The sequence below is a fragment of the Mesorhizobium sp. M0016 genome, from assembly GCF_040324035.1.
Classification (GTDB): Bacteria; Pseudomonadota; Alphaproteobacteria; order Rhizobiales; family Rhizobiaceae; genus Mesorhizobium.
This window is the reverse complement of the sequence record NZ_JAMYVM010000023.1, coordinates 1-56,094: the sequence shown is the minus strand read 5'-3', so window position 1 is coordinate 56,094 and position 56,094 is coordinate 1. Positions and strand designations below refer to the sequence as shown.

53 protein-coding genes and 1 pseudogene are annotated in these 56,094 nt (G+C 63.6%); 24 read left to right on the top strand and 30 right to left on the bottom strand.

The window, feature by feature from the left end; genetic code table 11:
- Positions 1–177 precede the first annotated feature (177 nt).
- Positions 178–849, top strand: a complete 672-nt coding sequence (locus tag NKJ88_RS26355) for a class I SAM-dependent methyltransferase (RefSeq protein ID WP_084558991.1) — start codon at positions 178–180, stop codon at positions 847–849.
- Here the strand turns inward: NKJ88_RS26355 and NKJ88_RS26350 are convergent.
- The 4 genes from NKJ88_RS26350 to NKJ88_RS26335 form a co-directional block, all read right to left on the bottom strand.
- Positions 827–1,975 (bottom strand): glycosyltransferase family protein, encoded by a 1,149-nt coding sequence (locus tag NKJ88_RS26350; protein WP_023672148.1) that lies wholly within the window; start codon positions 1,973–1,975, stop codon positions 827–829. The two genes, NKJ88_RS26355 and NKJ88_RS26350, sit on opposite strands and share 23 nt — an antisense overlap.
- Positions 1,972–3,216: a glycosyltransferase gene (locus NKJ88_RS26345; protein WP_027050454.1), complete on the bottom strand. Its 1,245-nt coding sequence runs from the start codon at positions 3,214–3,216 to the stop codon at positions 1,972–1,974. The genes NKJ88_RS26350 and NKJ88_RS26345 overlap by 4 nt, the downstream gene beginning before the upstream one ends.
- 1 nt (position 3,217) lies before the next feature.
- On the bottom strand, positions 3,218–4,432 hold the full coding sequence (locus tag NKJ88_RS26340) for a glycosyltransferase family protein (protein WP_031209749.1): 1,215 nt from the start codon (positions 4,430–4,432) through the stop codon (positions 3,218–3,220).
- A 590-nt stretch (positions 4,433–5,022) separates the two neighbouring features.
- Positions 5,023–5,463 carry an Lrp/AsnC family transcriptional regulator gene (locus NKJ88_RS26335; RefSeq protein WP_023745917.1) on the bottom strand — a complete coding sequence of 147 codons (441 nt, stop codon included), beginning with the start codon at positions 5,461–5,463 and terminating at the stop codon, positions 5,023–5,025.
- Between the two features lie 146 nt (positions 5,464–5,609).
- Here NKJ88_RS26335 and rocF point away from each other — a divergent pair, with 146 nt between their 5' ends.
- Both rocF and ocd read left to right on the top strand, forming a co-directional pair.
- The gene (gene rocF / locus NKJ88_RS26330) at positions 5,610–6,545 is read left to right on the top strand and encodes an arginase (RefSeq protein WP_352446138.1); all 936 of its coding nucleotides are present in this window, start codon (positions 5,610–5,612) and stop codon (positions 6,543–6,545) included.
- A complete protein-coding gene (gene ocd / locus NKJ88_RS26325) occupies positions 6,542–7,603 on the top strand; it encodes an ornithine cyclodeaminase (protein WP_023692901.1) in 1,062 nt (353 codons plus the stop codon). Before rocF ends, ocd begins: the two co-directional genes overlap by 4 nt.
- Positions 7,604–7,609: 6 nt before the next feature.
- On the opposite strand, the gene NKJ88_RS26320 is transcribed toward ocd, so the two are convergent.
- Positions 7,610–8,611, bottom strand: a complete 1,002-nt coding sequence (locus NKJ88_RS26320) for a LacI family DNA-binding transcriptional regulator (RefSeq protein WP_352446137.1) — start codon at positions 8,609–8,611, stop codon at positions 7,610–7,612.
- A 224-nt stretch (positions 8,612–8,835) separates the two neighbouring features.
- Between NKJ88_RS26320 and NKJ88_RS26315 the strand changes: the two genes are divergently transcribed.
- On the top strand, positions 8,836–9,507 hold the full coding sequence (locus NKJ88_RS26315; protein ID WP_023742038.1) for a winged helix-turn-helix domain-containing protein: 672 nt from the start codon (positions 8,836–8,838) through the stop codon (positions 9,505–9,507).
- Between the two features lie 56 nt (positions 9,508–9,563).
- Positions 9,564–10,952 carry a HAMP domain-containing sensor histidine kinase gene (locus NKJ88_RS26310; RefSeq protein WP_023816117.1) on the top strand — a complete coding sequence of 463 codons (1,389 nt, stop codon included), beginning with the start codon at positions 9,564–9,566 and terminating at the stop codon, positions 10,950–10,952.
- 192 nt (positions 10,953–11,144) lie between these two features.
- Here NKJ88_RS26310 and NKJ88_RS26305 read toward each other — a convergent pair whose 3' ends face one another.
- Positions 11,145–12,014 carry a helix-turn-helix domain-containing protein gene (locus NKJ88_RS26305; RefSeq protein ID WP_023831916.1) on the bottom strand — a complete coding sequence of 290 codons (870 nt, stop codon included), beginning with the start codon at positions 12,012–12,014 and terminating at the stop codon, positions 11,145–11,147.
- Positions 12,015–12,120: 106 nt separating this feature from the next.
- Between NKJ88_RS26305 and NKJ88_RS26300 the strand changes: the two genes are divergently transcribed.
- The 5 genes from NKJ88_RS26300 (at position 12,121) to NKJ88_RS26280 (ending at position 18,456) form a co-directional block, all read left to right on the top strand.
- Positions 12,121–13,389 (top strand): ABC transporter substrate-binding protein, encoded by a 1,269-nt coding sequence (locus NKJ88_RS26300; RefSeq protein WP_023685055.1) that lies wholly within the window; start codon positions 12,121–12,123, stop codon positions 13,387–13,389.
- Between the two features lie 203 nt (positions 13,390–13,592).
- Positions 13,593–14,453: a carbohydrate ABC transporter permease gene (locus NKJ88_RS26295; RefSeq protein ID WP_023672163.1), complete on the top strand. Its 861-nt coding sequence runs from the start codon at positions 13,593–13,595 to the stop codon at positions 14,451–14,453.
- A gap of 13 nt (positions 14,454–14,466) precedes the next feature.
- Positions 14,467–15,303 (top strand): carbohydrate ABC transporter permease, encoded by an 837-nt coding sequence (locus NKJ88_RS26290; protein WP_023672164.1) that lies wholly within the window; start codon positions 14,467–14,469, stop codon positions 15,301–15,303.
- A gap of 12 nt (positions 15,304–15,315) precedes the next feature.
- A complete protein-coding gene (locus NKJ88_RS26285; protein ID WP_023726711.1) occupies positions 15,316–16,395 on the top strand; it encodes an ABC transporter ATP-binding protein in 1,080 nt (359 codons plus the stop codon).
- A 27-nt stretch (positions 16,396–16,422) separates the two neighbouring features.
- On the top strand, positions 16,423–18,456 hold the full coding sequence (locus NKJ88_RS26280; RefSeq protein WP_023740153.1) for an aldo/keto reductase: 2,034 nt from the start codon (positions 16,423–16,425) through the stop codon (positions 18,454–18,456).
- A gap of 178 nt (positions 18,457–18,634) precedes the next feature.
- Here the strand turns inward: NKJ88_RS26280 and NKJ88_RS26275 are convergent, their stop codons facing one another.
- Positions 18,635–19,063: an Lrp/AsnC family transcriptional regulator gene (locus tag NKJ88_RS26275; protein ID WP_023672167.1), complete on the bottom strand. Its 429-nt coding sequence runs from the start codon at positions 19,061–19,063 to the stop codon at positions 18,635–18,637.
- Between the two features lie 150 nt (positions 19,064–19,213).
- Between NKJ88_RS26275 and NKJ88_RS26270 the strand changes: the two genes are divergently transcribed.
- Positions 19,214–20,317 carry a saccharopine dehydrogenase family protein gene (locus NKJ88_RS26270; protein WP_023710313.1) on the top strand — a complete coding sequence of 368 codons (1,104 nt, stop codon included), beginning with the start codon at positions 19,214–19,216 and terminating at the stop codon, positions 20,315–20,317.
- Positions 20,318–20,478: 161 nt separating this feature from the next.
- Here NKJ88_RS26270 and NKJ88_RS26265 read toward each other — a convergent pair whose 3' ends face one another.
- From NKJ88_RS26265 to NKJ88_RS26245, 5 genes are all read right to left on the bottom strand, one after another.
- Positions 20,479–21,345, bottom strand: a complete 867-nt coding sequence (locus NKJ88_RS26265; protein ID WP_023702534.1) for a glycosyltransferase — start codon at positions 21,343–21,345, stop codon at positions 20,479–20,481.
- Positions 21,346–21,551: 206 nt separating this feature from the next.
- Positions 21,552–22,940, bottom strand: a complete 1,389-nt coding sequence (gene lpdA, locus NKJ88_RS26260; protein WP_023710314.1) for a dihydrolipoyl dehydrogenase — start codon at positions 22,938–22,940, stop codon at positions 21,552–21,554.
- A gap of 235 nt (positions 22,941–23,175) precedes the next feature.
- Positions 23,176–24,579, bottom strand: coding sequence for a dihydrolipoamide acetyltransferase family protein (locus tag NKJ88_RS26255; RefSeq protein ID WP_023702532.1), 1,404 nt, complete (start codon positions 24,577–24,579; stop codon positions 23,176–23,178).
- A 2-nt stretch (positions 24,580–24,581) separates the two neighbouring features.
- A complete protein-coding gene (locus NKJ88_RS26250; protein WP_023745906.1) occupies positions 24,582–25,595 on the bottom strand; it encodes an alpha-ketoacid dehydrogenase subunit beta in 1,014 nt (337 codons plus the stop codon).
- Between the two features lie 2 nt (positions 25,596–25,597).
- Positions 25,598–26,830, bottom strand: coding sequence for a 3-methyl-2-oxobutanoate dehydrogenase (2-methylpropanoyl-transferring) subunit alpha (locus NKJ88_RS26245; RefSeq protein WP_023710316.1), 1,233 nt, complete (start codon positions 26,828–26,830; stop codon positions 25,598–25,600).
- Between the two features lie 526 nt (positions 26,831–27,356).
- On the opposite strand from NKJ88_RS26245, the pseudogene NKJ88_RS33035 reads away from it, so the two are divergent.
- Both NKJ88_RS33035 and holA read left to right on the top strand, forming a co-directional pair.
- Positions 27,357–28,533, top strand: a pseudogene (locus NKJ88_RS33035) (integrase core domain-containing protein).
- 124 nt (positions 28,534–28,657) lie between these two features.
- A complete protein-coding gene (gene holA, locus NKJ88_RS26230; protein ID WP_023824092.1) occupies positions 28,658–29,701 on the top strand; it encodes a DNA polymerase III subunit delta in 1,044 nt (347 codons plus the stop codon).
- A 272-nt stretch (positions 29,702–29,973) separates the two neighbouring features.
- Here holA and NKJ88_RS26225 read toward each other — a convergent pair whose 3' ends face one another.
- From NKJ88_RS26225 to mnmE, 5 genes are all read right to left on the bottom strand, one after another.
- On the bottom strand, positions 29,974–30,861 hold the full coding sequence (locus tag NKJ88_RS26225) for a ParB/RepB/Spo0J family partition protein (RefSeq protein ID WP_023824091.1): 888 nt from the start codon (positions 30,859–30,861) through the stop codon (positions 29,974–29,976).
- Positions 30,862–30,919: 58 nt separating this feature from the next.
- Positions 30,920–31,717: a ParA family protein gene (locus NKJ88_RS26220; RefSeq protein ID WP_352446130.1), complete on the bottom strand. Its 798-nt coding sequence runs from the start codon at positions 31,715–31,717 to the stop codon at positions 30,920–30,922.
- 65 nt (positions 31,718–31,782) lie between these two features.
- Entirely contained in the window at positions 31,783–32,415 is a 633-nt protein-coding gene (rsmG, locus tag NKJ88_RS26215) for a 16S rRNA (guanine(527)-N(7))-methyltransferase RsmG (RefSeq protein ID WP_023824090.1), read from the bottom strand.
- A complete protein-coding gene (gene mnmG / locus NKJ88_RS26210) occupies positions 32,412–34,286 on the bottom strand; it encodes a tRNA uridine-5-carboxymethylaminomethyl(34) synthesis enzyme MnmG (protein ID WP_352446128.1) in 1,875 nt (624 codons plus the stop codon). Before mnmG ends, rsmG begins: the two co-directional genes overlap by 4 nt.
- 330 nt (positions 34,287–34,616) lie before the next feature.
- The gene (gene mnmE, locus NKJ88_RS26205) at positions 34,617–35,939 is read right to left on the bottom strand and encodes a tRNA uridine-5-carboxymethylaminomethyl(34) synthesis GTPase MnmE (RefSeq protein ID WP_023824088.1); all 1,323 of its coding nucleotides are present in this window, start codon (positions 35,937–35,939) and stop codon (positions 34,617–34,619) included.
- Between the two features lie 60 nt (positions 35,940–35,999).
- Between mnmE and NKJ88_RS26200 the strand changes: the two genes are divergently transcribed.
- Positions 36,000–36,068 (top strand): DUF255 domain-containing protein, encoded by a 69-nt coding sequence (locus NKJ88_RS26200; RefSeq protein WP_084026271.1) that lies wholly within the window; start codon positions 36,000–36,002, stop codon positions 36,066–36,068.
- 345 nt (positions 36,069–36,413) lie between these two features.
- Here NKJ88_RS26200 and yddG read toward each other — a convergent pair whose 3' ends face one another.
- From yddG to hemE, 4 genes are all read right to left on the bottom strand, one after another.
- Positions 36,414–37,340 carry an aromatic amino acid exporter YddG gene (yddG, locus tag NKJ88_RS26195; protein ID WP_023824087.1) on the bottom strand — a complete coding sequence of 309 codons (927 nt, stop codon included), beginning with the start codon at positions 37,338–37,340 and terminating at the stop codon, positions 36,414–36,416.
- A gap of 170 nt (positions 37,341–37,510) precedes the next feature.
- Positions 37,511–38,776 (bottom strand): transcription termination factor Rho, encoded by a 1,266-nt coding sequence (gene rho, locus NKJ88_RS26190; protein WP_023672113.1) that lies wholly within the window; start codon positions 38,774–38,776, stop codon positions 37,511–37,513.
- A 164-nt stretch (positions 38,777–38,940) separates the two neighbouring features.
- Positions 38,941–39,483, bottom strand: a complete 543-nt coding sequence (gene hemJ, locus NKJ88_RS26185) for a protoporphyrinogen oxidase HemJ (protein WP_023715711.1) — start codon at positions 39,481–39,483, stop codon at positions 38,941–38,943.
- Complete coding sequence (gene hemE, locus NKJ88_RS26180; protein ID WP_352446125.1) at positions 39,483–40,514, bottom strand: uroporphyrinogen decarboxylase; 1,032 nt, start codon at positions 40,512–40,514, stop codon at positions 39,483–39,485. Before hemE ends, hemJ begins: the two co-directional genes overlap by 1 nt.
- Before the next feature lie 283 nt (positions 40,515–40,797).
- On the opposite strand from hemE, the gene NKJ88_RS26175 reads away from it, so the two are divergent.
- The 5 genes from NKJ88_RS26175 to dnaQ all read left to right on the top strand — a co-directional run bounded on the left by NKJ88_RS26175 (position 40,798) and on the right by dnaQ (position 44,656).
- A complete protein-coding gene (locus tag NKJ88_RS26175) occupies positions 40,798–41,736 on the top strand; it encodes a pyruvate, water dikinase regulatory protein (protein WP_373420152.1) in 939 nt (312 codons plus the stop codon).
- A gap of 58 nt (positions 41,737–41,794) precedes the next feature.
- Positions 41,795–42,394 carry a Maf-like protein gene (locus NKJ88_RS26170; protein ID WP_023698100.1) on the top strand — a complete coding sequence of 200 codons (600 nt, stop codon included), beginning with the start codon at positions 41,795–41,797 and terminating at the stop codon, positions 42,392–42,394.
- On the top strand, positions 42,387–43,214 hold the full coding sequence (locus NKJ88_RS26165) for a shikimate dehydrogenase (protein WP_023698099.1): 828 nt from the start codon (positions 42,387–42,389) through the stop codon (positions 43,212–43,214). Before NKJ88_RS26170 ends, NKJ88_RS26165 begins: the two co-directional genes overlap by 8 nt.
- Before the next feature lie 27 nt (positions 43,215–43,241).
- Entirely contained in the window at positions 43,242–43,826 is a 585-nt protein-coding gene (gene coaE, locus NKJ88_RS26160; protein WP_352446162.1) for a dephospho-CoA kinase, read from the top strand.
- Between the two features lie 125 nt (positions 43,827–43,951).
- Positions 43,952–44,656, top strand: coding sequence for a DNA polymerase III subunit epsilon (gene dnaQ / locus NKJ88_RS26155; RefSeq protein ID WP_023698097.1), 705 nt, complete (start codon positions 43,952–43,954; stop codon positions 44,654–44,656).
- A gap of 262 nt (positions 44,657–44,918) precedes the next feature.
- Here the strand turns inward: dnaQ and secB are convergent, their stop codons facing one another.
- Both secB and NKJ88_RS26145 read right to left on the bottom strand, forming a co-directional pair.
- Positions 44,919–45,419 (bottom strand): protein-export chaperone SecB, encoded by a 501-nt coding sequence (gene secB, locus NKJ88_RS26150; RefSeq protein WP_023672105.1) that lies wholly within the window; start codon positions 45,417–45,419, stop codon positions 44,919–44,921.
- Between the two features lie 142 nt (positions 45,420–45,561).
- Entirely contained in the window at positions 45,562–46,062 is a 501-nt protein-coding gene (locus tag NKJ88_RS26145; RefSeq protein ID WP_023714414.1) for an FxsA family protein, read from the bottom strand.
- Between the two features lie 196 nt (positions 46,063–46,258).
- Here NKJ88_RS26145 and NKJ88_RS26140 point away from each other — a divergent pair, with 196 nt between their 5' ends.
- The 4 genes from NKJ88_RS26140 to NKJ88_RS26125 all read left to right on the top strand — a co-directional run bounded on the left by NKJ88_RS26140 (position 46,259) and on the right by NKJ88_RS26125 (position 49,026).
- Positions 46,259–46,963, top strand: coding sequence for a Tim44/TimA family putative adaptor protein (locus tag NKJ88_RS26140; protein WP_023672103.1), 705 nt, complete (start codon positions 46,259–46,261; stop codon positions 46,961–46,963).
- Between the two features lie 79 nt (positions 46,964–47,042).
- Positions 47,043–48,143: a murein transglycosylase A gene (gene mltA, locus NKJ88_RS26135; protein WP_352446160.1), complete on the top strand. Its 1,101-nt coding sequence runs from the start codon at positions 47,043–47,045 to the stop codon at positions 48,141–48,143.
- Positions 48,140–48,658, top strand: coding sequence for a Smr/MutS family protein (locus NKJ88_RS26130; RefSeq protein WP_023672101.1), 519 nt, complete (start codon positions 48,140–48,142; stop codon positions 48,656–48,658). The genes mltA and NKJ88_RS26130 overlap by 4 nt, the downstream gene beginning before the upstream one ends.
- A complete protein-coding gene (locus NKJ88_RS26125; RefSeq protein ID WP_023686054.1) occupies positions 48,658–49,026 on the top strand; it encodes a helix-turn-helix domain-containing protein in 369 nt (122 codons plus the stop codon). The genes NKJ88_RS26130 and NKJ88_RS26125 overlap by 1 nt, the downstream gene beginning before the upstream one ends.
- Before the next feature lie 95 nt (positions 49,027–49,121).
- Here NKJ88_RS26125 and NKJ88_RS26120 read toward each other — a convergent pair whose 3' ends face one another.
- From NKJ88_RS26120 to NKJ88_RS26105, 4 genes are all read right to left on the bottom strand, one after another.
- Positions 49,122–49,328, bottom strand: a complete 207-nt coding sequence (locus tag NKJ88_RS26120; RefSeq protein ID WP_023672099.1) for a hypothetical protein — start codon at positions 49,326–49,328, stop codon at positions 49,122–49,124.
- Positions 49,329–49,664: 336 nt separating this feature from the next.
- Entirely contained in the window at positions 49,665–50,282 is a 618-nt protein-coding gene (locus NKJ88_RS26115; protein WP_352446121.1) for a transglutaminase-like cysteine peptidase, read from the bottom strand.
- Between the two features lie 192 nt (positions 50,283–50,474).
- The gene (locus tag NKJ88_RS26110) at positions 50,475–51,752 is read right to left on the bottom strand and encodes a polyhydroxyalkanoate depolymerase (protein WP_352446119.1); all 1,278 of its coding nucleotides are present in this window, start codon (positions 51,750–51,752) and stop codon (positions 50,475–50,477) included.
- Between the two features lie 251 nt (positions 51,753–52,003).
- Positions 52,004–52,363 carry a septal ring lytic transglycosylase RlpA family protein gene (locus NKJ88_RS26105; protein WP_023710327.1) on the bottom strand — a complete coding sequence of 120 codons (360 nt, stop codon included), beginning with the start codon at positions 52,361–52,363 and terminating at the stop codon, positions 52,004–52,006.
- A 310-nt stretch (positions 52,364–52,673) separates the two neighbouring features.
- On the opposite strand from NKJ88_RS26105, the gene NKJ88_RS26100 reads away from it, so the two are divergent.
- Positions 52,674–52,859, top strand: coding sequence for a hypothetical protein (locus NKJ88_RS26100; protein WP_023710328.1), 186 nt, complete (start codon positions 52,674–52,676; stop codon positions 52,857–52,859).
- Between the two features lie 322 nt (positions 52,860–53,181).
- Here the strand turns inward: NKJ88_RS26100 and NKJ88_RS26095 are convergent, their stop codons facing one another.
- The 3 genes from NKJ88_RS26095 to ssuD are packed head-to-tail and all read right to left on the bottom strand — an operon-like array spanning position 53,182 to position 55,935.
- Positions 53,182–53,985 (bottom strand): ATP-binding cassette domain-containing protein, encoded by an 804-nt coding sequence (locus NKJ88_RS26095; RefSeq protein WP_023742008.1) that lies wholly within the window; start codon positions 53,983–53,985, stop codon positions 53,182–53,184.
- A gap of 7 nt (positions 53,986–53,992) precedes the next feature.
- Complete coding sequence (locus tag NKJ88_RS26090; protein ID WP_023692926.1) at positions 53,993–54,769, bottom strand: ABC transporter permease subunit; 777 nt, start codon at positions 54,767–54,769, stop codon at positions 53,993–53,995.
- Complete coding sequence (ssuD, locus tag NKJ88_RS26085; RefSeq protein ID WP_352446116.1) at positions 54,766–55,935, bottom strand: FMNH2-dependent alkanesulfonate monooxygenase; 1,170 nt, start codon at positions 55,933–55,935, stop codon at positions 54,766–54,768. Before ssuD ends, NKJ88_RS26090 begins: the two co-directional genes overlap by 4 nt.
- Positions 55,936–56,094: the final 159 nt, after the last annotated feature.

Here is a 56,094-nt window from a genome sequence, read left to right as displayed (position 1 = left end):
CGAAGCGGCAGCTGCGCGCCAGGCGGATGGATGCCGATGGTCCGGACAAATGCAATCGGCCTCCTCCGGGCAATGGCGAAACGGCTTGCGGCACAATCGCGTCCGCAAGTCGAACAGCCTTGCATGAGGCAAGATTGCGTTGTGTCGCCCGAAATCCCAACATAGAAGACGAATATGATGGATGTCACGCAACCACGCAATGCCGGCATGGATGGGCATGAGCAAGCCCTGGACCTCACGCGGGGAATTGCCGCCTATGTCGACCACCCTCTCGTGGCCGGGCTGGCGCGCGTCATCGCCAAGCATCCGCAGGCCAATATCGCGAACGCCTTCAACCACAAGCAGGTCGCCTGCAAGATGTGGGCGCTCGACAGGCTTTTCGAAAGCTGCGGCGGTCGGTTCGAGCGCATATGGGTTCTGGGTGGATGGTACGGCGTATTGCCGGCGATGCTTTTCAACGACGCCCGCTTCGACATCGCGGCGATCGACAGCATCGACATTGATCCCGAAGTCGGCGCGGTCGCCCGGACACTCAACCGGCAAGCCGGCGACCGGTTTCAAGCGCTGACGGCAGATATGTACGCACTCGACTATGCCGCCGGCGGGCCCGACTTGGTGGTCAATACGAGCTGCGAACACATAGCCGACCTCAGCGCCTGGCTTGCCCTGCTTCCGCGGGGCACGAACGTGCTGCTGCAGTCGAACGACTATTTCAGCGAGCCGACGCACATCAACTGCGTGGCGTCACTTGCAGCCTTCGAAGCAATGGCGGCGCTGCGGCAGATCAGGTTCTCCGGCGAATTGCCGACAAAAAATTATACACGCTTCATGCTGATTGGAACTGTTTGAAGCGCTCGCGCAGGATTTGCGCCGAGCGCCGCGCCCCTTCCAGATCGAGGCGATGCGCGGCTGGCGGCGGTCCCGCAAGCGCCTGCTCGGTCGCATGCGCCAGACCTTCAGGCGTCAGGTCCTGTTCCGTCAGCACCGTTGCAAGACCGAGCTCTTCGAGTAACAGGGCGCGACGCGTCTGCTCGGTTTCCCCGCCGGCTGCAAATGGAACGAGCAGCGAGCGACACCCCGCGCGCAGGACATCGCAGACCGTGTTGTAACCGGCCTGCGAGACCGACAGGCGGGCGCCGGTCAACAGGCTGGCGAAATCCTCGCGGAACCGGAAGATGGACAGGCGTGGGGAGGCATCGCGTGAAATCGCGTCAAACTCGTCCTTCGGCAGGTTTGGGCCGGTGATCAAACACCATGTCCAGGCGTTATCGGCATTTCGCGCCGCCGCGACGGTGGATCTGACAAGGCTCTTTCCGGCCGCCCCGCCGCCAACCGACACCAGAACGTCGAAGCGCTCTGAGGCCGCTTGCGTCGGCGGCGCGGCAACGAGCCCGGTGTAGGCGACCTCGGCCCTGATCGCCCCAGCCAGCGGAAATGTCTTGTCGATGGTTGCGAAAGCCGGATCGCCATGGACCATGACAAGATCGAAATGCCTGTTGACGATATCGACCGTTTCTTCGTTTCGGCTCGGCTTCACGCGCTCCTGAAGGATGTCGCGGACGGACGCCGCCAGCAGCGGTCTGGGCGATGTCGCTTCGATGGCCTCGATCAGTGGCAAGAGTTCGAAACGCATCTGCCGGCGTCCAAAGGGAAACGCCTCGATAATGACGATGTCGGGCCTGTAATCCCGGAAAGCCTGCAGCAGCATCTCTGAGCGCCGCGTCTTGAAATCATCGTCGACGGCTTTGCCCTGCAGGTCGACAAGTCCGGAAAATCCTTCGTCACCGGAGGTGACAGGCGGCAGGGTCACGGATTTTACACCCGATCCCGGAAATCCCGCGATCGGCGCTCCGCCGGTCACGACGGTGACGTCGAACCCGTCATCGACCAGAGCCGCCGCAATGCGGCTGGCGCGCGCGAGATGGCCGATGCCGAGCAGGTGCTGAACATAGAAGAAAGCGCGCAGCCGCTTCATTCGGCGGCCCGCCACTCCCGCTCGAACAGTTCCTTGAGCTGTCCAATGCCTGCCACATGATCGAAATTGCTTCGCACGCGCCGCTCCGCGGCGTCGCCGAGGCGGACGCGCAGGACGGGATCGCGGATCAGGCGCTCCAGCGCCTGTGCCAGGGCAGTCGGGTTTTCCGAGGGAATCAGCAGCCCGGTTTCATCCGACGATAAAAGCTCCGGCACGCCGGATATATCGGTCGACACGCAGGCAAGCCGCTGGCTGGCCGCCTCCACCAGAACATTCGGCAGGCCGTCCCGGTCGCCATCCGCGGTGATCCTGCAGGCCAAAGCGAAGATGTCGGCGCTGCGGTAGTGCTCAAGCACCTCCTCCTGCGCCAGCGCGCCTTTCCAGGAGACGCGCCCCTCCAGCCCGAGCCTTTGCGCCAGCGCCTTCAGCCGTTTCAGTTCCTCGCCGCCACCGATATGCTCGAAACACCACGCCAGATCGCCAGGCAAGAGGGCAAGAGCCTCCAGCAACGTATCATAGCCTTTCTTTTCAACGGCGCGTCCGACACTCAAGATCATGACCGGTTCGGCCGGCGCCGAGCCGTCACGCTGTTTTCGCGCCTCGCCGAAACTGCCGAAGCGGTCAAGGTCGAGCCCATGATAGCTCAGATGCACGGACGAACTGCCGTTGGCGAGTTTTTTCAGACGGTCGAAGCCGGTTTTCGTGCACGTGACCGTCCAGCGCGCCGAGGAAAGCTTGCCGGCCAGATCCCAGTCCGCCGACGTCCAGATGTCCTTGGCATGGGCTGAGCAGCTCCAGGGCAACCCACGAAGCTGGCTGGCATAGCGCGTCACCGATGCCGGCGTGTGCGCGAAATGGGCATGCAGCCAGCCCGCGTCTTGCGGCCATTCGGCGGCCAACACGAGCGCTTGCCCGAAGCGGCGCGCGCGATTGCGGGTAAAGTCGCGGCGGATATCGGCAGCCAGCGATTTGAGCGCGCGCCAGAAGCCAGGCCGCGGCAGACAGGCAAACAGCGACCGAACCACGCGCAGCGGCTCTCTGTGCAGATATTCCGGTAGATAGTGGACGGGGGCCTTGATCTCGTCATGCACGGGATGACGTTTTGCGTCGGTCGGCCGCCTGAGCGCGAAAAGTATCAGGTCGAACCCCGCACGCTCGAGACCGAGCAATTCCTGCGCGATGAAGGTTTCCGACAGCCGCGGATAGCCCTTCAGAACCACGACGATCTTGCGGTGTTGCAACTCAGTTCATGCCTTCAATGACCGAAAGGTGATGGCCGGCCCGCCGGTCGAGCAGTTCCGCCACGATTTCGGAAATGTGAGGCAGCCCTTCCAGCGTCAGATGCGCATTGCTCTGCGATGGGCGGGGCCGGTCCGGCAACACCTGCAGCGCATCGGCGAACCGCTGGGCATCCTCGGCCTCCTCAGGCAAAAGCATCTCGATGAGGCCGAGTTCGGCTGCGCGCCGTGCCCGGATCAGCTGTTCCTCGCGCGGCGTGACGCGCGGCACGATCAGCGCCGGCTTGTCGAAAGACAATATCTCGCAATAGGTGTTGTAACCGCCCATCGCCACCACCGCCTTGGCGCCGGCAATCAGCTCTTCCATGCGGTTGTCGAATTCGATGATCTTGACGTAGGGGATCTTGGCCCCTTTCCTGACCAGCTTGTTGCGCTTGCGCGCCGGCATGTAGGGCCCAAGCACGATCAGCGCCCTGTGCTGCAATCGCGGATCCTGCTGATAGGCCTCGATGACGTTGTGGATCAGGTCGGCGCCGTCACCGCCGCCACCGGTGGTAACCAGGATATAGTCGCCCTCGGGCCGGTGGCCGGGCAACTGGTTCTGCTGCAGGCTCCGTTGCAGGAAACCGACGAACTTCATCTTTGCCCTGACCGCCGGCGGCACGTCCAGGCCGGTCAACGGATCGTAGAAATCCGGCGGGCCATAGACCCAGACCTTGTCGTAGAACAGGCCAATCTTGCGCATCACATCCCTGCGTGCCCACTCCGCTTCGAGCAAATGCGGCGCGTCCATCACCTCGCGCAGGCCAAGCACGAGCGTGGTGCCCCGCGTCTTGAGGTAGGACAGCGTATCCTCGATCTCTCCGCGCAGCCCCAGCGGTTCCTTGTCGACGATGAAGATATCCGGCCGGAAGCTCTCGGCCGTGTGGCGGATAATCGACTGCCGCATCCTTAGCGTCTCGTGCAGATCGATGTCCTTTTCCAGCGAGGTGTATTCGCCGTTTCGCAGCTTGATGACGCTGGGGATCTTCACGAAGTCGACGCGGGCGCGGTAGTCGAAGGCGCCGGCGATGGTGGCGCCCGAAATGATTAGCACCTGAAGTCCGCGGAAATCCCCGACCAGCGAATGCGCGATCGTTCGGCAACGCTGCAAATGGCCGAGCCCGAACGTGTCGTGGCTGTACATGAGAATTCGTGCGTCTTTTGCGTGCTGTGTCATTGTGAACGTCTTTTAGAATTCTCGCCGGACCGTGGGCAACCCCGCAGGCTTCGAAACCATTCTCGCGGGTCTATCGACCTGTTTTGAAACATGGGGGCGAGAGGTACGCAACGGCATTCTTCACCAGGTCACGAATGCCAGGGGCGCTGATTGTGGCGCCATGCCTTGTCTTCGCCGACGATAGACGGCCCGAGCACAAATCTCTGTCATGAGGCTTGACCCCGTGGAATTAAATGCCCTGCGGCCTGAGGCAGGCAAAGCGCACATTGCGAAAAATCAAGGGCGACCAAGGCGAAACGAGGCTGCCGCACATTGTGAGGAGAACCCGCACCTTGGGAAAATGCTTCATAATCCATCGAAACACAACGGCCGCCAGAGGCCGCACGTTGCGGCCTTTTATCCTGCCATCAGCCTTGGCCTGTGGCAAGCGTCCGGTCCTTGCACCGTTGAAGCTGGTGCAATCTCGCGTCATGCCGGCTTCCTCCGTCATGTGGAGGATAGCTGCGGCCCCAATGAGATTCGTCAGCCAGGCGACCCATTCGCCAGATCCGTCACAAAGCTTTGCGTGAACACGCCGGCCGGAAGGACGGCTACGCCAACCTTGCCCTTGTCGTCCTCGGCGTTGCCAGCAGCAGACTTGTCTCGCTGCCGGTTATCCCCGGGATGAGCCGTATCCGCCTAAGCACCGCGTCGAAATCGGTGAGCGATGCCGTGCCGAGTTCGACCACCAGGTCCCAGCGGCCATTGGTGGTGTGAATGGTCGAAACCTCGGCGAGACCGCCGAGCGCCCGGACCACGCGGTCGGCGGCATGGCCTTCGATCTCGATCATCATCACGCCGCGTATCCGCTGGTCGACGGCGTCGGCGCGCAGCACCACCGTGTAGCCGATGATCTCGCCCGACTTTTCCAGCCGCTCCATGCGCGCCCTGACCGTGGCGCGCGACACCCCGAGATCGACCGCGAGATCGGAGATGCTGCGCCGGGCATCATGCCTGAGCAGCGTGACCAGCCTTTCGTCGAGCAAGTCCATGATTCTATCCACTTTGACCAAAGCGACTTATCGGAATGATAAATCATTCTTCTCGAAATGCCAATTTCGCCTGTTCAGACTGCCGGGCCGGGATGGTTCATTCCACGCATCAATTGCCCAATCAATTTGCAAGGACAACAAGAACCATGCGCTGCAGGATCGTTGGCGCGCCGGTGCAAGACGGCGCCGGCAGGATGGGATGCGAGATGGGGCCGAGTGCGCTGCGCACGGCCGGGCTTGTCTCGGTGCTGTCGGAACTCGGCCATCAGGTCGAGGACTGGGGCGCGGTGCAACCGGCCGCCGTGCGCGCAATCGTCCATGGCAATCTCGCGCTGAAGGCCCTGCCGGAGATTTCCGCCTGGACGGCGGCAATTGCCGAGACCGCCTATGCGGCTTCGCGGGACGCCATGCCGATCTTCCTTGGCGGCGACCACGCGATATCGGCCGGCACGGTGTCGGGCATAGCCCGCCGCGCCGCCGAACGCGGCCGGCCGCTCTTCGTGCTGTGGCTCGACGCACATCCCGATTTCCACACGCTCGATACCACCGTCAGCGGCAATCTGCACGGCGTGCCGCTCGCCTATGCCAGCGGCCGGCCGGGCTTCAACGGTTATTTCCCGGACCTGCCTGTCGCCGTCGACCCTGCCCACATCTGCGTCATGGGCCTGCGCAGCGTCGATCCGGCGGAGCGCCGGGCGCTGAGCGAAGCGGGGGTTACCGTGCACGACATGCGCACCATTGACGAGCACGGCGTCGCACCTTTGCTGCGCGCCTTCCTGGCCATCGTCGAAAAGGCAAACGGCCTGCTGCATGTCAGCCTCGACGTCGACTTCCTCGACCCCTCCATCGCGCCGGCCGTCGGCACCACCGTGCCCGGCGGCGCCACTTTTCGCGAGGCGCATCTGGTGATGGAGATGCTGTCCGACAGCGGCCTGGTCTCCAGCCTTGATCTGGTCGAGCTCAACCCGTTCCTCGACGAGCGCGGCCGCACCGCCACGCTGATTGTCGACCTCGCCGCCAGCCTGATGGGCCGGCGCATCATGGACCGCCCGACCCGCAGCCATTCCGGAAGCATTGCATGACCCAGCCTTCCCGCCTTGCCATCGTCCCCTTCGTCAGCGTCGACCGCATGATGAAGCTGGTGCTGACCATCGGCGTCGAGCGGTTCCTCACCGAACTCGCCGCCTATATCGAGGAGGATTTTCGCCGCTGGGAGCTGTTCGACAAGACGCCGCGCATCGCCTCGCACAGCCATGACGGCGTCATCGAACTGATGCCGACCAGCGACGGCCGGCTATACGGCTTCAAATATGTCAACGGCCATCCCAAGAACATGCGCGAGGGGCGCCAGACCGTCACCGCCTTCGGCGTGCTCGCCGATGTCGGCTCCGGCTATCCGATGCTGCTCACCGAAATGACGATCCTGACGGCGCTGCGCACCGCGGCGACCTCCGCTGTCGCGGCCAAATATCTGGCGCCGAAAGGCGCGCGCTCGATGGCCATCATCGGCAATGGCGCCCAGTCCGAATTCCAGGCTGTCGCCTTCAAAGCGCTGCTCGGCATCGACCGCCTGCGGCTCTACGACATCGACCGCTCGGCTTCCGAGAAATGCGCCCGCAACCTCGCCGGCAAAGGCTTTGACATCACCATCTGCGCCACCGGCCAGGATGCTGTGGAAGGCGTCGACATCATCACCACGGTGACCGCCGACAAGCTGTCCGCCACCATTCTGACCGACAACATGGTCGGTTCCGGCGTGCACATCAACGCGGTCGGCGGCGACTGCCCCGGCAAGACGGAACTGCACCGCGACATCCTTTTGCGCTCCGACATCTTCGTCGAGTTCTCGCCGCAGACGCGCATCGAGGGCGAAATCCAGCAGCTCCACGCCGACCATCCGGTGACCGAGTTGTGGCAGGTGATGACCGGCAAGGCGGAAGGCCGCAAGACGGCGGAACAGATCACCTTGTTCGATTCCGTCGGCTTCGCCACCGAGGATTTTTCCGCACTGCGCTATATCAGAGACCAGCTTCAGGCCACCGGCCTCTACGAGGAGCTCGACCTGCTCGCCGATCCCGACGAGCCGCGCGACCTCTTCGGCATGCTGCTCAGGGCAGCGCTGCAGCCGGCAGCCGCCTGAGGGGCTTCAGCCGCGCAACGGCGCGCAGCTCTCCCGTTCGACGAGCACCGGGGTGAGCACTTCGCGGCGCGAATGCGCCGCCGGCTCGGCAACCCGCTCGAGCAGCAGGCTGACCGCCCGCGTGCCGATCTTCTCGACCGGCTGTGCGATCGTCGTCAGTGGCGGCCAGGTGGTGACGGCATAGGGTATGTCGTCGAAGCCGATCATCGACATGTCGCCGGGGACCCGCAATCCGCGCCCGCGCAGCACTGTCAGCGCGCCCATGGCCATCAGATCGTTACAGGCAAACAGCGCCGTGATCCCCGGCGCCTGCGCCATCAGCCGCTCCATCGCCATGCGGCCGCCGGCGAAGTGGTAGTCGGAATCCACCACCGAGGCCGGCTGCAGGTCGAGGCCGGCTTCCTGCAGCGCCCTGGCGAAGCCGCGCAGGCGGGCGGGGCTGGAGCTGGAATCGCGCGGGCCGCCGATGACGCCGATCTTCTCGTGACCGAGCCCGGCCAGATAGCAGCCGGCGAGATAGCCGCCATAATCGTGATCGACCAGCACGGAATCGACATTGACCGAATGGATCTCGCGGTCGATCAGCACCGCCGGGACGCCGGGCAGAAGGCTGGAGAACACCCGCGCATGATCGGACGAGCCGGCAAAGATCAGCCCGTCGATCTGCTTGGCCATCAGCACCTGGAGGTAGCGCTCCTCCTTCTCGGCGCTGCCGTCGGAGTTGCACAGGATCACAGTATAGCCGGCAAGGAAGCCGGCATCCTCGATCTGGCGCGCCACGCCGGCGAAGAACGGGTTGGAATTGTCCGGCAGCAGCAGGCCGATGGTCTTGGTCTCGCCGCGCCTCAGGCTGCGCGCCAGCGTGTTCGGGCTGTAGCGCAAGGCGGCGATGGCCGAATGCACGCGCTCGGCCGTCTCAGGCTCGACATGGCGCGTGCGGTTCATCACATGCGAGACGGTTGCGACCGACACTCCGGCATGGCGCGCGACATCGGCAATCGTCGTCATTTCTTGTCCCCTGACTCGATTAGCCTAATGATTGCGTAACCGGATGTGTCGCACGCTAGAGCGCAGCTTTCGAGTGTCAATGTCCCTTTGAGCAACCTGCTGAGCGGAGCGATCTGCCGCCAAGAAAAAGCCGCAAGGCTGGGTGCTTGGTGGTCGACCTGTTGTCGCAACCGGATAAGGTTCGAGAGCCGGGAACTGCTCAATCGCCAACGATCGGAACAACGATGCGACTTCTCCTTGTCGAGGACGACCCACGCACCGCCGACTATGTCGTCAAGGGCCTTGGCGAGGCAGGCCATATCTGCGACCTCAGGCGCGATGGCCGCGACGCGCTGTTTGCCGCGACACGCGACGCCTATGACGTGATCGTCGTCGACCGCATGCTGCCCGGCCTCGACGGCCTGTCGATGATCAAGGCGGTGCGGGCAGCGGGCGTGCGTACGCCGGCGATCTTTCTGACCTCGGTCGGCGGCGTCGACGACAGGGTTGAAGGGCTCGAGGCCGGCGGCGACGACTATCTCGTCAAGCCATTCGCCTTTTCCGAACTGCTCGCCCGCATCAACGCGCTCGGCCGTCGCCCTGCGGTGCAGGAGCTGAAGACGACGCTGCGCATCGCCGACCTCGAAATGGACCTGATCCAGCGCCGCGTCACCAGGCAGGGCCAGGCGATCGACCTGCAGCCGCGCGAATTCAGCCTGCTCGAAGTGCTGATGCGCGGCGAGGGCCGCGTCATCACCCGCACCATGCTTCTGGAACGGGTCTGGGATTTTCACTTCGACCCCAAGACCAGCGTCGTCGAAACCCATATCAGCCGGCTGCGCGCCAAGATCGACAGGCCGTTCGAAACCGCGTTGATCCACACCGTGCGCAGCACTGGCTACAGTGTTCACGACTGAGGCGCGGCATGACAGAAACTTGCCATGACTGAAGCTTGCAATGACTGAAACGCACTATGACTGAGACAGGCTCTCGCCTGCTGCGCAGCACGCCGTTTCGGCTGGCCCTGACCTTCGCCTTGCTGTTCGTGCTCGCCTTCATCCTGTCAGGCGCCATCGTCTACCAGCTGATGAGCGCGGATCTTGCCGAGCAGCTCGACCAGTCGGTCAAGGAGACCTATTCGGTCGTGGCGGTGACCTATGCCGGAAACGACCGGGAGGATCTGGTTTCGGCAGTCGACAGCCACGCCGCGCTCAGCCCGAGCAAGGAACAGCTGTTCTCGCTCACCGATCCCGCCGGCAATCGCCTGGCCGGGAATTTCACCGCCGCCGACCTTCCGGATGGCTTTTCCGATTTTGCCGCTTCCCTGCCAGGCGTTGCGCCGGACACTATGTACCGCGCCTGGACCGGTTCGGTCGGGCCCAACAGCCTGACAATTGCCTTTTCGCTTTCCGAAACCGAGGAGCTGGAACGCATCGTTTTGATGAACTTCGGCTGGGCCACCCTGATCATTTCAGGGCTGGCGGTGGCTGGCGGCGCCTTGCTGGCGTCGCGTGTGCAGCGTCGCCTCGACGGCATTGCCACCACCATGGACGATGTCTCCAACGGCCGGCTCGACGCCCGCATTCCACTGCTCGGCAATGGCGACGACATTGACGGCGTCTCGCGCCAGGTCAACGCCGCGCTGGAGCGGCTGGCGGCGCTGGTGGACGGCATGCGCCAGGTCAGCGCCGACATCGCGCATGATCTGAAGACGCCGCTCAACCGGCTGCAGATGATTTTGGAAGCTGCGGCCGACAGGACCGCGCGGGGTGAGGCCGTTGCCGATGAGCTGGCGGAGGCACGTGGGGAAAGCCTGCAGATCAACGATACTTTCGATGCGCTGTTGCGTATTGCCCAGATCGAGGCCGGCGCCCGCAAGGCGCGCTTTGTCGATCTCGACCTCACCGGCGTCATCGATGCCATTGCCGAAATCTACGCCGGTGTCGCCGAGGATGACGGCAAGTCGCTGTCGGCCACGATCGTCCACGGCACGCCATGCCTGGTCCACGGCGACCGCGACCTGCTGACGCAATTGTTTGCCAATCTGGTTGAGAACGCGCTGCGGCATTGCCCCGATGGCACGGCAATCCTTCTATCGGTGCGGCGGCAAGGCGACCGCATTCTGGCTGAGGTCGCCGACAATGGCCCCGGCATCCCGGCGCAGGAGCGCGAAAAAGTGTTCCAGCGGCTCTACCGGCTCGACTCCAGCCGCACCACGCCCGGCAGCGGCCTTGGCCTCAGCCTGGTGCGGGCAATCGCCGACCTGCATGGTGCAACGATTGCGCTGGAGGATCGCCGGCCTGGGCTGGCGGTAATTGTCGGGTTTCCTCGGGCGGAGGGCACCGGTCCCGGCTTGAAATGACAACGCCAGAGCCAGGTCGACCCCACTCCGTCGAGCGAAGCAGCGACGGAGTGGGGGAAGGCGCTCATGAAACGCCAAGTCGCTGACAACTTTCTCCAAGTTGATGATCGCATCCGACAAAGGCGGTCGCGATTAGCCTTGCACATGTTTCCACCCGGAACGGCTGCGGGTTGATCAAGATGACCGTTGAACCTATCGGCCCACCGCACCCCGGCGAAAATCCGAGGGCGACATCCCTGCCAGCTTGCGGAAGGATTTGTTGAAGGCGCTGAGCGAGCCGAAGCCTGAATCCATGGCGACGCGCAGCACATTGGCGTCTTCATGCATCAGCAGCGCCTGCGCGTAGCTCAGCCGCAGCAGATTCATATATTCGTTGAGCGTCATGCCGGTCGATTTCTTGAAAATGCTCATGGCGTATTTGGGATGGATGTCGGCCGCCGCCGCGATGTCGACGCAGTCTATGTCGTAGAGGAAATTCTCGGCGATGAAGTCGCACATGCGACCGACATTGCGCAGCGATTGCTGGTCGAACGGGCCGCCGGGTTCCTGGCCGATGGCGGTTTCCGGCACCAGCCGGTAGGGCTCGAAGCGCACCCGCTCCAACCGCAGCAGCAGCTCGTTCACGGCGTGCTCGGTTATCGCCGCATCGCCCGAGCGGAAATAGCGGTTCCAGCGCTCGAAATTGTGATGGTCGGCCTGGTCGGTCGCCGATGTCACCAGCGTGGCGCCGGTCATCAGCCTGTGGCGGACATCCGTCGGCAGATGCAGGCGGAAGAAATGCACCAGCGGCAGATGCGCGCCGGCATAGATGGCGTCGTCGGAGAGATCGTCCATCTGGTGCGGCAGCCCGCCCCAGAACAGGCACATGTCGCCCGCCGTGAGCGCGATCTCGTGCTCGTTCATGCGGTAATGCACGCTGCCGCGGACGATGAAATTGACCTCGACCTGGGCATGCCAATGCGGCTTCAGCATCACCAGCGGATGGTTGTGAAACATCTGCAAAGCCATCGGCAGGCCTTCGACGCTGCTGGCGCCAGGCTGGTAAAACGGCCGTTCCGGCATCTTACTTTCCGCCCATCTTTTATTCCCGTTGTCAGGGACAAGCCTTCCGCGCCGCCTAGTCTAGCCATGCTCGCGAAGAGAGAGCAAATGAAATGGGAGGATTTCAATGCGCACGACACTGATCTGTGCCGCGCTGGCGCTTGGCCTGGGCTCAACCCCGGCTTTGGCGCAGTCCGGCGAAATCACGATCTGGAGCTGGAATATCGCCGCTTCGTCGCTGAAGGCGACGGTGGCCGGCTTCAACAAGCAGCATCCCGACGTCAAGGTCACCGTTCAGGATCTCGGCAACCAGCCGACCTATGACAAGTCGATCGCCGGCTGCGCGGCCGGCGGCGTCGGCCTGCCCGATATCGTCTCGATCGAAAACGGCGAGGCCGAGAATTACTGGAGCCAGTTCCCCGATTGCTTCGTCGATTTGCACACGCTGGGCTACACCGCCGACGACCAGAAGAAATTCCCGGACTTCAAGCGCACCGAACTGGAGGTCGGCGACAAGGCCTATGCCATGCCGTGGGATTCCGGCCCGGTAGCCGCCTTCTACCGCCGCGACTTCTACGAGAAGGCCGGCGTCGATCCGGCCTCGATCAAGACCTGGGACGATTTCATCGCCGCCGGCAAGAAGGTCCAGGCCGCCAATCCCGGCGTCACCATGACCAATGCCGATTTCAACGGCGACACCGAATTTTTCCGCATGATTTCCAACGAACAGGGCTGCGGCTATTTCGCCGCCGATGGGCAGTCGATCACCGTCAACCAGCCGAAATGCGTCGACACGCTGGCCAAGATCAAGGACATGAAGGACGCCGGCATCATCTCGTCGGCCGACTGGGGCACCAAGATCACCAACAACACCGCCGGCACCGTCGCCACCCAGGTCTATGGCGGCTGGTATGAGGGCACCATCCGCACCGAATCCGCCGGCGAAAACGGCAAATGGGGTGTCTATCTGATGCCGAGCCTGACCGCCGACGGCCCGCGCGCCGCCAATCTCGGAGGCTCGTCGCTCGCCATCACCTCAGCCTCGAAGAACAAGGAGGCCGCCTACGCCTATCTGAAATACACGCTCGAGACCAATGAAGGCCAGATCACCATGCTCAGGGATTTCGGCCTGGTGCCGTCACTGATCTCGGCCCTCGACGACCCCTACGTCTCGCAGGGCCTGCCCTATTGGGGCGGCCAGGCAGTGTGGAAGGACATTCTCGCCACGCTGCCCAAGGTGGTGCCGAGCCGCGGCACGCCGTTCCAGAGCGACGCCGAAATCATCATGCGCGCCGTGCAGACCAAATATCTCGGCGGCGGCTATCCCGATGCCAAGGCCGCCCTCGACGACGCCGCCAGCCAGATCGCTTCGGCGACGGGACTGCCGATCAAGTGACCAAGGCGGTGATGCTGGCGGGCCAGATATAGGGCAATTTGCCGGACTGTTGGCGCTGCCCCTCACCTGCCTGCCGGCATCCTCTCCCCGTATAGTGGCGGGGAAAGGGACGCTCTCGCCCAACAGTTCGCCAATTGCCGGCGGCGTCCGCCGGCTAACAACACGCCGGATATCAACCGGGAAAGAGGAAGGAGGAGGAAACCATGCGCTACCAGAACGCCACGGCCTATCGCTTCCTTACGCCCTACCTTCTGATCTTTGCCATCTTCTGGGTGTGGCCGATCATCTCCTCGTTCATGATTTCCTTCCAGGCGACGCGCACGGTGCCCTGGCGCTTTGCGCCGACGTTCAACTGGGGCCGCCTGATCGGCGACCCCGCTTTCTTCAACGCGCTGAAGAACACGCTGCTCATCCTCGTCATCCAGGTGCCGGTGATGATCTCGCTGGCGATCATCATGGCGGTGCTGCTGAACTCGCCGCTGCTGAAAGCACGTGGCCTCTACCGCTTTGCCTTCTTCGCTCCGGTGGTGGTCGGCGAGGTCGCCTATTCCGCCGTGTTCCGGCTGATGTTCAACCTGGATTTCGGCATCATCAACAAGCTCCTCGCCGGCGTCGGCCTGGCCAAGATCGACTGGTTCTCCAACGTCACACCGGCCATGGCGCTGATCATGATCGCGGTAACCTGGCGCTGGGCCGGCTACAACGCCATCATCCTGCTCGCCGGCCTGCAGTCGATCCCCGAGGACGTCTATGAAGCAGCGACGCTCGACCGCGTCAGCAAGCTCAAGCAGTTCTTCTACATAACGCTGCCGCTGCTCAAGCCGGTCATCGTGTTTTGCGCCGTGCTGTCGATCATCGGCACGATGCAGCTGTTCACCGAGCCGTTCCTGATCACGGAGCGCGGCGGCCCCGGCGGCGGCACCGAGACGCTTGGCCTGCTGCTCTACCGCCAGGGTTTTCGCTCGCTCAATTTCGGCTACGCCTCGGCCGTCGCCTACACCATGGCGGGGCTGGCAATCGCCATCACGCTGGTGCAGCTGTGGCTGACACGAGAGCCGAAATGAGAGGGGAGCCGAAATGAGTTCGCTGTCGCAACGCCGGCTCGGCCGCAGCGTCCTGCTGCATCTGGTCCTGACACCGCTGGCGGTGATCTGGCTGTTTCCGCTGTGGATGATGGTGGTGTTTTCGACCATGCCCGACAACGGCATTTTCAGCCCCGGCATCGAGCTTCTGCCGCACGGCAATTTCGTCGACAATTTCAACAACCTGCAGCGCGACACCAATTTCGTCGGCGCTATCGGCATTTCGGTGGCGGTGGCGGTGACCTACACCTTCTTCTCGGTGCTGCTGACCTCGATGGCCGGCTGGGCGCTCGCCCGCTATCAGTTCTTCGGCAAGGGCGCGGTGGTGGCGATCATCCTCGGCACCATCACGCTGCCCTATGCGGTGGTGCTGATCCCGCAATTCATCATGGTGGCGCGCGACTTCCAGCTCGCCAACACCTGGATTGCGCTGATCGTGCCACCCTTGTTCAATTCGCTGGGCGTGCTGTTCATGCGCCAGGCTTTCTCGATGATGCCGGCCGACCTTTTCGACGCGGCACGTGTCGAGGGCGTCAAGGAATGGCGTATCTTCCTGTTCGTCGCTTTGCCGCTGGCGCGGCCGATGCTGGCGGCGCTCGCCATCATCCTGTTCCTCGCCTCGTGGAACAATTATCTCTGGCCGCTTTTGATCAACAGCCAGCCCGGCGCGATGACGGCCCCTGTGGCGCTCGGCACGCTGATCGGCCTGACCAAGGTCTCATGGGGCGGCATCATGGCCGGCGCCGTCATGCTGACCGTACCGATGCTGGTCGTCTTCGTGCTGCTGCAGCGCCATTTCATCGCCGGCATCGCCGCCGGCGCCGTCAAGTAGGGACAACAGAATATGGCGGCAGTCACCCTCACCAATGTCGTAAAACGCTTCGGCGTCTATGAGATCATCCATGGCGCCAACATCGATATCGCCGATGGCGAGTTCGTCGTCTTTGTCGGCCCGTCGGGTTGTGGAAAATCGACGCTGCTCAGGATGATCGCCGGGCTGGAGGATATCAGCGGCGGCGAGATCGCCATTGGCGGCAAGGTGATGAACGATGTCGAGCCGGCCGAGCGCGGCATCGCCATGGTGTTCCAGTCCTACGCGCTCTACCCGCACATGAGCGTGGAGCAGAATCTGAGCTTTGGCCTCAGGATGACCGGCAACCCCAAGGAGGACACCGAGCGGCGGGTGAAGCGGGCCTCCGAAATCCTGCGCATCACAGAGTTGATGGCGCGGCGGCCGAGGCAATTGTCCGGCGGCCAGCGCCAGCGCGTTGCCATCGGCCGCGCCATCGTGCGCGAACCGCAAGTCTTCCTGTTCGACGAGCCGTTGAGCAATCTCGACGCCGAGCTGCGCGTCCAGATGCGGGTCGAGATCTCGCGCCTGCACAAGGAGCTCGGCACGACGATGATCTATGTCACCCACGACCAGACCGAAGCGATGACGCTGGCCGACCGGATCGTGGTGCTGCGCGGTGGCCATGTCGAGCAGATCGGCCGGCCGCTCGATCTCTACGACAATCCCGACAACCAGTTCGTCGCCGGCTTTGTCGGCTCGCCGAAGATGAATTTCATCAAGGGCCGCGTCGTCGGGCGCAACACGAGCAGCGTCACCGTCGAGCTGGTGGGCGAGGAAAAGACCCGCATTATGCAACCATTGACCGGCGCCGTGCCGCAAACAGGAGCCAAGGTCATTGTCGGCGTGCGGCCCGAACATTTCGGCAATGGCGGCGAAGGCGACGCCGACCTCACTGTCGGCATCGACGTGGTCGAGCATCTCGGCGGCACCAGCTTCATCTATGCCAGGACCGCCCATGGCGAAGACCTGGTGATCCAGCGCGACGCGGCAAAGGTCCCCGACACCCAGGAGATCACCGTGTCCATCCGCAAATCCTATCTGTTCGATGAAAACGGCCAGCGGCTGCGCTGACCTTCCAGCTATGCAAGGAGAATGATCATGACTGCAACCGCGCCCATCCGCTGGGGGATACTTGGGCCCGGCGACATCGCCAAAGCGTTCGCCCGCGGCGTGGCAGGCTCGCGCACCGGCACGATCGTGGCGCTCGGCGCCCGCAATCCCGGCAAGGCAGGCTTGGCCGAGACGTTTCCCGGCGCCCGCATCCTCGACGGTTACGACGCGCTGCTCGCCGACCCCGAGGTCGATGCCGTCTATATCGCCATCCCGCATCCCGGCCATGCCGAATGGGCAATCAAGGCGGCGGAAGCCGGCAAGCATGTGCTGTGCGAAAAGCCGCTGGCGCTGACCGCCTTCGAGGCCGACGCCATGATCCATGCTGCGCGCAAGGCCGGCACCTTCCTCGGCGAAGCGTTCATGTACCGGCTGCACCCGCAGACGGCGAAGCTGGTGGAACTCATCAAGTCGGGCGTCATCGGCGATGTCAGGCTGATGAAGTCGAGCTTCGGCTTCGCCATGCCGGGCTTCATGCCCGAGCACCGGCTCTACGCCAACGATCTCGCCGGCGGCGGCATCCTCGATGTTGGCGGCTATCCCGTCTCGATGGTGCGGCTGATTGCCGGGGCTGCGACTGGAAAACCCTTTGCCGAGCCGGACAAGGTTGTCGGCACCGCCCATCTCGGCAAGTCCGGCGTCGACGAATGGGCCTCGGCGCTGCTGCATTTTCCCGGTGGCATCGTCGCCGAGGTATCCTGCAGCATCTCGCTCAAACAGGACAATGTCCTGCGCATCCTCGGCACCAAGGGCCGCATCGAGGTGCCGGATTTCTGGTTCGCCGGCGGCGGCAACCGCGATGGCGGCCCTGGCCGGATCGATGTAATTCTCGCCGACGACACGCGCGAGACCATCAGCGTCAACGAAACCCGCCATCTCTATTCCTTCGAGGTCGACGCCGCCGGCGAGGCGATCCTGGCCGGCAAACAGGAGTTCGCCTGGCCGGGCATGAGCTGGGCCGACAGTCTCGGCACGCTGCGTGTGCTCGACAAATGGCGCGCTGCCGTAGGGCTCGAATATGAAATCGAAAAGCCGGCTAAGCGAACCAACACCCTTTCGGGCCGGCCGCTGCGCACCGGCGGCACCGCCATCGGCAAGCGCAAGATTCCGGGCCTGTCGAAGCCGGCCTCCGTGGTGGCGCTCGGCTTCGAGGATTTCCGCACCTTCTCGTCGGGCGCAATCCTGCTCGACGCCTTCTTCGAGGCCGGCGGCAATCTGTTCGACACCGGCTACGTCTACGGCGGCGGCTACACCGAAACGCTGCTTGGCCAGTGGCTCAGGAATCGCGGCGTGCGCGAGCAGTCGGTGATCATCGCCAAGGGCGCCCACTCGCCGCTCTGCTATCCCGATGTCATCGGCAAGCAGCTCGCCCAGTCGTTGGACCGGCTGCAGACCGACCATGTCGACCTCTATTTCATGCACCGCGACAACCCGGATGTGCCGGTCGGCGAGTTCGTTGACGCCATGGACGCCGAGGCCAAGGCCGGCCGCATCCGTGGCCCGTTCGGCGGCTCGAACTGGACGATGGCGCGCATGGACGAGGCGATTGCCTATGCCGAGCGCACCGGCAAGCAGAAGCCCGGCGTGCTCTCCAACAATTTCTCGCTGGCCGAGATGCTGGAGCCGATCTGGGCCGGCTGCATCACCTCGTCGACCGACGACTGGAAATCCTGGCTGACGAAAAGGCAGATGCCCAACTTCGCCTGGTCGAGCCAGGGCCGCGGCTTCTTCACCGACCGCGCCGGCCGCGACAAGCAGGACAATGAGGAGCTGGTGCGGGTCTGGTATTCCGAGAAGAACTTTGGCCGCCGCGACCGCGCCATCGAGCTGGCGCAGCGCCTGGGCAAAAGTCCGATCCACATCGCGCTCGCCTATGTGCTGGCGCAGCCCTTTCCGTCGGTGCCGTTGATCGGCCCGCGCACGCTGGACGAGTTGGAGGACAGTTTGAAGGCGCTGGATATCAAGCTGTCGGCGGAGGATGTGGCGTGGCTGGATAGCGGGCCGGAAAGGCGGCGGGCTTAGCAGCTAATCTCCCCCCTTGAGGGGGAGATGTCGCCGAAGGCGACAGAGGGGGTCGCCTCGCGTGGAGCGCTAACCTCCTTCTGCAGCGGCAGGTAGGCCGAGCCCAGTCGAACGACCCCCTCTGGCCTGCCGGCCATCTCCCCCGCAAGGGGGGAGATTAGCAGCTCATGCGTTCCACCTACCGATCGATCCGTGTCGACAAAATAATCGACGACGACGTCCGCTCGACCCCGTCCATCGCCCCGATCTCGTCCAGCAACGCATCCAGATCCCTGATCGACGGCGCGTCGACGATGACGATCATGTCGAAATTGCCGCTCACCGAGTGCAGCGTCCGTACCGGCGGCAGCGCCTGCAGCGCCCGCACCACCTTGTCGGCGAGCTTGGGCGTGACGGTGAGCAGCACATGCGCCCGCACAAGCCCCTGCTCGTAGTCCGGCGCCATCCGCACGCCATAGCCGGTGATGATGCCGCGCTGTTCCAGCCGCTCGATCCGGCTCTGCACTGTCGTGCGCGAAACGCCGAGCTGGCGCGCCAGCTCAGTGGTCGACGCGCGGGCATTGGCGCGCAGCAGGGAAAGCAGTTTTTGTTCGGCGTCACTGAGCATTTCGACGAACCTCGTCGGCGTATCGTTCAAGTGCAGGGTTCATTTCAAACGATCCCACGCTTCCTTTCGACAGGCAAGCTGCGATTCTTGAAGGCATCGCGTCCACCGCGCGGCGGTCTGGGCCAAAGAGTTTTCACGAGGGGCAAGGTCATGAAGAAAATCATCGTCGTCGGCGCCGGCAAGATCGGCTCCACCATTGCAGGCATGCTCGCCGACAGCGGCGACTACCACGTCACCGTTGTCGACCGCGCGGCGGCGCAGTTTGCCGCGGCCGAACTTCCCGCCGGCGTCGAGGGGCTGGAGCTCGATATCGCAGCGCCGGGCGCACTCGAGGCCGCCCTTGCCGGCGCCTTCGCCGTGCTGAGCGCCGCCCCCTTCCATTTGACCACGCGCATCGCCGAAGCGGCCGCCGCCACCGGCGTGCACTATCTCGATTTGACCGAGGATGTCGTCTCGACCCGCCGCGTCAAGGAGCTGGCCAAGTCGGGCAACAGCGCCTTCATTCCGCAATGCGGCCTGGCGCCGGGCTTCATCTCGATCGTCGCCAATGATCTCGCCAGCCGCTTCGACACGCTGGAAAGCGTTCGCATGCGCGTCGGCGCGCTGCCGCAATACCCGTCCAATGCGCTGAACTACAATCTGACCTGGAGCACCGACGGCGTCATCAACGAATATTGCGAACCCTGCGAGGCGATCGTCGAGGGCGAGCTGATCGAGGTGCCGCCGCTGGAGGAGCGCGAAGAGTTCTCGCTCGACGGCGTCACCTATGAGGCCTTCAACACCTCCGGCGGTCTCGGCACGCTGGCCGAGACGCTGAAGGGCAAGGTGCGCACGCTGAACTACCGCACCATCCGCTATTCCGGCCACGCGGCGATCATGAAGGCGCTGCTCAACGATCTCGGCCTGCGCCACCGCCGCGACGTGCTGAAGGACATTTTCGAGAGCGCCCTGCCGGCAACGCTGCAGGACGTGGTCATCGTCTTCGTCACCGTCTCGGGCCGCCGCAATGGCCGCCTGCTGCAGGAAACCTACGCCAACAAGATCTATTCGCAGCGCATTGGCAGCCAGGTGCGCAGCGCAATCCAGATCACCACTGCCTCAGGCATCTGCGCCGTGCTCGACATGCTGGCCGACGGCACCTTGCCGGCGACCGGTTTCGTCAAGCAGGAAGACATCGCGCTGGATGCGTTTCTCGCCAATCGTTTTGGGCGCGCTTATGCGCAGCACGAGATGGTGAGCCGGCTGGCGAGCTGAGCTACTTCACCCTCCCCCTTGTGGGGAGGGTCGGCGCGCAATCGGAGCGAAGCGGAGATGGCGAGACGGGGTGGGGGGTGAGCGCCGACGGTTGGCGAGGACCCCCACCCTGCTCCGCTCCGCGATCGACCCTCCCCACAAGGGGGAGGGTAAAGCGCCCGCTACTTCCGCAGAGCCATCGGTCGTCCGAGCAGAAACCGGATGAAGTTGCCCGCGGTCCGCGGCGCCATGCGGGGCTGCGTCGCCTGTCGTGGCGCGCTTTGCCTTCGCGCTGGCACCTTGGGTTCGACACCCGGTCGGCCCACCGTGAAGGAGGGCCCCGAGACCGGCTTCCCCCTCAACACGTTGGCGGCGTTGTTGTCATGGATGACGATGCACCATTGCGCGCCCTTCGATGCCGCCACGACGGTGTTGAAGCGCGTCGCCATTTTTGCGTGGTGCTCGCTGTAGACGCCGCTCATCGCCGGCGATCTCCTTTCGACCAGCGTGCCGAACGCCGACGTGACATAGTCGTGGTGCGTGTAGCGTCCGCTTGCCGTCTCGAAATTCTGGCCGTCCGGAAAGGCAATGTAGAGCGGCTGCAGGTCCACCACACGCTTTTCGATCTCCCGGCGCGCGTAGTGGTCGACGCGCTCCATGAAGGTCGGCGCCAGCGCGTCGTCGCTGTCGAGCCGCGTTAGCGAGACATACTCGGCATCGCTGTCGTCGTGGACGAAAGCATTGAAGCGATTGTTGTAATCGTCGCCGGCCTCGACAAGGATCGGCCTGACGTCGACACCGGCCACGCAGCTGCACACGGTGCGAATATAGTTCTCGTGCGTATCGGCATCGAACGCCACAAGGACGGTAAAATCCTTCAGCGACTGGCCTTCGAGCGACGACGCGCAATAGGTGTCGAACAACGCCAGGCGCTCGACCAGCCAGACCGGGTCGAGATTGGCGCGGCCCTTTCCGTCCCACTGGCTTGGCTTGAAGCCAGCGGCGATGTTGTAGCGTATGGCGATGTATTTCTTCAGGCCGGTGTCCATGGACCGACACTTAGTACATTCCGCTGATCTGCGACAACCAACGGCTGGGCGGCCACCCTCCCCCTTGTGGGGAGGGTCGGCTCGCGGTCGGAGCGAAGCGGAGATGGCGAGACGGGGTGGGGGTGAGCGCTGACGGTCGGCGAGGACCCCCACCCCGCTCCGCTACGCGGATCGACCCTCCCCACAAGGGGGAGGGTAAGCGCACTTCAAATATGCAGCGCGTGGCCCAGCGCCTTCAGCGCCGCTTCCTGGAAGCCTTCGCCTTGCGTCGGATGCGCATGGATGGTCCCGGCGATATCCTCCAGCCGCGCGCCCATTTCCAGCGCCAGGCCGAACGCCGCCGCCAGTTCCGACACGCCTTGCCCGACCGCCTGGATGCCCAGCACCAGATGGTTGTCCGCGCGGGCGACAACACGAACAAACCCGTCCTCGCCGAGTTTCGTCATCGCCCGGCCGTTGGCGGCGAAGGGGAACTGGCCGATCTTGATTTCGCCTGAAGCCTTCGCCTCCTCCGGCGTTAGCCCTGCCGTCACCAGCTCCGGATCGGTGAAGCAGACGGCCGGGATCGAGCGCTTGTCCCAGCTGCGCTTGTGGCCGGCGACGATCTCGGCCACCATTTCGCCTTGCGCCATCGCCCGGTGCGCCAGCATCGGCTCGCCGGTGACGTCGCCAATGGCATAGATGCCGCGCATCGAGCTGCGGCACTGGTCGTCGATCTTGATGAACTTGCCGGCCACGTCGAGATCGATCTGATCGAGGCCCCAGCCCTCCGTCACCGGCTTGCGGCCGACCGTGACCAGGATCTTGTCTGCCGCGATTTTGGTGCTCTTGCCGTCCGCGGTCTCGACCAGCAGCGCGTCGCCCTTGACCCCCTTGGCCTTGGCGCCAAGCATCACCTCGACGCCGATCTGGGCCAGCCGTTTCACCACCGGCCGGGTCAGTTCCGCATCATACTGCGCCAGCACGCGCGGCAGCGCCTCGACCACGGTCACCGCGGCGCCCATTTTGGCGAACGCCATGCCGAGTTCCAGCCCGATATAGCCGCCGCCGACCACGGCGAGCTTTTTCGGCACCTCGCCGAGAGCCAGCGCTTCTGTGGATGAAATCACCGGGCCGCCGAACGGCAGGAACGGCAGTTCCACCGTCGCCGAGCCGGTGGCGATCACAACCGTTTCGGCGCGGATGATCTGGGTGCCGGTCTCGGTCTCGACCGCGACGGTCTTGCCGTCGCGGAACGTCGCCCAGCCATAGACGGTCTTGACCTTGGCCTTCTTCAGTAGCCCGGCAACGCCCCCGGTCAGCCGGCTAACAATGCCGTCCTTCCACGCAACCGTCTTGCCGAGATCGAGCACGGGCGCTGCTACCGAGATGCCGAGCGGACTGCTGCCGCCGGCCATATGCGCGACCTTCTCGAACTCTTCCGCCGCATGGATCATCGCCTTGGACGGGATGCAGCCGACATTGAGACAGGTGCCGCCCGGTTTGCCGGCTTCAACGATCACCGTATCGATGCCGAGCTGGCCGGCACGGATAGCGCAGACGTAGCCGCCGGGCCCGGCGCCGATGACCAGCAGCTTGCAGGAGATTTCTTTCATGGCGTGACCCTTTGATGCGAGGGAATGTTCCGTCGCGATCCTTCGCGCCCCCCTCTGTCCTGCCGGACATCTCCCCCACGAGGGGGGAGATCAGCAGCTTCTTCGCTTCGCTCATTCCTGCAACGATGGAGATTGGCGAAACCCTGCGTGACGTCCAATCTCCCCCCTTGTGGGGGAGATGCCTGGTAAGGCAGAGGGGGGCGCTGTCCCGCCGTCATCTCGGTCGTTCCGCCCCTCAATCCACAAATATCAGCGCTGGCGTCTCAATCAGCGCCTTGATCCGCTGCACAAACACCGCCGCATCCCAGCCGTCGACCACCCGGTGATCGAAGCTCGACGACAGGTTCATCATCTTGCGCGGGATGAACTTGGTGCCGTCCCAGACCGGCCGCACCATCATCTTGTTGACGCCGACGATCGCCACCTCAGGATGATTGATGACCGGCGTCGTCGCCACGCCGCCCATGGCGCCGAGCGAGGTAATGGTGATGGTCGATCCCGACAGCTCGTCGCGGCTGGCCGTGCCGGACTTCGCCGCTTCGGCCAGGCGGTTGAGCTCGGCCGCGCAATCCCAGAGGTCGCGCGCCTCGGCGTGCTTGACCACCGGCACCACCAGGCCCGACGGCGTCTGCGCGGCAATGCCGATATGGACGCCGCCATGCTGATGGATGATGCCGGCCTCGTCGTCGAACAGCGCGTTGATGTTGGGCTGGTCGGCAATCGCCTTGACCATCGCCCGCATCAGGAACGGCAGCAGCGTCAGCTTCGGCCTCTCCACACCCTTGCGCTTTTCCTTGTTGAGCGCCGCGCGCAACTCCTCGAGTGCTGTGACGTCGATCTCCTCGACATAGGTGATGTGCGGGATGCGTGACTTCGCCAGCGACATTTTTTCGGCGATCTTGCGCCGCAGTCCGATGACCTTGATATCCTCGACGCTGTCATTGCGCGCCAGACCCGACGCCTTCGCTACCTGCGGTCCGCGTGCCAGGAATGCCTCGATATCTTCGTGGCTGATGCGGCCGGCAGGGCCGGTACCCGACACCTGGCGCAGATCGATCCCCGCCTCCTTCGCCCTGAGCCGGATGGCGGGCGACGCCAGGGGCTTTTCGCCCTCCGGGCGCGGCGCGCCGGTGGGTGCCGCACCTTTAGATGTCGGCGCAGTACCCCCACCCCTGGCCCCTCCCCACAAGGGGGAGGGGGATTCAGTCTCAGCTGCCCGTGCGCTTTTGGCTGCTGGTGCAGGTGGTGGCGACTTGGCGTCGGATTTCGTGGCCGAAACGCCTCCCTCTTGTGGGGGTCCGGAGGACGGGCGAGACCCGTGGCTCGCCCCGGCAGGGGTGGGGGTCGGTGCCGCCGTGACCTCTGACAATTTCGAGCCTTCGCCGACATTGCCCTCCCCCGCCACTTTCAGCCGCACGATCGGCGAGCCGATCGCCACCGTGTCGCCGATCTCCGCGCCCAGCCACAGGATCTCGCCATCGACCGGCGAAGGTATTTCCACCGTCGCCTTGTCGGTCATCACGGCGGCAAGCACCGAGTCCTCGCGCACGAGGTCGCCGACCTTGACGTGCCACTCCACAAGTTCGGCCTCGGCGACGCCTTCGCCGACATCCGGCAGCTTGATGATGTGTTCGCCCATCCCTAGGCTCCCATGGTTTCGAGAAGCGCGCGGCCGACACGGGCCGGCCCCGGGAAATAGTCCCATTCCTGCGCATGCGGGTAGGGCGTGTCCCAACCGGTGACGCGCGCCACCGGCGCTTCCAGATGGTAGAAACAATTTTCCTGCACCAGCGCCGACAGCTCGGCGCCGAAGCCGGAGGTCAGTGTCGCCTCGTGCACGACGACGCAGCGTCCGGTCTTCTTCACCGAAGCGACTATCGCGTCGAGATCGAGCGGCAGCAGGGTCCGCAAATCGATGATCTCGGCATCGATGCCGGTTTCTTCCACAGCCGCCTGCGCGACATAGACCATGGTGCCGTAGGCGAGCACGGTGACGGCCGAGCCCGCCCGGCGGATCGCCGCCGTGCCGAGCGGCACCGTGTAATGGCCGTCGGCGACCTCGCCCAGTTCATGCTTCGACCATGGCGTCACCGGTCGGTCGTGATGGCCATCGAACGGTCCGTTATAGAGCCGCTTCGGCTCCAGAAAAATCACCGGATCGGGATCCTCGATCGCCGCGATCAGCAGTCCCTTGGCGTCGTGCGGATTGGACGGCACCACCGTCTTCAGCCCCGACACATGGGTGAACAGCGCTTCCGGGCTCTGGCTGTGCGTCTGGCCGCCAAAGATGCCGCCGCCGGTCGGCATGCGGACAACGATCGGGCAGGTGAAATCGCCGTTCGAGCGGTAGCGCAGGCGTGCTGCTTCCTGCGTCAGCTGGTCGTACGCCGGGTACATGTAGTCGGCAAACTGAATTTCCACGCATGGCTTCAGCCCGTAGGCGGCCATGCCGATGGCCGAGCCGACAATACCGGATTCGTTGATCGGCGCATCGAAGCAGCGGCTCTTGCCGTACTTCGCTTGCAGGCCTGCCGTGCAGCGGAAGACACCCCCGAAGAAGCCGACATCCTCGCCATAGACGATGACGCGTTCGTCGCGCGCCATCGACACGTCCATGGCGTCGCGGATCGCCTCGATCATGGTCCGTCTCGGCATGGTCAGACTCCCGCCTGCTGGCGCTGGCGCCTGAGATGCGGCGGCATCTCGGCAAACACGCCCTCGAACATCTCGCGCGTCGACGGCTTGCCGCCGGCATGCAGCGTGCCGTGGCCTTCAGCTTCCTTCTGCGCCGCGATCACCGTCTCGAGGATTTCCGCTTCGGCCTGGGCGTGACGCTCGTCCGACCAGACGCCGCGTTGGATCAGATGGTTCTTCAGCCGCATCACCGGATCGCCGAGCGGCCAGGCGTCGGATTCCGTCTTCGGCCGATAGGCCGACGGATCGTCCGAGCTCGAATGCGCGCCGGCACGGTAGGTGACATGTTCGATCAGCGTCGGCCCGAGATTCTGCCGCGCCCGCTCCGCCGCCCATTTGGCCACGGCATGCACGGCGAGATAATCATTGCCGTCGACGCGCAGCGCCGGAATGCCGAAGCCGAGGCCGCGCGCGGCAAAGGTGCCGGAGCCGCCACGCGCAATGCCTTGAAACGTCGAGATCGCCCACTGGTTGTTGACGACGTTGAGGATGACCGGCGCCTTGTACGTCGAGGCGAACACCAGTGCGGAATGGAAATCGGATTCGGCCGTCGAGCCGTCGCCGATCCACGCCGCCGCGATTTTCGAATCGTTGCTGATAGCGGAAGCCATCGCCCAGCCGACCGCCTGGATGTATTGCGTCGCCAGATTGCCGGAGATCGAGAAGAAGCCATGCTCCTTCGACGAATACATGATCGGCAATTGCCGCCCTTTGAGCGGATCGGCCTCGTTGGAATAAATCTGGTTCATCATCGTGACCATCGGATAGCCGTCGGCGATGAGCAGGCCGGCTTGCCGATAGGTCGGGAAATTCATGTCGCCTGGCGCCAGCGCCTTGCGGAAAGCGCAGCTCACCGCCTCTTCGCCCAGATGCTGCATGTAGAACGAGGTCTTGCCCTGGCGCTGCGCCATCTGCATGCGCGCATCGAAGCTGCGCAGCGTCATCATGTGGCGCAACCCCTCGAGCAGCTCCTCGTCGGTGAGCAGCCCGGCCCACGGCCCGACCGCCTCACCGGTGCGGTTGAGCACGCGGATGATCGAAAACGCCATGTCGCGGATGGTGCGCGGATCGACATCGATGTCCGGTCGCGGCACCGAGCCGGCCTTGGGGATCGGCACGTTGGAGAAGTCGGGCGTTCCGCCCGGCCGCACTTCCGGCTCCGGCACATGAAACCGCAACATCCCAGCATCGGTCATGACCATGGTCCTCCCATTTGCTGCGTCGATATTTGCACATCCGCGCGCCCGGCACAGCGCCAATTCATGGGGCGCCGCAACCCATCCGGCGTCACGGCCGGCAGGCGACCCCAAGATGCAGATATGTCTGCGAAATTTCTTGTCGATGTTGGGGAGCAGCGCGCAATTAGGCGCAAAGTTTTTCAGGATTTCCAGCAGATAGTCACTTCACGGCCTCCGGGAGAGATGAACGCATCAAGGTCGGCGAACTGGCGCTTTCCTCTCCCCGTGTTCGGGGGAGAGGTGTCGAGCGAAGCTCGACGGAGTGGGGGTCGACCCTTGGGCGCTAGGCAATGCTTGAGATAGCCCTTCCTTTGTCCGTTCGCGGCGATTGCCACGTGGCTCCCCCACTCCGTCTCGGCTTCGCCGAGCCACCTCTCCCCCCTCCGGAGGGAGAGGAAGGGAGACGTGTCCGAACCGGATAGATAGGTAACAGAATGGACCGATAGCATGGGTGACAGTTTTCTTGTCCGCCGGAGGACCGGCGATGGTTTGGCGAGAGACTGGCATCATGGACGAGCGGCTACGGTTTGTTGTGGAGTGTCTTTCTGGGGATGAGACGATGGTTGCGCTTTGTGCGGCCTACGGGATCTCACGCAAGAACGGCTACAAATGGCTAGGACGCTATCGGACGTTTGGGCCTGAGGGTTTGCACGACCTGCCGCGAGCCCCGCTCAATCATGGCCGGCGACAGCTCAGGATCTGGTTGAGCGGATTGTGGCGGCCAAGGAGCTGCATCCGCTTTGGGGTCCAAAGAAGATCGTCGCACGGCTCCCGAGTTCATGTGGCCTTCAGCCTCGACGGTCGGCGCGATCCTTGCGCGGCATGGGCTTGTCCGCGCCCGCAAGCGACCCCGCCTGCGGGCCTGCGGCAATGGACCCTGGCCACAGCCGCAAGAACCGAACGCGGTGTGGACTGGCGATCACAAGGGCTGGTTCCGGACCCGCGACGGCTGGCGTTGCGAACCCTTGACGGTGATGGATGCGTCGAGCCGCTATCTTCTGGCGCTCGAAGCGACGGGGTCGACGGCCGATAGCGAAGCCTGGCCGGTGTTCGAACGGCTGTTTGAAGAGCATGGCCTGCCGGATCGCTTCAGAAGCGACAATGGCCCGCCCTTCGCATCGGCCGGCGTCACCGGGCTGACGCCGCTTGTCGTGCGCTTCATCAAGCTCGGCATCACCTTGGAGCGGATCGCACCCGGCAGGCCACAGCAGAACGGACGTCACGAGCGCTTTCACCTGATCATGCTGCCGATGGCCGAGGCACCGGAAGCCGACCGAACGGCACAGGGCCAGGCCTTCGAGACCTTCCGCCACAGCTACAATGAGGAACGTCCCCATGAGGCGCTGGGCATGGATACGCCCGCCCAGCACTACCGGTCCTCACAGCGCGCCATGCCCAGGACACCACCCGAGCCCGTCTATCCGGCCGAGGCCTCGGTCCGCCGCGTGCGCCACAATGGCGAGATCCGATGGAATGGCGGCTTCATATATGTCTCGCAAGCGCTGGCGGGCGAACCGGTCGCTGCGTTGGAGACCGAAGACGGACAATGGACACTCTCATTCCATGCCCACCCGCTCGGCATCATCGACACACGGCACATGAAGCTTGTCCGCCGCAGCGCCGCGCCAACCAATCCGCTTGGCGCTGCGGCGGACGCATAGGGGGAGAGAAGTGTCACCTATGTATCCGGTTCAAAGTGTTACCCATCTATCGGCTGGACACGCCAAGGTCTCGAACGCTTTGGAGAACGTTCACTCAGCGACCGCATCATGCTAACCACCCTCCATGGCGCAGAAAAAAGGATACGAGGTCGATTCGTGGCTGGCGAAGCCTGACGCGCGCATATCGATCGTCCTGCTTTACGGACCCGACCGCGGCTTGGTCGCCGAGCGGGCCAAAACCTTTGCCGCGAAAACCGGCCTGCCGCTCGACGATCCGTTTTCCGTCGTACGGCTCGACGGCGCGGAGGTCGATCGCGACCAGGGCCGGCTGCTGGACGAAGCCCGCACCGTGCCGATGTTCTCCGACCGGCGGCTTCTGTGGGTGCGCAACGCCAGCGGCCAGAAGCCGCTGGCTGAGGACGTCAAGGCGCTGACCGCGGAGCCCGCGCGCGACGCCATCATTCTCATCGAGGCCGGCGACCTGAAAAAGGGCGTCGGACTGCGCGCGATCGTCGAGGCCGCCGACACCGCCATGGCGCTGCCTTGCTACGCCGATGAAGCCCGCGACATCGACAGCGTCATCGACGACGAGTTGCGCAAGGCCGGCATGTCGATGGCGCTCGACGCACGCCAGGCGCTGCGCCGCAATCTCGGCGGCGACCGGTTGGCCTCACGCGGCGAGATCGAAAAACTGGTGCTTTATGCCCACGGCCAGAAGGACATCAGCCTCGACGACGTAAGAGCGATGTCCGGCGACGTCTCCGGCGCCTCCTTCGACGACGCGGTCGATGCTGTGCTGGAGGGCAGGATCGGTGACTTCGACACCGCCTTCACCCGCCACTGCCTGTCCGGCGGCCTTCCTTTCCTGGTACTGTCCTCGGCGATGCGGCAGCTGCAGCAGCTTCAGGTCATGCGCGGCCAGATGGACACCGCCGGCCGCAACGCCGCCTCGGCAGTGGCCGGCGCCCGTCCGCCGGTGTTTTTCTCGCGGCGCAAGCTGGTGGAGAAGGCGCTGGAGCGCTGGAACGTCGAGGCGCTCAGCCGCGCGCTGAACCGGCTGCAATCTGCCGTGCTGCAGACCAGGCGCAGGCCGGATTTGTCGGAAGCGCTGGCGCGGCAGGCGCTGCTCGCCATTGCGGTGGAGAGCGCGAGGCTGGCGCAGCGGTGATCTCCTCCCTTGAGGGGGAGATGTCGCCAAAGGCGACAGAGGGGGTCGCGGCGCGTGGAGCGCTGGCGCCTTTCGCAACGACAAACGAGGTCGGCGCTTGATGGGAGACGACCCTTCTGGCCTGCCGGCCATCTCCCCCTCAAGGGGGGAGATCAGCAGTTCGATCCCTTCGGCAATCGCCAATAAAAAGAAGGGCCGGCAACCGCCAAGCCCTTTCTTCATCCTAAGCCAGAACTTCATTCGCCGGCTAAATATGGCGCAGCCCCAACCCTCTACCGCTCATCCTTCAACCGCCGGCATAGCTCGTCGAGCTGCTCCAGACTGCGGTAGTCCACGCGGATCGCGCCGCCTTTGCCCTTGTGCTCGATGGTCACGATCATGCCGATCGTGTTGGTCATCAGCCTTTCCAGCGCCAGCGTGTCGGCATCCTTGCCCGATGCGCCGTGTGCTGGTTTTGCCTTGGGCGGCGTGCCGCCCGCCGGCATCTGCGCCAGCGCCTCGGCCTGGCGCACCGAAAGCCCTTCTTCGACGATCTGCTTGGCTAGCCCGGCGGGATCCTGCGCCGTCACCAGCGTCCGGGCATGGCCGGCCGACAGCACGCCGTCGACCAGCATGTCGCGGATTACGTCGGGCAGCTTCAACAGCCTGAGCGTGTTGGCGACGTGGCTGCGGCTCTTGCCGATGACATTGCCGAGGTCGGCCTGTGTGTAGCCGTGGTCGTCGATCAACTGCTGGTAGCCGAGCGCCTCCTCGACCGGGTTGAGATCGGTGCGCTGGACGTTTTCTATGATCGCCAGTTCCAGCGCTGTGCGGTCGTTGACGTCGCGCACGATGATCGGGATCTCGGTCAGCCCGGCGCGCTGCGCCGCCCGCCAGCGGCGCTCGCCGGCGATGATCTCGTAGCGCCCGGCCTGCGTCGGCGAAGGCCTCGCCACTACCGGCTGCACGACGCCATGTTCGCGGATCGATTGCGCGAGATCCGTCAGATCGGCGTCGCCGAAATGCCGGCGCGGGTTTTTCGGGTTCGGGCTCAGAAACTCTATCGGCACCTTGCCGTCGGCATTCAAGCCCGGCTTTTCGGTCGCTGCCGGGCGATCGATCTCGCCGATCAGCGCCGCCAGTCCGCGGCCCAGTCTCTTTCTCGAAAGGTCGTCGCTCATCTCAATTCCAAATTCATCGTTTCGGTGCCGGATCGCTTTGTTTATCGAGCCTGCCTAATCATGCAGCGCGCAATTTTCGCTCGCGGCGGATCACTTCGGATGCCAATTGCAGATAGGCTTGGCTGCCGGAGCATTTCAGGTCATAGAGGATCGCCGGCTTGCCATAGGAGGGCGCCTCGGACACTCGCACATTCCTAGGAATGATGGTCTCGTAGACCTTGTCGCCCATATGTGCCCGCACGTCCTGAACCACCTGGTTGGCGAGGTTGTTGCGGCCGTCATACATGGTCAGCACGATGCCCTGGATGATCAGGTCCGGATTGATCGAACGGCGCACCTGCTCCACCGTTTCCAGGAGTTGGCTTAGCCCTTCCAGCGCGAAGAACTCGCACTGCAGCGGCACAAGAACAGAATCGGCTGCCGCCATTGAATTCAAAGTCAAAAGGTTGAGCGAGGGCGGGCAGTCGATCAGCACATAGCCGAACGGCGCACCGCGCTCGGTGGCGGCGCGCAGCGCGTTGCGCAGCTTGAGCACGCGATCCGGCGCCGAGGCGATTTCCATCTCGATGCCGAGCAGATCGAGCGTCGACGGCACGATCGACAGGCCGGGCACCGCCGTTGGAATGGCCGCCTTTTCCAGGCCCAGTTCGCCGGTCAGCACATCGTAGGAGGAGACGGTGCGGTCCTTGCGGTCGATACCGAGACCCGTCGAGGCATTGCCTTGCGGGTCGAGATCGACGATCAGCACCTTTTCGCCGATCGCGGCCAGCGCCGTGGCCAGATTGATGGCGGTGGTTGTCTTGCCGACGCCGCCCTTCTGGTTGGCGACGGTGATGATGCGAGGTCCGGTTTTCATGGGTCTGTGCCAGGTATTCATGTGGGCCAGGTATTCATTGCGTCGCCAAGGTTGCGAAGGAGAGCTTACGCAGTCTGCAGATCGGTCACTTCGAGGATGACGCCATGGGCGTCGGTCATGCTCGGATGTTCTACCAGATCGAAAGCCCAGCGGTGAGTGCTTTCTTCCACCTCGGAGCGGTAATCCCGGCCTTTGTGGAACAGCGCCCGCGATCCCTTGGTCAGCCACGGCGCCGACAGATCGAGCAGCGCCGGCAGCGCGGCAAGCGCCCGCGCCGTGATGATTTCCGGTGCGGAAACAAGCGCATAGCTGTCGTCGATGCGCCGGGCGACGACCCGTGCCGGCAAACCGAACTGGCCAATGACCGCCTGCAAAAACGATGCTTTCTTGCGGTTGCTCTCGACCAGATCGATCGACGCGCCGTCGCGCTCGCCCAGCAAGAAGGCCATTACCAGGCCCGGAAAACCGCCGCCCGAACCAAGATCGGCCCAGCGTTTGGCCTGCGGGGCGATTCGGGCCAGCTGCGCGCTGTCCAGAATATGGCGGCCCCAGACATCGTCCAGCGTCGACGGCGCGGCCAGATTGATGCTGCGGTTCCATTTCAGGAACAACTGTTCGAACGTCACCAACCGATCGAATGTTTCACGTGAAACCGGTCCCGCGGCCTGTTGCAGGCTCGCCCATGAGGCAGCGCTCACGCAACGGCCCTTTGCGCGGCCGATTCAGCGTTGCGGACGTGCGCGACGATGATTGCCAGCGCCGCCGGCGTCATGCCTTCCATACGCTGCGCGTCAGCGATCGAACGCGGCTGACGCGTTAGCATCTTCTGCTTCAGCTCGTTGGACAGGCCGGGAACATCGGCGAAATCCACCGACGGCGGGATCAACCGGCTTTCCTCGCGGCGGATCTGTCCGACATCCGCCTGCTGGCGATCAAGGTAAACCGAATATTTCGCTTCCGTTTCGAGCCGCTCAGCGGTTTTGACGTCGATTGCGCCAAAGGCCGGCGCAACACGGGCCAGCCAGGCTATATCGACGCCGGGATGAGCGAGCAATTCATAAGCGGAGCGGCGCACGCCGTCCCTGTTGATCTCCAGCCCGTGCCGCGCCGCTTCGTTGGGCGTCATCGTCGTCGCAACTGCGAGTTCGCGCGCCCTATCAAGATCCTGTGTGACTTGATTGAACCGCTGCGTCCGCTCCGGCGACACGATACCAAGCCGATTTGCCAGAGGCGTAAGCCTTTCATCGGCATTGTCGGCGCGCAGCGATAAGCGAAACTCCGCCCGCGAAGTGAACATGCGGTAGGGCTCGGCAATGCCGCGGCTGGTGAGGTCGTCGACCATCACACCGATATAGGCTTCGGTGCGGCTGAGCACGATTTGGTCGTCGGCCGCCGCCTTGCGCGCGGCGTTGAGCCCGGCGAGCAGGCCCTGCGCTCCGGCTTCTTCATAACCGGTGGTGCCGTTGATCTGACCGGCTAGGAAAAGCCCCGCAATACGTTTGGCCTCAAGCGTCGGCTCGAGCTCGCGCGGATCGACGTGGTCATATTCGATGGCGTAGCCGGGCTGCAGCATGGTCGCGCGTTCCAGGCCCGGGATCGTCTTCAGAATGTCGAGTTGAACGTCTTCGGGCAGGGAGGTCGAGATGCCATTGGGGTAGACGGTGTCATCGTCCAGCCCTTCCGGCTCCAGGAATATCTGATGACCTTCTCGATCGCCGAACTTGACGATCTTGTCTTCGATCGACGGGCAGTAACGTGGACCTACGCCTTCGATCGAGCCGGAATACATGGCGGAGCGGTCGAGATTGGCGCGGATCAACTCGTGCGTCGCCGGCGTCGTACGCGTGATGCCGCAATGGATTTGCGGATTCTTGATTGTGTCGGTGAGCAGCGAGAACGGCACTGGATGTTCGTCGGCCGCCTGGCTTTCCAGCGACGCCCAGTCGATGGTGCGGCCATCGAGCCGCGGCGGCGTGCCGGTCTTCAGCCGTCCAAGCGCGAAACCGGCGCGGCTCATCGTCGCCGACAGGCCAAGGCTCGCCTGCTCGTTCATCCGCCCGGCGACAATCTTCCTGTCGCCAATGTGGATGAGGCCGCGAAGAAAGGTGCCGGTGGTCAGCACCACGGCGCCGCAAGCCAACCGGCGCCCGTCGGCCAGGAGCACAGCGGCGATGCGTCCATCCACGATGTCGAAGTCCAGTACCTCGCCTTCGACGACGTCGAGACCGTTCTGTTGCCGAATCGCTTCCTGCATAGCCAGCCGATACAGCTTGCGGTCGGCCTGCGTGCGCGGCCCGCGCACGGCAGGGCCTTTGCGGCGATTGAGCAGGCGGAATTGGATACCGGCAGCATCGGCGATGCGGCCCATCAGCCCGTCCATGGCGTCGATCTCACGCACCAGATGGCCCTTCCCGAGGCCGCCGATCGCCGGATTGCAGGACATGACACCGATCGTGTCAAAGCGCAGCGTGACCAGCGCGGTCTTGGCGCCGGCGCGCGCGGCAGCGCTCGCAGCCTCGCACCCGGCATGGCCGCCGCCCACCACAACCACATCATAGTGATCGATCATTGTCCCTTCCAGATTCAGAGTTTCCCGACACATGTCCCCACGAGAGGACGCTGTCAAGGATTGCAGGTTGATTCGTTCACGTGGACCGGAGTGCTGAAAGTCGCAGAGGTGTTTCACGTGAGTCATGGGAGCAGCGAAGCCTCGTTTGGCGCTGCCCCTTATCTACCTTCCGGCATCTTCTCCCCATGAACGGGGACAATGAGGGGCGGTGCAGGCTTTCGGCCACTTGCCCTTTTGCCAACCGTCTCGTTTCACGTGAAACGCACTTGGCGGCCCCCCTATGTCTCACGTGAGTCACTCATACCAGCGCCCCGTCATGTTTCACGTGAGTCACTTGCCAATGCAAAACTGCGAAAAGATCACGTCCAGCAGGTCCTCGACATCCACCGCGCCGACAATCCGGCCAAGCCGGTCCGCCGCAAGACGCAGCTCCTCTGCCCGCAGCTCCTGGCCGCGCTCTTGCCCGGACAAAGCCGAGATCAGAAAGTGCCTGGTCTCATTGAGCAGCTCCACATGCCGCAACCGAGACGGCAGGATGTCACCGGCATCGCCGATAGCAGCCGCGGCGCGCCTGCCGATCTCGGCCAGGAGTTCAGCCAAACCAGTGCCGTCCACCGTCGAGATCAACGCATCATAGGCCTCCAATCGCGGCGAACCTTTCAAGAGATCGACCTTGGTGCCGATTCTCAAGGCCGGGGCGTCGACAGGCATGTTGCCGATCGCAGTCGGGTCCGCCAGATCTTCCAGCAACAGCACTAGGTCAGCCGTGTGCGCCTTGGCCCGCGCCTTTTCGATACCGATCGCTTCGATCTTGCCGGGCGCCTCGCGCAGGCCCGCGGTGTCGGTTACCCTGACCCGCACTCCGTGGAGATCCAGCACCACTTCGAGCAAATCCCGCGTCGTGCCGGGTTCGTCGGTAACAATCGCCGCCTCACGCCTGGCCAGCGCATTGAAAAGGCTGGATTTTCCGGCGTTCGGTGCACCGAGGATGACAACCTCAAACCCGTCACGGATGATCTCGGCGGCATGGAAGCCATCGACATGCCGGCCGATCTCGCCCACCATTGCGCGCACATCGGACCAAACCGTGTCCGAAACCGAACCGGGCACGTCGTCTTCGTCGGCGAAGTCGATTTCCGCCTCGATCATCGCCCGTGCATGGATCAGCCAACGGCGCCAGCCAAGATAGAGTTCGCTTTGCACTCCTTCGGCATTCTGCACGGCAAAGCGCCGCTGCGCTTCGGTTTCGGCGTTGACCAGATCGGCCAACGCCTCCGTCTCGACCAGATCCAGCTTGCCGTTGAGAAGAGCCCGGCGCGTAAATTCACCAGGTTCCGCATGACGCACGCCGTCAAACCCGGCAATGATCTCCAGCATCTTGCTGGCGACGGCGCGGCTGCCATGGACGTGGAACTCGGCGACATCCTCGCCGATAAAACTGTTCGGCCCAGGAAAAAACAGCACCAGGCCGTTGTCGATAAGCGAACCGTCCACCGTTCGGAGCTTGCGCAGGGTTGCAACCCGGTCCTTGACCTTACCACCGGCAACCGTTTCGACGACAAATCGAGTCTTCGGTCCGGAAATGCGGATGACAGCGATGCCGGCGGGCAGGCGCCCGCTGGAAAGCGCAACGATCGAATCGCCTGAAATCATTTGCCCTTCTCACCGGTCGCCTAGCTGTCCGGTCGACAATCCCACAGTGTCGCGGCCGTCATGAACCGGCTGTTCGTCAATATCAAGGTCGATCGCGAGGAGCGGCCGGACATTACCAAATCTGTATAGCCGCCTCGTCATCCATGTGCGAGCAGGCGGGTCCTAATCCCGACGCCAAGCAGTTCTGGGCGGGCCAGCAAGCCCTACGGCAGGCCGGCATCGTAATGCCTGTTCCTGGCCCGGAACCGTGAAGCTGGAGCCCACCTCCCCATGAGGCAAGCCTCGTTCCGGTTGCGAATCGGAAATCCCGACCCGCGTCACGCCGATCGTCTCCGCGATCGGAACGGATGCGAATCGACTTAACATTGGCCAGTGGCATCCGGCCGCAGACCGGCAGACCGGAGCTATGTACCGGCTATCCTGCCCGTGGGGCCGGATCCGTAGGAACCGAGCCGCTGCTGCGACGCCGGTAGCTCAACCCGTGTTTCCGTCCAAGGCCGAAGGAAGCCGCGTCACATCAATGGCTAGCGGCCGCGGCGCGAACAGCAAATCCTTGGCCGCGACCACCGCTCCGACCGTGATCAGGATGCAAGCAACAGCCACCGACCAGTGAAACACACCAAAGCCTGCCAGCAGAAGCACGATGACCGAGAAGAGGGGCGCCGCGTAGGAGAGGGCGCCGAGGATCATGATGTCGCCGTGCTTGCAGCCATAGTCCCAGGCGTAAAAGCCGGCGCCTAGCGGTATTACGCCCAAGATGACGATGGCGCTCCACTGCGTCGCCGTCTGTGGCCAGACGGTAGCCTCAAGCGTCAGGTGCAGCACCAAGGCGACCGCAGCCGTGATGAAGCAGTAACCGGCGACGACATCGGTCGGCACCTTGCCAAAGCGGCGCGATAAAACCGAATAGCCGGCCCAGATGAAAGCGCAGAACAGCGCGATGACATGCCCCTTCATCACACCATTGGCCAGTCCGATCGTGCCACCCTTGGTGATCACCACAATGGCGCCGGCAAGGCCGAGCACGACGCCGGCGACGTGATGGGCCCTAAGCTTTTCTCCAGGCAGGAAGGCGGCAAAGACGACGATCAGCAACGGCCAGAGATAGGCGATCAGGCTGACCTCGACCGGCGGCGCCGACTGGATGGCGAAGAAATAGGCGCAGTGATAGATGCACAGCCCCGCTGTGCCGAGCGCCCAGACCTGCCACGGCTGGCGCAGCGACTTGGTCGCCGCCGGACGGACAAGCCAGCTCGACGCGCCGGCCAACCCGCCAAGCAGAAACGTCATCGCCGCCAGCTGAAAGGGCGGAATCGGTCCAGCCGCAGTCGAAAGCAGCGCCAGGAACGACCATGTCAGAATGGCCGAGAAGCCGATCAGGGTCGGGATTGTTTTCTTCATGCGGCCTCCGATCTTCGAGACGGGATTACTCGCATGACGACGGCGATGGAAATTGCCGCCCAAGGCCACGCCCTGTCGGAAATGCGACCTGTTTGCCCCCGCAATGAAAAACCCCGTCCCGGTTTCCCGGAACGGGGTTTCATGCATGACCGATGATCCGGTGAAACTGCTTACGTGTTCATTGAATCGAAGAAATCGGCGTTGGTCTTGGTCTGCTTCAGCTTGTCTATCAGGAACTCGATCGCGTCGGTGGTTCCCATCGGCGCCAGGATGCGGCGCAGGACGAAGATCTTCTGCAGATCCTGCTTGGAGACCAGCAGGTCCTCCTTGCGGGTGCCGGACTTCAAAATGTCCATGGCCGGGTAGATGCGCTTGTCGGCGACCTTGCGGTCGAGCTGGATTTCGCAGTTGCCGGTGCCCTTGAACTCTTCGAAGATGACTTCGTCCATGCGGCTGCCGGTGTCGATCAGCGCGGTGGCGATGATGGTCAACGAGCCGCCTTCCTCGATGTTGCGGGCCGCGCCGAAGAAGCGCTTCGGCCGCTGCAGCGCGTTGGCGTCGACACCGCCGGTCAGCACCTTGCCGGAGGACGGCACAACGGTGTTGTAGGCACGGCCGAGGCGGGTGATCGAATCGAGCAGAATAACGACGTCGCGGCCATGCTCGACCAGGCGCTTGGCCTTTTCGATGACCATTTCGGCGACCTGGACGTGGCGCACCGCCGGTTCGTCAAAGGTCGAGGACACAACCTCGCCCTTCACCGAACGCTGCATGTCGGTCACTTCTTCTGGCCGTTCGTCGATCAGAAGTACGATCAGATAGCATTCCGGATGATTGGCCGTGATCGAGTGGGCGATATTCTGCATCAGCACCGTTTTACCGGTACGCGGCTGCGCGTTGATGAGCGCGCGCTGTCCCTTGCCGATCGGCGCCACCAGGTCGATCACCCGCGACGAGATGTCCTTGCCGGTCGGATTGTCGATCTCCATCTTCAGCCGCTTGGTCGGATAGAGCGGCGTCAGATTGTCGAAATGGATCTTGTGACGGATCTTTTCGGGATCGTCGAAATTGATCGTGTTGACCTTGAGAAGGGCGAAATAGCGCTCGCCCTCTTTTGGGCTGCGGATCGGCCCTTCGACGGTATCGCCGGTCTTCAAGGAGAAGCGGCGGATCTGCGAGGGCGAGATGTAGATATCGTCGGGACCCGGCAGATAATTGGCGTTGGCTGAGCGCAGGAAGCCGAAACCGTCCTGCAGCAACTCGACCACACCATCGCCGATGATCTCGACGTCCTGGGCGGCCAGTTTCTTCAGGATGGCAAACATCAACTCCTGCTTGCGCATGACGCTGGCGTTTTCTACTTCGAGCGATTCGGCATAGGCGATCAGCTCTGGCGGCTTCTTGTTCTTGAACTCTGCGAGTTTCATTTCTTGCATAGACGGACTCTGAATCTGCTTTGGGGAAAATATATCGGCTGGATGCGATAAATGCCGGGCGCGGCCGAAAGCAATCAAGGGCGGCGCATGACGGGAAGGAAGACCCGTCTTTTATCGTCGGTCGGGGGAAAGAGCAAGCTGCGTTTTGTTCGACCGAAATGGGCCTAGAACGGCTTGACGACAACCAGGATGACGATGGCGATCATCAGCAATGTGGGGATCTCGTTGACGATTCGCCAGTGCCGCGCCGGTTTTTCATTGCGGTCCTCGGCGAATTTCCTGACAGCACCGGCCAGATAGCCATGCACGCCCGACAGCAACAGCACCAAGCCTATCTTGGCGTGCAGCCAGCCGCCGTGAAAGCCAAACACTTTCCAGGCAAGCCAAAGCCCGAACACCCAGGTGACGATCATCGCCGGATTGATGATGCCGCGCAGCAGACGCCGCTCCATCACCTTGAAGGTCTCCGATTGGACGGACCCCTTCTCTGCGTCGGCGTGGTAGACCAGCAATCGCGGCAGATAGAGCATGCCGGCCATCCAAGAGATGACGGCCAGGATATGGATTGCCTTCGCCCAGGGATAGAAACCCTCAGGCGCAAAGAAAAACAAAAGTGCGGTGAGAACAACCAGCACTCCGATGCCGATGGTCATGCGCATCATCGCCCCACGAGTGCTGTTGCCGCCCGTATTATCCGATTGAGCCATCAGCGTGTCGCGCTCCGCACCTGCTTCACCATCGCCTCGACATGCGCCACCGGCGTCTCCGGCGTAATGCCATGGCCGAGATTGAAGATCAGCGCTCCGTCGCCCAGCGCCTTGAGGATCGCATCGACGCCGTCCGACAGGGCTTTGCCGCCAGCCACGAGCCGCAAGGGATCGAGATTGCCCTGGACCGCCCCTGAATGCTGCAGTTCGTTCGCAGCCGACAGGGGCACGGTCCAGTCGATCCCCAGCCCCGTCACCCCGGTCTTCTCACGATAGGTCTCGTAGCGGGCGCCGGCGCCCTTGGGAAAGCCTATGATCGGAACATCGCGATGAACCGCACGAACTTGCCTGACGATCTCCGCCACCGGTTGCACGCAGAACTGCTCGAAAGACGCATCATCAAGCACGCCGGACCAGGAATCGAAAATCTGCACCACGTCGGCACCGGCTTCGATCTGGCGGATCAAATAGGCCGCGGAGTGATCGGCGAGCACTTTCAGGAGATGCTTGAAGGCCATCGGTTCGCGATAGGCAAACAGCCGCGCCGGCGCTTGGTCGGGTGTGCCGTGGCCAGCGATCATGTAGGTCGCCACCGTCCACGGCGCGCCGCAGAAGCCGATCAGCGTGGTCTCGTCAGGCAATCTTGCCCGCAGCCGGCGAACCGTTTCGTAGACCGGTTCGAGATTCACGTGAAACGTTTCACCGTTGAGAGCCGAAATCTCAGCTGCAGTGATTGGCGTCAGCAGCGGCCCGCGGCCCTCCTCGAAGCGGACATCGCGCCCCAGCGCATGCGGCACGACCAGAATGTCCGAGAACAGGATCGAGGCATCGAAGCCGAAGCGCTCGATCGGCTGCAGCGTCACCTCGACGGCCAGATCAGGATTGTAGCAAAGATCGAGGAAGGACCCGGCGCGCTTTCTGGTCTCGCGGTACTCCGGCAGATAGCGCCCGGCCTGGCGCATCATCCAGAGCGGCGGCGGAAACACTGCCTCGCCTCTCAGCACGTCCAGCACGATGCGGTTCTCGGGCATTGAGCGCTCTCTTCCCTGCCTTCTCTATAATTAAATAGTCTATTTCTAGAATCTTCTGATTCTAAGAGTCTGTTGGTATCGGTGGTTGTCACCTGTCCCGCTTTGCCCTGGAAAAGGCCAGCCAGCATTTTGTCGCGTGTTTCTTCCGCGGGATTGGCAAAGAGTGTGGATGACCAGGATTCCATCACTGGAGTCAATGGTTTGGCGTAGCAGCTGAAAAACCGCCTCTGTGGATGAAGCGCTGGCAAAAACGCCCGTCCCCAGATTTGTCCCCAGCCGCACCGTGGAGCTGACAGCGCATCGAATTGTGGACAACTGGCCTTCTGATACAGTCGCCTCCAGCCGGTCGCCTTTGCGGTCCCTATTTATCCACACAAGCCCACAGCCTGAGGCGCCCCCTGTGAACAAACCCCAGAGCTTCTTTCATCTGCACCTGATTTCCGACGCCACCGGCGAGACGCTGCTGGCGGCCGGCCGAGCCGCCTCGGCGCAATATAAGGATGCGCGAGCCATCGAGCATATCTATCCGCTCATCCGCACCGAAAAGCAGGTGGCGAAAGTCTTCGAGGACATAGAGGAGGAACCGGGCATCATCCTCTACACCGTCGTCGACCAGAAGCTGGCGCGCGGCATTGACGAGCGCTGCGCCACCATGGGGCTGCCCTGTGTTTCGGTGCTGGAGCCGGTCCTCACCGTCTTCCAGTCCTATCTTGGCACGCCGGCCGGCCGCCGCGTCGGCGCCCAGCATGTGCTCGACGCCGATTATTTCCACCGTATCGACGCACTCAATTTCACCATGGAGCATGATGACGGCCAGCTGCCGCTCAATATGGACGACGCGGATGTGGTGCTGATCGGCATTTCCAGGACATCGAAGACGCCGACCAGCATCTATCTCGCCAACCGCGGCATCAAGACCGCCAACATCCCGATCGTGCTCGGCGTGCCGGTGCCCGAAAGCCTGGTCGCTGCCACCAAGCCGCTGATCGTCGGGCTGATCGCCACCGCCGAACGCATCTCGCATGTCCGGCAGAACCGCGTGCTCGGCAACAGCAGCACCTACGAAGCGACCGATTATGTCGACCGTGCCTCGATCGCCGAAGAGCTCGCCTATGCCCGCCAGATCTGCACCCGCCACAATTGGCCGATGATAGACGTCAGCCGCCGCTCGATCGAAGAGACCGCGGCAGCCATTGTTGCCCTGCGGGGGAAGAATAGATGATGGGATGGCAACGCGACCTCCTGCCCCAATCAACCACTATCGACCAGGCCCAGAACCCATGACCGAAAAAATCATCCTCGCCTCCGGCAGCCCGTTCCGCAAAGCAATGCTCATCAATGCCGGGCTCGGCATCGAAGCGGTGCCTGCCGATGTCGACGAGCGTGCGCTCGAGGCGCCGTTGCAGGACAGCGGTGTGTCGCCGGAAGATGTCGCCCTGATACTCGCCGAAGCCAAGGCGACCGAGGTCAGCGAACGCAGATCGGGCGCCTTGGTGCTCGGCTGCGACCAGACTTTGTCACTGGGAGATGAAGTGTTCCACAAGCCGGCCGACATGGAAGGCGCCCGCCGCCATCTGTTGGCGCTGTCAGGCAAGACGCATCAGCTGAACAGCGCCGCCGTGCTCTGCCGCAACGGCAAGGTGCTGTGGCGCCATGTCGGCATCGCCAGCCTTACCATGCGCAAGCTCGATCCGGCCTTCGTCGGCCGGCACCTGGCCCGCGTCGGCGCCAAGGCGTTGTCGAGCGTCGGCGCCTACCAGATCGAGGGCGAAGGCATCCAGCTGTTCGAAAAGATCGAAGGCGATTATTTCACCATTGTCGGCCTGCCGCTGTTACCGGTGCTGGCGGAATTGCGTGCGCTCGGAGCCATTGATGGTTGAGAAAAAAGCTTTCGTCACCGGCCATCCGATCGCGCATTCGCGCTCGCCGAAGATCCACGGCTATTGGCTGAACACATACGGCATCGACGGCAGCTATTATGCGATCGATGTCGCGCCGGCCGATTTTCCCGAGTTCCTCTCGTCGCTCGAGGCCAATGGCTATCAGGGCGGCAACGTCACCATTCCACACAAGGAAGTCGCCTTCGCCCGGGTCGAGCGCCGCGACGAAGCGGCGGAGATGATCGGCGCGGTCAACATGCTGTGGCTGGACGACGGCGTGCTGTGGGGCGGCAATTCGGACTGGATCGGCTTTGCCGGCAATCTCGACGAGCATGCCCCGGGCTGGGAGAGAAACGCTCCGGCCGTGGTGCTCGGCGCCGGCGGCGCGTCGCGCGCGGTCATCCACGCGCTTAAAGTGCGCGGCATCAACGATATCCGCATCGTAAACCGCACACTGGCGCGGGCGCAGGAACTCGCCGACCGCTTCGGGGCCGGCGTCTCGGCGCATGGCGCGGTCGGCGACTTGCTTGGCGATGCCGGCTTGCTGATCAACACGACGGCACTTGGCATGCATGGCGATGCGACGCTGGCCGCCGATCCGGCCGGCCTGCCAGCTCACGCCATTGTCGCAGACATCGTCTATGTGCCGCTGGAAACACCGCTGCTTGCCGCTGCCCGCGCGAGAAATTTGAAGACGGTCGACGGGCTCGGCATGCTGTTGCACCAGGCTGTGCCCGGTTTCGAACGCTGGTTCGGCAAGATGCCGCAGGTCACGCCTGAGTTGCGACAGATGATCGTCGCCGACATCCTCGCCAAATGATGGGTCGCAAATGATGGGCGCCAAATGATGACCGTGCTCGGCCTCACCGGATCGATCGGCATGGGCAAGTCGACGACGGCGAAAATGTTCGTCGACGACGGCGTGCCGGTGCATGACTCCGACGAGACCGTGCATCGCCTCTATGCCGGCAAGGCAGCACCTCTCGTCGAGGCGGCCTTTCCCGGCACCGTGATTGCCGGTTCGGTCGACCGCACCGAGTTGGCGCGCCGCGTGCTCGGCAACGCTGCTGCGCTGAAGACATTGGAGGCGATCGTCCATCCGCTGGTGCGGGCCGATGCCGATGCCTTTCTGGCAAGGCACCGCGCCGCCGGCGCGCCGCTCGTCGTGCTCGACATTCCGCTGCTGTTCGAAACCGGCGGCCGCAACCGTGTCGACAAGGTCGTCGTCGTCACCGCGCCGGCCGATATCCAGCGCGCCCGCGTGCTGGCGCGTCCTGACATGAGTGAGGAAAAGCTGGCGGCAATCCTGGCCAAGCAGGTGCCCGACGCCGAAAAGCGCCGGCAGGCCGATTTCGTCATCGACACCGGTGAAGGCATGGACGCCGCCCGCACCGCGGTCGGCGCGATCATTGCCGAGCTCTCAGGACGCTGAGCTCGCCTGCTAACTCCTGGGGGATAAGTCGCGCCCATCAGGCCCCTGACGGCAGGCTGTCGGCATTACCCATTGCCATTTTGTTCCGCTCCATGATTCTACTCCTCCAGGAGTAGGTTGATTCTATGCGTGAGATCATTTTCGATACCGAAACCACCGGACTCGACATGCGCGACGACCGCATCATCGAGCTTGGCGGCGTCGAGCTGGTCAACCGCTTCCCGACCGGCCGCACCTTCCACAAATTCATCAATCCGCAGGGGCGCGCCGTCCATGTCGAGGCGCAAGCCGTGCACGGCATCAGCGCCGCCGACCTCGTCGGCAAGCCGACCTTTGCCGAAATCGCCGAGGAATGGCTCGCCTTCACCGACGGCGCCAAGCTCGTCGCCCACAACGCCAGTTTCGACATCGGCTTCCTCAACACGGAATTCGGGCGGCTCGGCCAGCCGGCCATAGACACCGGGCGCGTCGTCGACACGCTGGCGCTGGCGCGGCGCAAGCATCCGATGGGCCCTAATTCGCTCGACGCGCTCTGCCGCCGCTACGGCATCGACAACGGCCACCGCACCAAGCACGGCGCGCTGCTCGATTCCGAGCTCCTGGCCGAAGTCTACATCGAACTCATCGGCGGCAAGCAGGCCGCACTTGTCCTCGACGCCGTCGTGGTGCAGCTCAACAGCAATGGCGACGTTGCCGATATCGACATCTCGATCGCCGCCAGGCCAATCGCCCTGCCGCCGCGCCTGACCGAGGGCGAGCGAGCGGCGCATGCGGGGCTGGTGGCGACGCTCGGTGAAAAGGCGCTGTGGCTGAAGGTGGCGGCGGGGTGAACGGATCGCGGAGGTAGCGTTCCGTCACACCCCTCTCTGGCCTGCCGGCCATCTCCCCCTCAAGGGGGGAGATCAGCAGCTTCGCCGCTCCAGCCCATTCCTGCAACGTCTAAATTTGGCGAAGGTCGCGATGACGGCCAATCTCCCCCCTTGAGGGGGAGATGCCTGGCAAGGCAGAGGGGGTGCTGTCCCGCCAGCATCTCAGTATACTAAAAGCCCGGCACGAAGCCGGGCTTTCAACTCATGCGCGTGACGCTTGCCTTCAGCTCACCTTGACCTTCGATGCCGCCTGGTCCTCGGCCAGCTTCTGCTGGAACATCTGTGCAAAATCGATCGGGTCGAGCATCAACGGCGGGAAGCCGCCATTGCGGGTGGCTTCGGCGATGATCTGGCGGGCGAACGGGAACAAAAGCCGCGGGCATTCGATGAACAGGATCGGCAGCATGTGCTCCTGCGGGAAGCCGGCGATGGCGAAGACGCCGCCATAGACCAGTTCGACATTGAACAGCACTTCCTGGTCGAAGGACGCCTTGGCGTTCAAGGTCAGATTGACGTCGAACTGCTTGTCGGAGAGCGGGTTGGCATTGACATTGACATTGATCGCAATGCCTGGGGCCTTGTCGCGGCCGCGCAGCGAGTTCGGCGCGCCGGGGCTTTCGAAGGACAGGTCCTTCACATACTGGGCAAGCACGTTGAGCGACGGCTGCGCCGTTTCGCCGTTGCCGTTGGCGGCGCCGACCGGCGCGTCATCTTTGCTGGCCATGAGCCTTGTTCCTTTTGCCTGGACAGCAGCGCTGACCGAATTGAAATCGGGCGTTGGCTAGCATGGTCGGCATGACAAGACAAGGTTTGCCGCCTTCAGGCCGAAGGGGTCGATGTAGCCTCAGTCGTCCTCAAGGCGACGGTCAGTCGTCCTTCAGGCGGCGCCACGGCGAGTTATGGTCGGGACCGCGCTTGAAATCGTCCTCGCGCGAATAGTCGCCGTCGTCGAGGTCGATGACCTTGTCGCGCGACCTACCGCGAAAACCGCCGGCGGTGAAATCGGTCGCGACGACGATGCGGCCCTTGAGCCTGCGCCAGGCAAGGTCGCGCACCGGCGGCAGGAACAGCAGCAGGCCGATAATATCGGTAATGAAGCCGGGGATGATCAACAGGATGGCGGCGACCACGATCATGGCGCCATGCGCGAGCTGGCGGCTGGGGTCGCCGCCGCCGGCCATCTCGGCGCGGACCCGCGCCATGACACCAAAACCCTGGTGCCGGAGCAGAAGCACGCCGGCAATGCTTGAAGCCAGCACCAGGCCGACCGTGGCGAGCGCCCCGACCTCGCGGCCGACAATGACGAAACCGGCGATTTCCAGCAGCGGCAGCGCAAGCAGGAACAGAGGAAGGAAGGAAATGCGCAAGTCTTGACCGATCGTTTCCATGTTTGCCGGGCGGCGCATAATCGCCGCTGGCACTGAGGCCGTTAGATAGGTATGCCTGCCTTTGATTTGAATGATTGCGCCATGCGTTCTATATGCTTTGCATGTTTAACGCCATGCGACCGCCGCCCGATTGGCTGGCGGTCCCGGCCAGGTCAGGGATTGATTGGCGAAAGATATGGGATTCTTCGACTTCGGCACCATTTTCTTTCTAATTGCGGCGGTGGTGATCTTTTTCCAGCTGCGCAACGTGCTTGGCCGCCGCACGGGCAGCGAGCGCCCGCCCTTCGATCCGTACACGGCCAGCCGCACCGAGAAGGACGCGACCCAGAAGCCCGAAAATGTGGTTTCGCTGCCACGCAAGCGCATGCCGGGCGAGACGGCTGCCGAGACCTATGCGGCCATCGATGCCTTCGCAAAGCCCGACACCGACCTCAACAAGGGCCTGCGCGCGATCAAGGATAATGATCCCTCCTTCGACCCCAAAGTCTTCGTCGACGGCGCCAAGATGGCTTATGAGATGATCGTCATGGCCTATGCCGATGGCGACCGAAAAACGCTGAAGAACCTGTTGTCGCGCGAGGTTTTTGACGGCTTCGTTGCCGCGATTGGCGACCGCGAGGCGAAAGCCGAAAAGATCCAGTCCTCCTTCGTCGGCATCGACAAGGCCGACATCGTCTCGGCCGAGATGAAGGGCGGCGAGGCCCACATCACGCTGCGCATCGTGAGCGAACTGATTTCGGCGACCCGCGACAAGGCGGGTGCGGTCATCGATGGCGATCCCGAGACGGTGGCCGAGGTCAAGGATGTCTGGACCTTCGCCCGCGACACACGCTCGCGCGATCCGAACTGGAAGCTGGTCGCCACCGAGGAAGAAGACTGAGCCTATGCATGTCGCCCGATGCGGGCAGCTTTTTTGGGATAGCGACATGCAGGCAAACATGGGCAGTGGCGAGGCTGAGGTGTCGCTCTCGCCGCTTTTCGTGGAAAAGTCCTTCGATGATCTTCCCGGTTGGAATTCCGATGACCATCTGCCCGCTTTCGAAGCCTTCCGCCGTTCGGCCTTTCATGTCCTGAACAAGCCCTACCGCACCGGTTCGTTGGGCGTCCGGTTCGACGCGTTTGCCGGCGCTTATGACGAGGCGCGCACCGTTTCGCCGGCGAATCGGTCGGCGGCCAAGGGTTTTTTCGAGCGCCATTTCGCCCCAGTCCAGATTCGATCCGAAAACCCCGGCCTGGTCACCGGCTTCTACGAGCCGGAGGTCGAGGCCTCACCAGTGCGCACGGATGAATTCACGGTGCCGCTACTGGAGCGGCCGGCCGACCTCGTCGACATCGATGACGCCAACCGTCCTCGAGGGATGGACGACTATCTCGCCTTCGCCCGCGATACGCCGCAGGGCCTGGTGGAGTATTTCGACCGCAGTGAGATCGAGAGAGGCGCGCTGGCCGGCCAAGGCCTGGAAATCGCCTGGCTTGCCGACAAGGTCGACGTCTTCTTCATCCATGTGCAAGGTGCGGCCAGGCTGAAGATGACCGACGGCCGGCTTTGCCGCGTCACCTACGCCGCCAAATCCGGCCAACGTTTCAGCGGTCCGGGGAAGATTCTCGCCGAACTCGGCGAAATCCCACTGGAAAAAGTGACGATGCAGTCTATCCGCGCCTGGTTCAGGGCGCATCCGGATCGCGTCGACGAGATCCTCTGGCAGAACCGCTCCTACATCTTCTTTCGCGAAGCCGATGTCGACGATGCCGCATCCGGTCCAATCGCCGCCGCCAAGGTGCCGTTGACGCCCGGCCGTTCGCTCGCGGTCGACCGGCTGCTGCACACATTCGGTACCCCCTTCTACATCGACGCTCCGTCGCTGACCGCCTTCGACGGAAAACCGTTCCGGCGGCTGATGATTGCGCAGGACACCGGCTCGGCCATCATCGGAGCGGCGCGGGGCGATCTGTTCGCCGGCTCCGGCGATGCGGCCGGCGAGATCGCCGGCGTCGTTCGCAATGCGGCCGATTTCTATGCCTTGGTTCCACGCGCTCTCGTTTCGGAATCGAATCGATGAGCAAGCGCCCCGATAAACTCAACGAAGACGATCGGGTGCTGTGGAACCTGGTGGCGCGCACCGCCCGACCGCTGAAGGGCCGGACCGCGGTCGAGATTCCCGACATCGTCGTAGACCCCAAGCCGGCACAGACGCCGGTCGCTGTCGGTCCGGTCCTCGCCGCCAAGCCGAAGGCGCAGCATGTATCGCACGCGCTGGACGAGCCGACATTGGACAAGCTGAAGAAGGGCCGGCTGCCGATCGAAGGCCGCGTCGATCTGCATGGCATGACCCAGGACGAGGCCTATTCGCTGCTGTTTTCGTTCCTGCACCGGGCCCATGCCGGCGGCATCCGCTATGTCCTCGTCATTACGGGAAAAGGGTCGTCGTCGGGCGGCGACGGCGTCTTGCGGCGCGCCGTGCCTGCCTGGCTGTCGACGCCTGCCTTCCGGCCGCTGGTCTCCAGCCACGATCACGCCGCCCGCAACCACGGCGGTTCGGGCGCGCTCTACGTTCGGCTCAGGCGAACCCGCTGATGACGCCGTTCGGCGAAAAACTGCGGGCGCTTCGAGCCGAGCGCGGCTTGCGCCAGAAGGACATGGCGCAGGCGATCGGAGTCAGCGCCGCCTATCTGTCGGCGCTGGAACATGGCCGCCGCGGCGCGCCGACCTGGACGCTGATCCAGAAGATCATCGGCTATTTCAACGTCATCTGGGACGATGCCGAAGAGCTGGCGCGTCTGGCCGAGGCCTCACATCCGCGGGTGAGACTCGATACGTCCGGCCTCAGTCCTGCCGCCACCGAGTTGGCCAATCTCCTGGCCGAGAACATCGAGAAGCTGAGCGAAGCCGAGCTTGCCCGCATCACCGCCTCGATCCGGGCCGCACTGGAGCGGCGTAAGTAGGGCGGCGCCAAGGCCACGAATGCTCATCAATAGCGCCGGCATTTCATCCTGAAGGCGATGCCCGCCGGCCGTTAGCCAGCGGGCATATAGCGAGATTACTTCGCGCCGGCCTGGCCGCCACGGCCGCCAGTGCTGTCATGATCGCCGCCGCGGCCGCCACCCAGGCAGTCCGAGGTGAGATCGCAACAGCGATTGCCCCACTGGTTGTTCTTGGCGCAGCCGGTCTGGTCGGCCATAGCGGATCCGGCCAGGGACGATACCGCGATGGCGGCGAGGAAAGCATTACGCAGGAAAGCAGTCATTTGAAGTCTCCATGGTTGGGTTTCTGTTTACGGCTGTGTGTCGCCGCTGGAGACGGTTTGGTTCACGCAGGTAGCGAAATTTTTTGAGGAGGCGTTTCGAGAGATAAGATTTCGAGGTCAGCGCTGCCCTCATCCGCCGCGCTGCGCCTATTTTGCAACGTTGACGATTGGCGAAATCACCGATGGCAGCATCTTTCTCCCCGTCACTATACGGGGAGAAATGCCCGGCAGGGCAATGAGGGGCAGCGCCGACTTGCGGTTATCTCGTGAAAGTTATTAGCCGCGGGCTTCCGACGAAGCTGTTCGCAGCGACGCGCTCACATGCATCGTCCTTATTTACTGAACCGCGCCGACCAGCACCTGCTGGCCGCCGCGGATCGAGACCCAGCGGCCGCTGTTGTCGATGGCCTGCCGCTTGAGGAAGCGATAGCCGGTGGCGTCCCAGATCTTCACCTTGTCGGTCAGATTGTCGAGGACGTAGTCGCCCTTGTCGGTGCGCACCGTCAGCACGGCATGGCCTTCGCCGTCCGGCTTGCGCACGACGGTGATCAAGAGATCGGCCAGCGACACGCCAGAGCGCGAGAGCTGGCGGCGCTTTTCCAGCACATAGTCTTCGCAGTCGCCGACGCCCTTGTCGGGATAGGCCCAGACCTCGTCCTTGCCATAGATGTCGTAGTCGCTCATCGGCTTGACGGCGGCGTTGACCCTTGACGTCACGTTGATCAGCTTGCGCATGAAGGCGTCGGTCATCGCGGCGGGGTTGAGGTTGCTCGGCCGGATCGAGCATTCGCCGGGCTGGGTTTTACAGAAATCATAGTGGCCGATCGGCTGCGAGGTCATGCCGCCCGTCGCCATGGCGCCGCCTGCAAGTGCCGGCACTGCCCAGCACGCAGAGATCGCCAGCCCTGCTGCCGCCCACAAGCGCAGCGTCCGTGCCATCGGTGAGGAAGTCATTGTCCCCGTTCGCCCTTGTTCTTAACGAAAGGTTAAAGGGGATTTACACTCCGTGTCAATTATCGGGGGAGCCAGATTCTTCGGCATGGTTACCCGCGCCCGCCCAACAGCGTCTATTGTGCAACAGAACGCCTGTGGCGCGCAAAATCGCCCCGCTTTTGCGGGCAATGCACGCTGCAGCCGGATCGAGCCTCAGCCTTTGGCGGAGCGGACCAGCTTGGGTTTCACCGCTACGCGTGTTTGGCGGCCGTAGCTTGTGATGAAATCGACGATGCGCGGCACGATTTCCGAGCGGAATCGCGACCCGTTGAAGACGCCGTAATGGCCGACGGCCGGCTGCATGTAATGCGCATGCCGGTCAGCCGGGATGTTGGGGCAGAGATCGTGGGCGGCCTGGGTCTGGCCGAGACCGGAAATGTCGTCGTTCTCGCCTTCGACCGTGAACAGCGCGACATTGCGGATCGCCTTGGTGTCGACCACCTCGCCGCGATGCGTCATCTCGCCCTTGGGCAGCGCATGGCGCACGAACACCGTGTCGACGGTCTGCAGATAGAATTCCGCCGTCAGGTCCATCACCGCCAGATATTCGTCGTAGAAATCGCGGTGCTTCTCGGCATTGTCGCCGTCATGCTTGACCAGATGCATGAAGAAGTCCTTGTGGGCGGTGATGTGGCGGTCGAGGTTCATGCTCATGAAGCCCGACAGCTGCAGGAAGCCAGGATAGACTTCGCGGCCGAAGCCCGGCACCGGCCAGGGCGCGTGCATGATGACGTTGTCGCGGAACCAGTCGATGCCCTTTTCCTTGGCCAGAAGATTGACCGCGGTCGGATTGCGGCGGGTGTCGATCGGCCCGCCCATCAAGGTCATGGTCGAGGGCACGAAGGGATCGCCGCGCTTTTCCATCAGCGCCACCGCTGCCAGCACCGGCACCGAAGGCTGGCACACCGCCATCACATGGGTGTCCGGCCCCAGCGCATGCAGCATGTCGATGATGTAGTCGATATAATCGTCGAGGTCGAAATGGCCGTCGGTCACCGGCACCATGCGGGCATCGACCCAGTCGGTGATGTGCACGTCGGCATAGGGCAGCATCGCCTCGACCGTGCCGCGCAGCAGCGTCGCATAATGGCCCGACATCGGCGCCACGATGAGAAGCTTGGGGTCGGCCTTGCGCCCGGCGGGCACCGACCGCTCGAAGTGGGTGAGATTGCAGAACGGCCGCGACCACACGGTCTTTTCGCTGACCTCGACGCTCTTCCAGTCGACCACGGTCTTGCTCAGGCCGAAATGCGGCTTGCTGTAGCGGCGCGTTGTGCGCTCGAACAGTTCGGCGGTGGCAGCGACCGAGCGGCCCCACGGCGTATGCGAAAACGGATTGAGCGGGTTGGTGTAGAACAGCCGCACTGCATCGGCATAAAGCCGCGCGGGCTGCAGGGCGGCATGGTTCATTTCATAGAGCTGGTAGAACATCAGGTACTCCGCAGCTGCCGTGACCGAAGGGACGACGGACAGCGCCGAGCCTTGAATGTCTCGCGCGGAGGTTAACAAGATATTGCTGCGATGCAATACGTCACGTGGCGTGACATATGCCAATCTTTCGTCCGAGGCCTTGAGAAACCGCGTTGGGCGGGTGCAGCCGGCTCAATGTGCACTGCAAAATGCAAGGCTGTTGGACACGGGGCAGGATGCGTCCGGCCCGATCGGGCCGGACTTGGACAGATCTAGACGCGCGCCATGCACACCGAGGTATGGCCCGAGCCGATGAAGCCGAGCTGGCCGGCGGCGCCCTTGGACAGGTCGAGCACGCGCCCTTTGATGAACGGTCCACGGTCGTTGATGCGCACGATGACGCTGCGGCCATTATTCTGGTTGGTCACTTTCAACTTGGTGCCGAAAGGCAGGCTGCGGTGCGCGGCGGTCAGCGCCGACGGGTTCATGCGTTCGCCATTGGCGGTCCTGGAATGCAGTGCGTACCAGGAGGCGCGGCCGCACTGGCCGGCGGCGGAGGAGGCGGATGCACCGACCATCAGGCCAGCCGCGACCGTTACCGCGACAAGCGCGGTCTGGTTTGTTTTCTTCATGTTGGGGGGATTGGCTCCGTTTTCGACAGACCCCAGCCGTTAAGTGCCGAATAAGGCGGGAAATGCGGCAAGCATCGGGCAGTTCCGTGGCACTGGCACACGTTTGGAGTCGCTGGGAAACAGTTTGTCAGGCATCTTTCGTGTGGCGCGGCCGTATCGACAGCGATATTGCGAGCTGTTTCACAGATTCCGTGAGCAAGGCAGGACGTTATAGTACAAGTAGAAGAGAGCGCGATTGGGCGCCGTCCTTTCGCTCTGTCATCACGGTCATGGCGCAGTTGACGATCGACTTCGGAAAGGAATCTTGGCGATGAGACTGTTCAGATATCTGCTGGCGCTGATCGTGCTCGCCATTGGCGCGCTGTGGTCGCTGCAGGGCATTGGCGTGGTCGGCGGCAGTTTCATGACCGGCCAGTCGCAATGGCTCTATATCGGCATCGTGACCATGCTGGTCGGTTTCGCCGGGCTGGTATGGGCGAGCCGTTCGCGGGGGTGAGTTGCGACGAAAAATCGACCCACACAGATCGACCCCCACTCCGTCGAGCGTCGCCCGACACCTCTCCCCCGATCGACGGGGGAGAGGAAAGGCGCGAGCCTTGCAGGGGCGCGAACTTATGCGGCCTGGCTCCCTTCCCCTCCCTCCGGAGGGGGGAGAGGTGGCGCCGCGAAGCGGTGACGGAGTGGGGGAAGGCGCTGGTCAAACCCGCAGTCGCAAACAGGGCCAACCCGGCGAGCAAGAAAACAGCCACCCCATATTGCCGGTCCATTCTGTTACCTATCTATCCGGTTCGGATAGAATGCCCTGCCCGCGATAGGCTCTACCCGAACAGCTGATCCAGAATCCTGCCCTCCAGCCTGGCAAGCTCGACCGAACCGCGCCGGCGCGGCCGCGCCACCGACACGTCGAGATCGAGCGCGATGCGGCCCTCGTCGATCACCACCACCCGGTCGGCGAGCGCAACCGCCTCGGCGACGTCATGCGTGACCAGCACGGCGGTGAATTTTTGCTCCAGCCAGATGCGTTCCAGAAGCTGCTGCATTTCGATGCGGGTCAGCGCATCGAGTGCGCCGAGCGGCTCGTCGAGCGCCAGAATCTTTGGCTGTCCGATCAGTGCACGCGCCAGCGCCACGCGCTGCTTCTGGCCGCCCGACAGCACCGAGGGCCATTCGTCGGCGCGGTCGGCGAGGCCGACTTCACCCAGTATGGCGAGCGCGCGCCGCCTGGCTTCCGCACCGGTGGCAAGCCCGGTCAGCCCGACTTCGACGTTTTTCACCACGCTGGCCCAGGGCAACAGCCGCGGCTCCTGGAACATGAAGCGGCTCTCTTCCCCGGCGCCGGCCTTCGCCTCCGGCCCGAATGTAAGGGATCCAGCGGTTGGCCGATCGAGCCCGGCCAGCAGCCGCAACAGCGTACTCTTGCCGCAGCCGCTCTTGCCGATGACGGCCACAAACTGTCCGACGGGCACATCGAGATCGATGCCGTCGAGCACGACCTTGTCGCCAAAGCGCTTTTCCACGCCCTTGAAGGCAAAGGCGCGCTGCCTTTCGACGGCCTCCTCCGGCCGTGACGGTTCCGGCGCGGCGACGAAGGAACGGATGGCGGTCAGGCTGGCGGTTGGCATCGAACCCTCAGGCGTTCTGGAAGGCGGGATGCCAGCCGAGCGACAGCCGCTCGAGCAGGCGGGCGAAGCTGTCGGCAAGCTTGCCGAGCAGCGCATAGATCAGGATCGACAGCACGACCACATCGATCAGCAGGAATTCGCGTGCCTGCATGGCCATGTAGCCGAGGCCGGAACTGGCCGAGATGGTTTCGGCAACGATCAGCGTCAGCCACATGATGCCCAGCGCATAGCGCAGGCCGACGAAGATCGCCGGCAGCGCGCCGGGCAGGATCACCTGAAAAAACAACGCGCGGCGGTCCATGCCGTAGACCCTGCCCATCTCGACCAGCTGCGGGTCGACGCTCTGGATGCCGAGCAGCGTGTTGACGTAGATCGGGAAGAACACGCCGAGCGCCACCAGGAACAGTTTTGCTTCCTCGTCGATGCCGAACCACAGGATGACCAGCGGGATCAGCGCCAGATGCGGGATGTTGCGGATCATCTGCAGCGTCGTGTCGGTCAGGCCGCGGCTGAGCGCCGACAGCCCGTTGGCAAGGCCGAGTGCAAAGCCGATCGAGCCGCCGATGGCAAAGCCGGCCAGCGCGCGCAGCGTGCTGACGCCGATGTTCTGTATCAGCTCGCCCGATAGCGTCAGCCGCCAGAAGGCCTCGGCCACCGCGCTCGGCGCCGGCAGCACATTGGCCGGCATCACGCCGGCGCGGCTGGCGGCTTCCCAGCCAATTATGACCAACGCCGGCAGCAGCCAGCCGATGCCGTTCTGTTTGGCCCGTTGAGCCAGGCTCATGACGACGCCTGAAGGCGGTTGGCGCCGTGGAAGCCGACGGCGAATTCATTGGCGATGTTCTCATGCGCCCGTGCCCGCCTGGTGCCCAGGCCGAGACGCGGGAACAGAAGCTCGGCGACGCGGTAGGCTTCCTCGAGATGCGGGTAGCCAGAGCCGATGATGGTGTCGATGCCGATCGCCTGATATTCGCGGATGCGCTCGACGATCTGCTCCGGCGAGCCGACCAGCGCGGTGCCGGCGCCGCCGCGCACCAGGCCGACGCCGGCCCACAGATTGGGCGAAACCACCAGCCTGTCGCGGCGGCCGCCATGCAGTTCGGCCATGCGCCGTTGTCCCACAGAGTCCATCTCCTTGGTGAAGCGGGCCTGGGCATTTTCGATCTGGGCATCGGTGACGTGGCTGATCAGCCGGTCGGCGGCGCGCCAGGCCTCTTCCTCGGTCTCGCGCACGATGAAATGAAGCCTGATGCCGAAACGCAGTTTGCGGCCGCGCCGTTCAGCCTTTTTGCGCGCCGCGCTGAGTTTTTCCGCCACCTGCGCCGGCGGCTCGCCCCAGGTCAGGTACATATCGACGAGATCGGCGGCGAGCTCCTGGCCGGCATCGGACGAGCCGCCGAAATAGAGCGGCGGCCGCTCCTGTTGCGGCAGAAGGTCAAGGCGGCCATTGTCGACGCGGTAATATTTGCCGTTGAAATTGACGCTTTGGCCCGACACCAGCGCGCGCCAGATGGTTAGGAACTCCTGCGCCTGGGCATAGCGCTCGTCATGCGGCAGGAACACGCCATCGCCGGCAAGCTCGGTCGGGTTGCCGCCGACCACGACGTTGAGCAGCAGGCGGCCATTGCTCAGCCGGTCGAGCGCCGCGGTCTGGCGCGCCGCGAAGGTCGGCAGCGTCACGCCGGGCCGCAGCGCCACCAGGAATTTGAGCTTTTCGGTCAGCGCCGCTAGTCCGGAAGCGGTGATCCAGGAATCCTCGCAATTCTGCCCGGTCGGCAAAAGCACGCCGGGAAAGCCGAGCCGGTCGACGGCCTGTGCGATCTCCTTGAAGTAAGCGAACTCCGGCGGCCGCTGCAGCTGTTCGGAGCCGAGATAGGAGCCGTCGCCATGCGTCGGGATGAACCAGAAGAAATCGAGCGGGCCGGCTTGCGGGCTTGATGAAGCGGTCATGGCGAAATCCCTGAAGCTTGAAACGGCAAAGGCGCCCGGCGGTTTTACCCCCGGGCCCCACCGGGAATTTAAATTTACCCCGGGGGGGCCCCCCCCGGGGGGGGTTGGCCCCCCGGTGGGGGTTAGCGTTTTCGTTTTTAATCGGAACGGGGGGGGCGG

Excerpts from the sequence above, each read along its gene's own strand:
- NKJ88_RS26355 (WP_084558991.1), top strand. The coding sequence starts at position 178 with ATGGATGTCACGCAACCACGCAATGCCGGCATGGATGGGCATGAGCAA.
- NKJ88_RS26350 (WP_023672148.1), bottom strand. The coding sequence starts at position 1,975 with ATGAAGCGGCTGCGCGCTTTCTTCTATGTTCAGCACCTGCTCGGCATC.
- NKJ88_RS26340 (WP_031209749.1), bottom strand. The coding sequence starts at position 4,432 with ATGACACAGCACGCAAAAGACGCACGAATTCTCATGTACAGCCACGAC.
- NKJ88_RS26335 (WP_023745917.1), bottom strand. The coding sequence starts at position 5,463 with ATGGACTTGCTCGACGAAAGGCTGGTCACGCTGCTCAGGCATGATGCC.
- rocF (WP_352446138.1), top strand. The coding sequence starts at position 5,610 with ATGCGCTGCAGGATCGTTGGCGCGCCGGTGCAAGACGGCGCCGGCAGG.
- ocd (WP_023692901.1), top strand. The coding sequence starts at position 6,542 with ATGACCCAGCCTTCCCGCCTTGCCATCGTCCCCTTCGTCAGCGTCGAC.
- NKJ88_RS26320 (WP_352446137.1), bottom strand. The coding sequence starts at position 8,611 with ATGACGACGATTGCCGATGTCGCGCGCCATGCCGGAGTGTCGGTCGCA.
- NKJ88_RS26315 (WP_023742038.1), top strand. The coding sequence starts at position 8,836 with ATGCGACTTCTCCTTGTCGAGGACGACCCACGCACCGCCGACTATGTC.
- NKJ88_RS26310 (WP_023816117.1), top strand. The coding sequence starts at position 9,564 with ATGACTGAGACAGGCTCTCGCCTGCTGCGCAGCACGCCGTTTCGGCTG.
- NKJ88_RS26305 (WP_023831916.1), bottom strand. The coding sequence starts at position 12,014 with ATGCCGGAACGGCCGTTTTACCAGCCTGGCGCCAGCAGCGTCGAAGGC.
- NKJ88_RS26300 (WP_023685055.1), top strand. The coding sequence starts at position 12,121 with ATGCGCACGACACTGATCTGTGCCGCGCTGGCGCTTGGCCTGGGCTCA.
- NKJ88_RS26295 (WP_023672163.1), top strand. The coding sequence starts at position 13,593 with ATGCGCTACCAGAACGCCACGGCCTATCGCTTCCTTACGCCCTACCTT.
- NKJ88_RS26290 (WP_023672164.1), top strand. The coding sequence starts at position 14,467 with ATGAGTTCGCTGTCGCAACGCCGGCTCGGCCGCAGCGTCCTGCTGCAT.
- NKJ88_RS26285 (WP_023726711.1), top strand. The coding sequence starts at position 15,316 with ATGGCGGCAGTCACCCTCACCAATGTCGTAAAACGCTTCGGCGTCTAT.
- NKJ88_RS26280 (WP_023740153.1), top strand. The coding sequence starts at position 16,423 with ATGACTGCAACCGCGCCCATCCGCTGGGGGATACTTGGGCCCGGCGAC.
- NKJ88_RS26275 (WP_023672167.1), bottom strand. The coding sequence starts at position 19,063 with ATGCTCAGTGACGCCGAACAAAAACTGCTTTCCCTGCTGCGCGCCAAT.
- NKJ88_RS26270 (WP_023710313.1), top strand. The coding sequence starts at position 19,214 with ATGAAGAAAATCATCGTCGTCGGCGCCGGCAAGATCGGCTCCACCATT.
- NKJ88_RS26265 (WP_023702534.1), bottom strand. The coding sequence starts at position 21,345 with ATGGACACCGGCCTGAAGAAATACATCGCCATACGCTACAACATCGCC.
- lpdA (WP_023710314.1), bottom strand. The coding sequence starts at position 22,940 with ATGAAAGAAATCTCCTGCAAGCTGCTGGTCATCGGCGCCGGGCCCGGC.
- NKJ88_RS26255 (WP_023702532.1), bottom strand. The coding sequence starts at position 24,579 with ATGGGCGAACACATCATCAAGCTGCCGGATGTCGGCGAAGGCGTCGCC.
- NKJ88_RS26250 (WP_023745906.1), bottom strand. The coding sequence starts at position 25,595 with ATGCCGAGACGGACCATGATCGAGGCGATCCGCGACGCCATGGACGTG.
- NKJ88_RS26245 (WP_023710316.1), bottom strand. The coding sequence starts at position 26,830 with ATGACCGATGCTGGGATGTTGCGGTTTCATGTGCCGGAGCCGGAAGTG.
- holA (WP_023824092.1), top strand. The coding sequence starts at position 28,658 with ATGGCGCAGAAAAAAGGATACGAGGTCGATTCGTGGCTGGCGAAGCCT.
- NKJ88_RS26225 (WP_023824091.1), bottom strand. The coding sequence starts at position 30,861 with ATGAGCGACGACCTTTCGAGAAAGAGACTGGGCCGCGGACTGGCGGCG.
- NKJ88_RS26220 (WP_352446130.1), bottom strand. The coding sequence starts at position 31,717 with ATGAAAACCGGACCTCGCATCATCACCGTCGCCAACCAGAAGGGCGGC.
- mnmG (WP_352446128.1), bottom strand. The coding sequence starts at position 34,286 with ATGATCGATCACTATGATGTGGTTGTGGTGGGCGGCGGCCATGCCGGG.
- mnmE (WP_023824088.1), bottom strand. The coding sequence starts at position 35,939 with ATGATTTCAGGCGATTCGATCGTTGCGCTTTCCAGCGGGCGCCTGCCC.
- yddG (WP_023824087.1), bottom strand. The coding sequence starts at position 37,340 with ATGAAGAAAACAATCCCGACCCTGATCGGCTTCTCGGCCATTCTGACA.
- rho (WP_023672113.1), bottom strand. The coding sequence starts at position 38,776 with ATGCAAGAAATGAAACTCGCAGAGTTCAAGAACAAGAAGCCGCCAGAG.
- hemJ (WP_023715711.1), bottom strand. The coding sequence starts at position 39,483 with ATGGCTCAATCGGATAATACGGGCGGCAACAGCACTCGTGGGGCGATG.
- hemE (WP_352446125.1), bottom strand. The coding sequence starts at position 40,514 with ATGCCCGAGAACCGCATCGTGCTGGACGTGCTGAGAGGCGAGGCAGTG.
- NKJ88_RS26170 (WP_023698100.1), top strand. The coding sequence starts at position 41,795 with ATGACCGAAAAAATCATCCTCGCCTCCGGCAGCCCGTTCCGCAAAGCA.
- NKJ88_RS26165 (WP_023698099.1), top strand. The coding sequence starts at position 42,387 with ATGGTTGAGAAAAAAGCTTTCGTCACCGGCCATCCGATCGCGCATTCG.
- coaE (WP_352446162.1), top strand. The coding sequence starts at position 43,242 with ATGACCGTGCTCGGCCTCACCGGATCGATCGGCATGGGCAAGTCGACG.
- dnaQ (WP_023698097.1), top strand. The coding sequence starts at position 43,952 with ATGCGTGAGATCATTTTCGATACCGAAACCACCGGACTCGACATGCGC.
- secB (WP_023672105.1), bottom strand. The coding sequence starts at position 45,419 with ATGGCCAGCAAAGATGACGCGCCGGTCGGCGCCGCCAACGGCAACGGC.
- NKJ88_RS26140 (WP_023672103.1), top strand. The coding sequence starts at position 46,259 with ATGGGATTCTTCGACTTCGGCACCATTTTCTTTCTAATTGCGGCGGTG.
- NKJ88_RS26130 (WP_023672101.1), top strand. The coding sequence starts at position 48,140 with ATGAGCAAGCGCCCCGATAAACTCAACGAAGACGATCGGGTGCTGTGG.
- NKJ88_RS26125 (WP_023686054.1), top strand. The coding sequence starts at position 48,658 with ATGACGCCGTTCGGCGAAAAACTGCGGGCGCTTCGAGCCGAGCGCGGC.
- NKJ88_RS26120 (WP_023672099.1), bottom strand. The coding sequence starts at position 49,328 with ATGACTGCTTTCCTGCGTAATGCTTTCCTCGCCGCCATCGCGGTATCG.
- NKJ88_RS26115 (WP_352446121.1), bottom strand. The coding sequence starts at position 50,282 with ATGACTTCCTCACCGATGGCACGGACGCTGCGCTTGTGGGCGGCAGCA.
- NKJ88_RS26110 (WP_352446119.1), bottom strand. The coding sequence starts at position 51,752 with ATGTTCTACCAGCTCTATGAAATGAACCATGCCGCCCTGCAGCCCGCG.
- NKJ88_RS26105 (WP_023710327.1), bottom strand. The coding sequence starts at position 52,363 with ATGAAGAAAACAAACCAGACCGCGCTTGTCGCGGTAACGGTCGCGGCT.
- NKJ88_RS26100 (WP_023710328.1), top strand. The coding sequence starts at position 52,674 with ATGAGACTGTTCAGATATCTGCTGGCGCTGATCGTGCTCGCCATTGGC.
- NKJ88_RS26095 (WP_023742008.1), bottom strand. The coding sequence starts at position 53,985 with ATGCCAACCGCCAGCCTGACCGCCATCCGTTCCTTCGTCGCCGCGCCG.
- NKJ88_RS26090 (WP_023692926.1), bottom strand. The coding sequence starts at position 54,769 with ATGAGCCTGGCTCAACGGGCCAAACAGAACGGCATCGGCTGGCTGCTG.
- ssuD (WP_352446116.1), bottom strand. The coding sequence starts at position 55,935 with ATGACCGCTTCATCAAGCCCGCAAGCCGGCCCGCTCGATTTCTTCTGG.